Source organism: Micromonospora sp. B9E7 (genome assembly GCF_039871815.1).
Lineage (GTDB): Bacteria > Actinomycetota > Actinomycetes > Mycobacteriales > Micromonosporaceae > Micromonospora.
Map to the genome: position 1 here is coordinate 56,888 of NZ_JBDPLX010000002.1, position 57,671 is coordinate 114,558.

At 72.9% G+C, this 57,671-nt stretch carries 47 protein-coding genes and 1 pseudogene (2 of these 48 running past the window's edge); 19 read left to right on the plus strand and 29 right to left on the minus strand.

Going from position 1 to position 57,671, the window contains the following annotated elements; translation table 11 throughout:
* From ABGB10_RS02980 to mraZ, 11 genes and pseudogenes are all read right to left on the minus strand, one after another.
* Window positions 1–128, minus strand: the beginning of a protein-coding gene (locus tag ABGB10_RS02980) for an FtsQ-type POTRA domain-containing protein (RefSeq protein WP_347659282.1). 691 nt of this gene lie to the left of the window's left edge; only the first 128 of its 819 coding nucleotides appear in the window; its start codon is at window positions 126–128; the stop codon falls past the left edge of the window.
* Window positions 125–1,690, minus strand: a complete 1,566-nt coding sequence (gene murC / locus ABGB10_RS02985) for a UDP-N-acetylmuramate--L-alanine ligase (protein ID WP_347659283.1) — start codon at window positions 1,688–1,690, stop codon at window positions 125–127. The genes ABGB10_RS02980 and murC overlap by 4 nt, the downstream gene beginning before the upstream one ends.
* Entirely contained in the window at window positions 1,687–2,793 is a 1,107-nt protein-coding gene (gene murG, locus ABGB10_RS02990; RefSeq protein WP_347659284.1) for an undecaprenyldiphospho-muramoylpentapeptide beta-N-acetylglucosaminyltransferase, read from the minus strand. Before murG ends, murC begins: the two co-directional genes overlap by 4 nt.
* Entirely contained in the window at window positions 2,793–4,238 is a 1,446-nt protein-coding gene (locus ABGB10_RS02995) for a putative peptidoglycan glycosyltransferase FtsW (RefSeq protein WP_347659682.1), read from the minus strand. Before ABGB10_RS02995 ends, murG begins: the two co-directional genes overlap by 1 nt.
* A 332-nt stretch (window positions 4,239–4,570) precedes the next feature.
* A complete protein-coding gene (gene mraY / locus ABGB10_RS03000; RefSeq protein WP_347659285.1) occupies window positions 4,571–5,695 on the minus strand; it encodes a phospho-N-acetylmuramoyl-pentapeptide-transferase in 1,125 nt (374 codons plus the stop codon).
* On the minus strand, window positions 5,692–7,089 hold the full coding sequence (murF, locus tag ABGB10_RS03005) for a UDP-N-acetylmuramoyl-tripeptide--D-alanyl-D-alanine ligase (protein ID WP_347659286.1): 1,398 nt from the start codon (window positions 7,087–7,089) through the stop codon (window positions 5,692–5,694). Before murF ends, mraY begins: the two co-directional genes overlap by 4 nt.
* Window positions 7,086–8,648 (minus strand): UDP-N-acetylmuramoyl-L-alanyl-D-glutamate--2,6-diaminopimelate ligase, encoded by a 1,563-nt coding sequence (locus ABGB10_RS03010; protein WP_347659287.1) that lies wholly within the window; start codon window positions 8,646–8,648, stop codon window positions 7,086–7,088. Before ABGB10_RS03010 ends, murF begins: the two co-directional genes overlap by 4 nt.
* Before the next feature lie 52 nt (window positions 8,649–8,700).
* Window positions 8,701–10,908, minus strand: a complete 2,208-nt coding sequence (locus tag ABGB10_RS03015) for a penicillin-binding transpeptidase domain-containing protein (RefSeq protein WP_347659288.1) — start codon at window positions 10,906–10,908, stop codon at window positions 8,701–8,703.
* A 3-nt stretch (window positions 10,909–10,911) separates the two neighbouring features.
* Window positions 10,912–11,517 (minus strand): hypothetical protein, encoded by a 606-nt coding sequence (locus ABGB10_RS03020; RefSeq protein ID WP_347659289.1) that lies wholly within the window; start codon window positions 11,515–11,517, stop codon window positions 10,912–10,914.
* Window positions 11,507–12,616 (minus strand): annotated as a pseudogene (rsmH, locus tag ABGB10_RS03025) (16S rRNA (cytosine(1402)-N(4))-methyltransferase RsmH). The gene ABGB10_RS03020 and the pseudogene rsmH overlap by 11 nt, the downstream one beginning before the upstream one ends.
* Window positions 12,617–12,820: 204 nt before the next feature.
* The gene (gene mraZ / locus ABGB10_RS03030; RefSeq protein WP_347659290.1) at window positions 12,821–13,252 is read right to left on the minus strand and encodes a division/cell wall cluster transcriptional repressor MraZ; all 432 of its coding nucleotides are present in this window, start codon (window positions 13,250–13,252) and stop codon (window positions 12,821–12,823) included.
* 355 nt (window positions 13,253–13,607) lie between these two features.
* Between mraZ and ABGB10_RS03035 the strand changes: the two genes are divergently transcribed.
* From ABGB10_RS03035 to ABGB10_RS03045, 3 genes are read left to right on the plus strand one after another with little or no spacing between them, the layout of a single operon-like run.
* Entirely contained in the window at window positions 13,608–14,855 is a 1,248-nt protein-coding gene (locus tag ABGB10_RS03035; protein WP_347659683.1) for a MurT ligase domain-containing protein, read from the plus strand.
* Window positions 14,845–15,564 carry a glutamine amidotransferase gene (locus tag ABGB10_RS03040; RefSeq protein WP_347659291.1) on the plus strand — a complete coding sequence of 240 codons (720 nt, stop codon included), beginning with the start codon at window positions 14,845–14,847 and terminating at the stop codon, window positions 15,562–15,564. The genes ABGB10_RS03035 and ABGB10_RS03040 overlap by 11 nt, the downstream gene beginning before the upstream one ends.
* Window positions 15,561–16,244, plus strand: coding sequence for a VTT domain-containing protein (locus tag ABGB10_RS03045; protein ID WP_347659292.1), 684 nt, complete (start codon window positions 15,561–15,563; stop codon window positions 16,242–16,244). The genes ABGB10_RS03040 and ABGB10_RS03045 overlap by 4 nt, the downstream gene beginning before the upstream one ends.
* Before the next feature lie 151 nt (window positions 16,245–16,395).
* Here ABGB10_RS03045 and leuS read toward each other — a convergent pair whose 3' ends face one another.
* Window positions 16,396–19,236, minus strand: coding sequence for a leucine--tRNA ligase (leuS, locus tag ABGB10_RS03050; protein WP_347659293.1), 2,841 nt, complete (start codon window positions 19,234–19,236; stop codon window positions 16,396–16,398).
* Between the two features lie 443 nt (window positions 19,237–19,679).
* Here leuS and ABGB10_RS03055 point away from each other — a divergent pair, with 443 nt between their 5' ends.
* The 3 genes from ABGB10_RS03055 to ABGB10_RS03065 are packed head-to-tail and all read left to right on the plus strand — an operon-like array spanning window position 19,680 to window position 24,520.
* Window positions 19,680–20,732 (plus strand): MoxR family ATPase, encoded by a 1,053-nt coding sequence (locus tag ABGB10_RS03055; protein ID WP_088988401.1) that lies wholly within the window; start codon window positions 19,680–19,682, stop codon window positions 20,730–20,732.
* 1 nt (window position 20,733) lies between these two features.
* The gene (locus ABGB10_RS03060) at window positions 20,734–22,032 is read left to right on the plus strand and encodes a DUF58 domain-containing protein (RefSeq protein WP_347659294.1); all 1,299 of its coding nucleotides are present in this window, start codon (window positions 20,734–20,736) and stop codon (window positions 22,030–22,032) included.
* Window positions 22,033–22,048: 16 nt separating this feature from the next.
* Entirely contained in the window at window positions 22,049–24,520 is a 2,472-nt protein-coding gene (locus ABGB10_RS03065; RefSeq protein ID WP_347659295.1) for a DUF3488 and transglutaminase-like domain-containing protein, read from the plus strand.
* Between the two features lie 241 nt (window positions 24,521–24,761).
* Here the strand turns inward: ABGB10_RS03065 and ABGB10_RS03070 are convergent, their stop codons facing one another.
* The 9 genes from ABGB10_RS03070 to ABGB10_RS03110 form a co-directional block, all read right to left on the minus strand.
* A complete protein-coding gene (locus tag ABGB10_RS03070; RefSeq protein WP_278140794.1) occupies window positions 24,762–25,160 on the minus strand; it encodes a DUF3040 domain-containing protein in 399 nt (132 codons plus the stop codon).
* Between the two features lie 117 nt (window positions 25,161–25,277).
* Window positions 25,278–26,537 (minus strand): DNA polymerase IV, encoded by a 1,260-nt coding sequence (locus ABGB10_RS03075; protein ID WP_347659296.1) that lies wholly within the window; start codon window positions 26,535–26,537, stop codon window positions 25,278–25,280.
* A 62-nt stretch (window positions 26,538–26,599) separates the two neighbouring features.
* Window positions 26,600–27,766, minus strand: a complete 1,167-nt coding sequence (locus tag ABGB10_RS03080) for a nucleotide pyrophosphatase/phosphodiesterase family protein (RefSeq protein WP_347659297.1) — start codon at window positions 27,764–27,766, stop codon at window positions 26,600–26,602.
* Complete coding sequence (locus ABGB10_RS03085) at window positions 27,763–28,539, minus strand: methyltransferase domain-containing protein (RefSeq protein ID WP_347659298.1); 777 nt, start codon at window positions 28,537–28,539, stop codon at window positions 27,763–27,765. The genes ABGB10_RS03080 and ABGB10_RS03085 overlap by 4 nt, the downstream gene beginning before the upstream one ends.
* 66 nt (window positions 28,540–28,605) lie before the next feature.
* Window positions 28,606–28,779, minus strand: a complete 174-nt coding sequence (locus ABGB10_RS03090; protein WP_282264940.1) for a hypothetical protein — start codon at window positions 28,777–28,779, stop codon at window positions 28,606–28,608.
* Between the two features lie 97 nt (window positions 28,780–28,876).
* Window positions 28,877–32,263 (minus strand): error-prone DNA polymerase, encoded by a 3,387-nt coding sequence (locus ABGB10_RS03095; RefSeq protein WP_347659299.1) that lies wholly within the window; start codon window positions 32,261–32,263, stop codon window positions 28,877–28,879.
* Between the two features lie 108 nt (window positions 32,264–32,371).
* Complete coding sequence (locus tag ABGB10_RS03100; protein WP_347659300.1) at window positions 32,372–34,060, minus strand: DNA polymerase Y family protein; 1,689 nt, start codon at window positions 34,058–34,060, stop codon at window positions 32,372–32,374.
* Window positions 34,057–34,782 (minus strand): hypothetical protein, encoded by a 726-nt coding sequence (locus ABGB10_RS03105; protein WP_347659301.1) that lies wholly within the window; start codon window positions 34,780–34,782, stop codon window positions 34,057–34,059. Before ABGB10_RS03105 ends, ABGB10_RS03100 begins: the two co-directional genes overlap by 4 nt.
* A gap of 102 nt (window positions 34,783–34,884) precedes the next feature.
* A complete protein-coding gene (locus ABGB10_RS03110; protein WP_347659302.1) occupies window positions 34,885–35,334 on the minus strand; it encodes an SAV_6107 family HEPN domain-containing protein in 450 nt (149 codons plus the stop codon).
* Between the two features lie 521 nt (window positions 35,335–35,855).
* Here ABGB10_RS03110 and ABGB10_RS03115 point away from each other — a divergent pair.
* From ABGB10_RS03115 to crtI, 5 genes are read left to right on the plus strand one after another with little or no spacing between them, the layout of a single operon-like run.
* On the plus strand, window positions 35,856–36,593 hold the full coding sequence (locus ABGB10_RS03115) for a monooxygenase (RefSeq protein WP_347659303.1): 738 nt from the start codon (window positions 35,856–35,858) through the stop codon (window positions 36,591–36,593).
* On the plus strand, window positions 36,590–37,141 hold the full coding sequence (locus ABGB10_RS03120) for a GNAT family N-acetyltransferase (RefSeq protein ID WP_145779709.1): 552 nt from the start codon (window positions 36,590–36,592) through the stop codon (window positions 37,139–37,141). The genes ABGB10_RS03115 and ABGB10_RS03120 overlap by 4 nt, the downstream gene beginning before the upstream one ends.
* Window positions 37,138–38,058, plus strand: coding sequence for a carotenoid biosynthesis protein (locus ABGB10_RS03125; protein WP_347659304.1), 921 nt, complete (start codon window positions 37,138–37,140; stop codon window positions 38,056–38,058). Before ABGB10_RS03120 ends, ABGB10_RS03125 begins: the two co-directional genes overlap by 4 nt.
* Window positions 38,055–39,182: a glycosyltransferase family 2 protein gene (locus ABGB10_RS03130; protein ID WP_347659305.1), complete on the plus strand. Its 1,128-nt coding sequence runs from the start codon at window positions 38,055–38,057 to the stop codon at window positions 39,180–39,182. Before ABGB10_RS03125 ends, ABGB10_RS03130 begins: the two co-directional genes overlap by 4 nt.
* A gap of 11 nt (window positions 39,183–39,193) precedes the next feature.
* Window positions 39,194–40,681: a phytoene desaturase family protein gene (gene crtI / locus ABGB10_RS03135; protein WP_347659306.1), complete on the plus strand. Its 1,488-nt coding sequence runs from the start codon at window positions 39,194–39,196 to the stop codon at window positions 40,679–40,681.
* Between the two features lie 6 nt (window positions 40,682–40,687).
* Here the strand turns inward: crtI and ABGB10_RS03140 are convergent, their stop codons facing one another.
* Window positions 40,688–41,377, minus strand: coding sequence for a CDP-alcohol phosphatidyltransferase family protein (locus ABGB10_RS03140; RefSeq protein ID WP_278140805.1), 690 nt, complete (start codon window positions 41,375–41,377; stop codon window positions 40,688–40,690).
* Window positions 41,378–41,421: 44 nt separating this feature from the next.
* Entirely contained in the window at window positions 41,422–42,339 is a 918-nt protein-coding gene (gene metF, locus ABGB10_RS03145) for a methylenetetrahydrofolate reductase [NAD(P)H] (protein ID WP_347659307.1), read from the minus strand.
* Window positions 42,340–42,594: 255 nt separating this feature from the next.
* Here metF and ABGB10_RS03150 point away from each other — a divergent pair, with 255 nt between their 5' ends.
* Entirely contained in the window at window positions 42,595–42,984 is a 390-nt protein-coding gene (locus ABGB10_RS03150) for a helix-turn-helix transcriptional regulator (protein ID WP_347659308.1), read from the plus strand.
* A 9-nt stretch (window positions 42,985–42,993) separates the two neighbouring features.
* Complete coding sequence (locus ABGB10_RS03155) at window positions 42,994–44,076, plus strand: polyprenyl synthetase family protein (protein ID WP_347659309.1); 1,083 nt, start codon at window positions 42,994–42,996, stop codon at window positions 44,074–44,076.
* A gap of 133 nt (window positions 44,077–44,209) precedes the next feature.
* Here the strand turns inward: ABGB10_RS03155 and ABGB10_RS03160 are convergent, their stop codons facing one another.
* Complete coding sequence (locus ABGB10_RS03160) at window positions 44,210–44,572, minus strand: Rv2175c family DNA-binding protein (protein WP_347659684.1); 363 nt, start codon at window positions 44,570–44,572, stop codon at window positions 44,210–44,212.
* Window positions 44,573–44,787: 215 nt separating this feature from the next.
* Between ABGB10_RS03160 and pknB the strand changes: the two genes are divergently transcribed.
* The gene (gene pknB, locus ABGB10_RS03165) at window positions 44,788–46,773 is read left to right on the plus strand and encodes a Stk1 family PASTA domain-containing Ser/Thr kinase (RefSeq protein ID WP_347659310.1); all 1,986 of its coding nucleotides are present in this window, start codon (window positions 44,788–44,790) and stop codon (window positions 46,771–46,773) included.
* A complete protein-coding gene (locus tag ABGB10_RS03170) occupies window positions 46,773–47,639 on the plus strand; it encodes a deoxyribonuclease IV (protein ID WP_347659685.1) in 867 nt (288 codons plus the stop codon). Before pknB ends, ABGB10_RS03170 begins: the two co-directional genes overlap by 1 nt.
* Window positions 47,640–47,782: 143 nt before the next feature.
* Here the strand turns inward: ABGB10_RS03170 and ABGB10_RS03175 are convergent, their stop codons facing one another.
* From ABGB10_RS03175 to ABGB10_RS03190, 4 genes are all read right to left on the minus strand, one after another.
* Window positions 47,783–48,817 (minus strand): GntG family PLP-dependent aldolase, encoded by a 1,035-nt coding sequence (locus ABGB10_RS03175; protein ID WP_347659311.1) that lies wholly within the window; start codon window positions 48,815–48,817, stop codon window positions 47,783–47,785.
* Window positions 48,818–48,919: 102 nt separating this feature from the next.
* Window positions 48,920–50,326 carry a 3-deoxy-7-phosphoheptulonate synthase class II gene (locus tag ABGB10_RS03180; RefSeq protein WP_278140811.1) on the minus strand — a complete coding sequence of 469 codons (1,407 nt, stop codon included), beginning with the start codon at window positions 50,324–50,326 and terminating at the stop codon, window positions 48,920–48,922.
* Between the two features lie 87 nt (window positions 50,327–50,413).
* Window positions 50,414–50,926, minus strand: coding sequence for a hypothetical protein (locus ABGB10_RS03185; RefSeq protein WP_347659312.1), 513 nt, complete (start codon window positions 50,924–50,926; stop codon window positions 50,414–50,416).
* Window positions 50,927–51,107: 181 nt separating this feature from the next.
* Window positions 51,108–52,733, minus strand: coding sequence for a glycosyl hydrolase family 18 protein (locus tag ABGB10_RS03190; RefSeq protein WP_347659313.1), 1,626 nt, complete (start codon window positions 52,731–52,733; stop codon window positions 51,108–51,110).
* Between the two features lie 168 nt (window positions 52,734–52,901).
* Here ABGB10_RS03190 and ABGB10_RS03195 point away from each other — a divergent pair, with 168 nt between their 5' ends.
* Both ABGB10_RS03195 and ABGB10_RS03200 read left to right on the plus strand, forming a co-directional pair.
* The gene (locus tag ABGB10_RS03195; RefSeq protein ID WP_347659314.1) at window positions 52,902–53,390 is read left to right on the plus strand and encodes a glutathione peroxidase; all 489 of its coding nucleotides are present in this window, start codon (window positions 52,902–52,904) and stop codon (window positions 53,388–53,390) included.
* A 255-nt stretch (window positions 53,391–53,645) separates the two neighbouring features.
* Window positions 53,646–54,320 (plus strand): NADPH-dependent F420 reductase, encoded by a 675-nt coding sequence (locus ABGB10_RS03200; protein ID WP_347659315.1) that lies wholly within the window; start codon window positions 53,646–53,648, stop codon window positions 54,318–54,320.
* Between the two features lie 26 nt (window positions 54,321–54,346).
* On the opposite strand, the gene ABGB10_RS03205 is transcribed toward ABGB10_RS03200, so the two are convergent.
* The gene (locus ABGB10_RS03205; protein WP_347659316.1) at window positions 54,347–55,948 is read right to left on the minus strand and encodes a glycosyltransferase 87 family protein; all 1,602 of its coding nucleotides are present in this window, start codon (window positions 55,946–55,948) and stop codon (window positions 54,347–54,349) included.
* A 155-nt stretch (window positions 55,949–56,103) separates the two neighbouring features.
* On the opposite strand from ABGB10_RS03205, the gene ABGB10_RS03210 reads away from it, so the two are divergent.
* Together ABGB10_RS03210 and ABGB10_RS03215 are read left to right on the plus strand one after the other, a co-directional pair.
* Window positions 56,104–56,775, plus strand: coding sequence for a methyltransferase domain-containing protein (locus ABGB10_RS03210; protein ID WP_347659317.1), 672 nt, complete (start codon window positions 56,104–56,106; stop codon window positions 56,773–56,775).
* 156 nt (window positions 56,776–56,931) lie between these two features.
* Window positions 56,932–57,671: the 5' portion of a DUF4397 domain-containing protein gene (locus tag ABGB10_RS03215; protein WP_347659318.1), read on the plus strand. It continues 130 nt past the right edge of the window; 740 of the gene's 870 nt are visible here — the first part of the coding sequence; the start codon lies at window positions 56,932–56,934; the stop codon falls past the right edge of the window.

Consider the following 57,671-nt stretch of genomic DNA (forward strand, 5'->3'; position numbering starts at 1 on the left):
AATCGGCGGGTCGAGGGCGGCACCGCGTCCCGACCGGCCCGGACCAGCTGCCAACGACGGGCCGGACCGCGACGCGGGGCGCCGCCGTCGCCGGCGCTGGTCCGCCCTCGGGCCGGGCCGGGACTCATCCGGCCGTGGAAGCCGTGCCGCCGGGTGCGGCGGTGCCACCGAGGGCCGCCCCGTCACCGCCGGCCGTGGCCCCACCCGACACCGGATCACCGAGCACCGGGGCGCTGGCCACCGGGTCGACGGTCGCGGTCGGCGCGGAGCCGGCTGCCCGCTCCCCCAGGGCGGCCAGCAGTTCGTCGCCCATCAGCGAGATCGGCGGGGCGCCCATGGTCACCACGACGTCCCCCGGACGGGCCCGACGGGCCACCTCGACCGGCGCCGCCTCCCACGAGTCGACGAAGACCTTGCGGTCGGCGGGCAGGTCCACCGCCGCGATCAGTGCCGCCGAGCCCTCGCCGGGCTGGCGCAACTCGCCCGGCCCGAAGACCTCCAACAGCACCACCTCGTCGGCGATGGCCAACGCCTCCGCGATCTCCGCCTGGTTGTCGCGGGTGCGGTACAGCCGGTACGGCTGGAAGACGACGATCAACCGCCCGTCCCCGGCCACCTCGCGCAGCGTCTGCAACGCCAGCGTCATCGACGTCGGGTGGTAGGCGTACTCGTCGTAGACCAGCACGCCGTCCGCGACACCCTTGCGCTCGAAGCGCCGCCGCACCCCGGGAAAGACCGCCAGCGCGGCCTCCGCCGCCTCCAGCGGCAACTCGAGCAGGTACGTGGCCAGCACCGCGGAGGCGCTGTTCAGCCCCATGTGCCGCCCCGGCACCGGCAGCCGGAACTCGCCCAGCGACCGGCCGTCGATGGCGGCCAGGTAGCGCACCCCGCGTGCCGACGAGGAGATCTCGGTCAACCGCAGGTCGGCGTCGGCCGCCTCGCCGTAGGTGAACACCCGCCGCCCCTCGGCGCGCAGGCTCTCGGCCAGCCGCCGACCGCCCGGGTCGTCGGCGCAGGTGATGATGAACCCGTCCGGGTCGGTGAGGCGGGCGAACTCCACGAACGCCGCCTCCAGCGTCGCGTAGTCGCCGTAGGTGTTCAGGTGGTCCGCCTCGACGTTGGTGATGATCGAGACGTACGGGCGGTAGATCAGGAACGAGCGGTCGCTCTCGTCCGCCTCGACCACGAAGTGCTCGCCGGTGCCGTGGTGGGCGCCCGAGCCGACCTCGGAGATCTCACCGCCGATCACGAAGGACGGGTCGACCCCGGCCTGCTGCAACACCATGGTCACCATCGACGTGGTGGTGGTCTTGCCGTGCGTCCCGGCCACCGCGATCGCCCGGCGGCCGGTCATCGCCGCCGCCAACGCCTCGGAGCGGTGCAGCACCCGCAGGCCGCGCCGACGCGCCTCGACCAGCTCCAGGTGGTCCTGCGGGATCGCCGAGGAGTAGACGACCGTGTCGACCCCGTCGAGGTTGGTCGCCTCGTGGCTGAGGTAGATGGTGCCGCCGAGCGCCCGCAGACCCGCCAGCGAGGGCCACTCCCGCAGATCGCTGCCGGAGACCCGGATGCCCCGGGTGAGCAGCAGCCGGGCGACGCCGAGCATGCCCACCCCACCGACACCGATCAGGTGGACGGCGCCCAGGTCCTCGGCGGTGAGCGTGCCGGCCGGGGTGAACTGCGCGGTCATCGAGCCACCGCCTGGAGCACGAAGGACCGCAGCGCCTCGTCACCGTCACGTCGCCCGTACGCCGCCGCGGCAGCGCCCATCGCGGACAACCGCTGCGGATCGCGGATGAGTGGGATGACGGTGCGCTCCAGCCAGTCCGGGGTGAGTTCCGCGTCGTCGACCAGCAGCCCGCCGCCCGCCTCCACCACGGGCAGGGCGTTGCGCCGCTGCTCCTGGTTGCTGTGCGGGTACGGCACGTAGATCGTCGGCAGCCCGATCGCGGCGACCTCGGCGACGGTCATCGCGCCGCCCCGGGCCAGCATCAGGTCGGCGGCGGCGTAGCCCAGCTCCATCTCGGACAGGTACGGCAGCGTCACGTACGGCACCGGCAGGTCGGTGGGGATCGGCACCGGCTCGTTGCGGGCACCCATCACGTGCAGCACCTGCACACCGTTGCGGGCCAGTTCCTTGGCCGCCCCGGAGACCGCCAGGTTGATCGAGCGGGCGCCCGACGAGCCACCGGAGACGAAGAGCACCGGCAGGTCCGGACGGAGCCCGAAGTGGGCGCGGGCAGCGTTGCGCAGCGCGTACCGGTCCAGCGCGGCGATGCTGCGACGCAGCGGCACCCCGACGACGGTGGCGTCGCGCAGTGACTCGGCCTGGCTGGGCTGGTGCGGGAAACCGACCGCGACGTTCTTGGTGAACTTCATGCCGAGCCGGTTGGCCACACCCGGCGGCACGTTCACCTCGTGGATCACCATGGGCATCTCCCGGCGCCAGGCGGCCAGGTAGGCCGGCACCGAGACGTACCCGCCGAAGCCGACGACGACGTCGGCGCGTACCTCGTCGATCACCTTGCCCGCGGCGCGGGCCGCGGTCCACATCCGGCCCGGGGTACGGACCAGGTTCATGTTGACCGACCGGGGCAGCTGGTACGCCGGGATCGGCCGCAGATCGTAGCCCTGCGGCGGGATCAGGTCGTTCTCCATGCCGCGTGGTGTGCCGAGGCAGGTGATCCGGACGCCCGGGTCGTGTCGGCGCAGGCAGTCGGCGAAGGCGAGCAGCGGGTAGACGTGCCCCCCGGTGCCACCTCCCGCGAGCACCACCGAACGCAGCGGACCCATCAGCGTCTCCTCTCGCTCGCCGTGCCTCTGCGGCTCCGGTCCTGTCGGACCCCGCGCGGCGCGGCCTGGTCGTCATGGCGCCGCTCACGGGACCGGGGCACGGACCCTCGGCCAGCGGGCGGCGTCGCCGGACGGCGGCGCCGGCCGGGAAGCGGCGGCAACGGGGCCCAGAGTAGTCGGACCCACCGGGCCGGCGGACGGGCATGCAGTGCTCTGGCCGCATCGGGTTCGGCGCGGGCGAAGGACGCCAGCATGCCGATGCCCGCCAACGTCACCACCAGGGCACTTCCACCGTCGGAGATGAACGGCAACGGCAGGCCGGTGATCGGCAGCAGCCCGACCACCCCACCAATGTTGATCACGGCCTGGCTGACCAGCCAGGTGGTCACGGCGGCGGCGGCGAGCCGGCGGAACGGGTCGTCGACCCGGCGGGCGATCCGCAACCCGGTGTACGCGAGGACCGCGAACAGGGCGAGCACCACCGCGCAGCCGATCACGCCCAACTCCTCGGCGATGATCGCGAAGATGAAGTCGTTGTGCGCCTCGGGCAGCCAGTCCCACTTCAGGCTGCCCTTGCCCAGCCCGACCCCGAACCAGCCGCCGTGCTCGATGGCCAGCCGCCCCTGGTAGAACTGGAGGCAGCCGTCGAGCTTGCAGGTCTCCGGGTCCGGTGGGTTGAAGAACATGGCCAGCCGGGCGAAGCGGTAGTTCTCCTCGCCGCGCTCGCCGGAGCCGGCGCCCAGCGACGCCACCGCGATGAGCAGGCCGACGCCGAGCAGACCGACCACCGTCAGCACGCCGAAGACCCGCATCCGGACGCCGGCGGCCCAGAGCAGGCCCACCACCAGGGCCAGCAGGCAGAGCATCGTGCCCGTGTCGTTGTAGCCGACCAGGACGAAGAGCAGACCGACCACCGGGAAGAGCGGGGTGGCCAGCTCGCGCCACCACCCCAACGCGGCACCCTTGCGGACGACCAGGTGCGCGCCCCAGAGCACCATCGCGAACTTGGCCAACTCGGAGGGTTGCAGCTGGATCCCGCCGACGAACAGCCAGTTCAGTCGCGCCTCGACCGGCCCGAACCCGGCCGACCGCTGACCGGTGAGCCGGGCGTAGGCGACCAGCAGGTTGAGCACCAGCAGCAGCGCCACCGAGGTAAACAGCAGCGGCCGGCCCAGGGACCGGTAGGTGCTGGCGGGCAACCGTTGGCAGGCCCAGAACGCCCCGATCCCGATCACCGCGAAGATGGCCTGCTTGGTCACCGAGGCCGAGGCGTTGCCGTCCTCGGCGTAGTCCTTCACGCTGGTCGCCGAGAAGACCATGGTCAGCCCGATCAGCAGCAGCAGGCCGGCGCAGGACAGCAGCAGGTAGTAGGAGGCCAGCGGCCGGTCCAGCAGGCCGCGCAGCGCGGCGAGCCCGGCGGCCCCGTCCAGCCCGCGCAGCGGCACGGGCGGTGGTGGTTCCGCCGCGCGCGGCGCCCCGCCCGGTTCCGGCCCACGGGCGTCGTCCGGCGGCGCGCCGGCCTCCGCGGTACGTGCCGCGCCCGGTGACCGTCGCGGTCGGCCGGCTGTTCTGTCGTCGGTGCCTGGTTCCTCCCCCACCCCGACATCATCACCGCTAGCCACGCCCGGCGAGCCCACAACGGAACCCCCGGCGTGTCGGACCGTCAAGATCCGCGCGACATCGGGGAAGTTGCTGCCTCAGACCATGTCGAGGCAGCAACTCCGCCGAAGTTGCGCGGATCTTGGGCGAGGCACCCGGGCGTCCGGCGGCGGGCCGGTCAGGTCATGTTGGCGAGGAACTCGCTGTAGAACAGGCCCAGGGCGATCGCCACGCCGATTCCCGCGATGATCCAGAAGCGCACCACGATGTTGACCTCGCTCCAGCCGGCCAACTCGAAGTGGTGTTGCAGGGGCGACATCCGGAACACGCGTTTACCGGTGGTCTTGAAGGAGATGATCTGGATCACCACGGACATCGTGATGATGACGAAGAGCCCGCCGATGATCGGCAGCAGCAGGATGGTGCGGGTGGACATCGCCATGCCGGCGATCAGGCCGCCCAGCCCCAACGCCCCGGTGTCACCCATGAAGATCCGCGCCGGGGACGTGTTCCACCAGAGGAAGCCCACACAGGCCCCCGCCGCCGCCCCGGCTATCAGCGCGATCTCCAACGGGTCGCGGACCTCGTAGCAGTACGGCTGGGTGTAGCTCGGGTCGGCGCACCAGTGCCGGTACTGCCAGAACGCGATCAGCGCGTACGCGGCGAGCACCATCACCGACGCGCCGGTGGCCAGACCGTCCAGGCCGTCGGTGAGGTTGACGCCGTTCGTCGCGGCCATCACCACGAAGATGAAGATGATCACCGCGCCGACCTTGCTGACCTCCAGGAAGTCGATGTCCCGGATGAAGCTCAGCGTGGTGCTGCCCACCGTCTCGGTGTTGGTCGCCTTACCCGTCGCGTCGGTCATCGTGCTCGGGAACCACAGGGCGATCACCCCGAAGACCGCGCCGACCAGGATCTGGCCGAGCAACTTGCCGCGCTTGTTCAGCCCGGCGCTGTTGCGCTTGCGCACCTTGAGGAAGTCGTCGAGGAAACCCACCGCGCCGGAGAAGACCATCAGGCCCAGCAGCACCAGCGCCGTGATGGTCGGCTCCACCTGCGCGATCTGCTGGTCCGGCAGGGTGGTCAGGGCGAGGTGCCCGGCCACGTACGCGATCACCGTAGCCAGGATGAAGACGACGCCACCCATGGTGGGCGTGCCCTTCTTGCCCTGGTGCATGGCCGGGCCGTCGGTGCGGATCGGCTGACCGGCCTTGAGCCGGGTGAACACCTTGATCGCGATCGGGGTGCAGAACAGCGACACGAGGAAGGCCACCCCGATGGCGACGATGACGGCCCTCATCGGGTGGGCTCCCCGCCGGCGTCGGCGCGCAGGGCGTCGGCCACCTCCCAGGTCCGGTACCGGGAGCCCTTGACCAGGACGACGTCACCCGGTCGTAGTTCGCTCCGCAGCACCTCGACGGCCGCTGCCTGATCGGTGAGCAGCACCGACTCTCCTCCCCAGTTCGCTACCGCTGTCGCGCCTTCGTGAATCGGCGCGGCCGGCTCGCCCACCACGAGCAGCCGGTCGACACCCAGCTCGGCCGCGAGTCGGCCGACCTCGGCGTGGCCGTCGGACTCGAACGGGCCCAGCTCGGCCATGTATCCGAGCACCGCGACGGTACGCCGCCCCTGGCCGATGCTGGCCAGCGCCCGCACCGCCACCGCCATCGAGGCCGGGTTGGCGTTGTACGAGTCGTCGATGACGGTCACCCCGTCGGGGCGGTCGAACACGTCCATCCGCCGGGTCGAGACCAGCCCCAGCTCACCGAGCGCCGCAGCCAGCTCGGCGAGCGGCATGCCCAGTTCCCGGGCGACCGCCGCCGCGGCGAGCGTGTTACCGACCTGGTGACGGCCGGTCAGCCCGAGCCGCACCGACGCGCGCCCCTCCGGGGTGACCAGGGTGTACGACGGGTGCCCCCGCTCGTCCAGCGTCACGTCCTCGGCGCGTACGTCGGCTTCCGGCGCCTCGCCGTAGCGGACCACCCGGGCCCCGGTGCGGCTCGCCATCGCGGCCACCCGCGGGTCGTCGGCGTTCAGCACGGCCAGCCCGTCCGCCGGCAGGGCCTCGACCAGCTCACCCTTGGCCAGGGCGATGTTGTCCTGCGAGCCGAACTCGCCGATGTGCGACGTGCCGACGTTGAGCACCACGGAGATCCGGGGCGGCACCAGCTCGCACAGGTACCGCACGTGCCCGATCCCGCGCGCGCCCTTCTCCATCACCAGGTAGCGGGTGTCCGGCCCGGCCCGCAGGGCGGTGTACGGGTGCCCCAGCTCGTTGTTGAACGAGCCGGGCGGCGCCACCGTGGCCCCGAGTCGGGCGGTGAGCTGACCGATCAGGTCCTTCGTGGTGGTCTTGCCGGAGGAGCCGGTCACACCGATCACGGTCAGCTCGGGGAGCCGGTCCACCGCGGCGCGGGCCAACCGGCCCATCGCGGTGAGAGCGTCGTCGACGAGCACCATCGGCACCCCGGGCACCTCGCGGCTGCCCAGCACCGCCACCGCGCCGGCCTGCATCGCCGTCGCCGCGTAGTCGTGCCCGTCGACCTTCTCCCCGGGGAAGGCCACGAAGAGCGACCCCGGTCCCACCTTGCGCGAGTCGAACTCGACGCTGCCTGTGACGGTGACGCCCGGGTCGGCGGCGACGAGCCTCCCGTCGACCGCGGCGGCCACCTCTGCCAGGCTCAGCGCGATCATCGCTGACCCGCCAGGTCCCCGAAGCGGGCCCGCAGCGCGGCGGCCAGCTCGACGCTGTCGTCGAACGGGAACACCTCCCCCGCCACCTCCTGGCCCCGCTCGTGGCCCTTGCCGAGCAGCGCGATGACGTCGCCCGGCTCGGCCAGCCGTACCGCCTCGTCGATCGCGGCGCGGCGGCCCGCCACCTCCACGATCCGAGCGGCCGTGGCGGCCCGGTACGCCCCGGCGAGCACCTCGGCGCGGATCTCCGCCGGGTCCTCGGTACGCGGGTTGTCGTCGGTCACCAGCACCACGTCGGCTCCCTCCGCCGCGGCGGCGCCCATCACCGGCCGCTTGCCCCGGTCCCGGTCCCCGCCGGCGCCGATCACGCAGATCAGCCGACCGGCGCTCAGCTCACGCAGCGCGGCCAGCGCGGCCACGATCGCGTCCGACTTGTGCGCGTAGTCGACCACCCCGCGCACCGGCGCGGCGACGTCGACCAGCTCCAGTCGCCCCGGCACACCACCGCAGGCGGCCACGCCGGCCGCCGCGGTCTTCGGATCCACCCCGGCGCCGACCAGCGCGGCGATGGCCAGCAGCGCGTTTGCCACGTTGTGTCGCCCGGGCAACGCCACCCCGGCGGACAGGACCACGCCGTCCGGGCCGTGCGCGGTGAACCGCTGGGCGTACCCCTCGCCGCTCACGCCGTCGGCCCACCAGCTCGCGCCCTGGTCGCCGGCTGCCGAGTAGGTGACCGTGGCCGGCTTGTACAGCGGCTTGAGGGCCGGGTCGTCGAGGTTGAGCACCTCGACCGCGCACCGCCCGTCGAAGAGCTGGGCCTTCGCGGCGAAGTAGTCGTCGCTGTCGGCGTGGAAGTCCAGGTGGTCAGAGCCGAAGTTGGTGTAGCCGCCGACGGCGAAGCGGACACCGCCCACCCGGCCCATGGCCAGCGCGTGGCTGGAGACCTCCATGACGACCGCGGTGACCCCCCGCTCGCGGGCGGTGGCCAGCATGGCGTGCAGGTCGGTCGCCTCCGGGGTGGTGCGCACACTGTCGATCACCAGGTCACCGAGCCGGGTCTCCACCGTGCCGATCAGCCCGGTGGTGTGGCCGGCGGCCCGCAGCCCCGACTCGACCAGGTAGGCGGTGGAGGTCTTTCCGGCGGTGCCGGTCACCCCGATCACGGTGAGGCCGGCGGTCGGGTCGCCGTACACGGCCGAGGCCAGCTCGCCGAGCACGGCACGTGGGTCGGGCACCACCAGGACGGGCAGGCTGCTCCCCGCGGCCAGCTGCGCACCCGCCGGGTCGGTCAGCAGGGCCACCGCACCCGCCTCGGCGGCACCGGCGACGAACTCCGCGCCGTGTCGGCGGGCACCGGGCAGCGCCGCGTACAGGTCGCCGGGGCGGACCTCCCCGCTGGCGTGGGTGGCACCGGTGACGACCACCTCGGCGGCGTCCGCCGGAAGGTCGACGGCGAGTCGGACGGCAAGATCACCGAGCCGGACTCCGGTCACGGTACGTGGACGTGGATTGCCGGGCACGGCGTCAGACCCTACCCGGTCGTCCGGTTCCGGCCGCACAGCCGCCCCGGTGGTTCGTCGGCACTCACCGATGATGTCCCGCCGTCGCTGCTCAGCGCGGATAGACCGTGAACTTGGGTGCGGAACCGCCGGTGGACGGCGGCACGCGGTAGTGACGCAGAGTGAACTGCATCATGTCGCGGAACGCCGGATTGGCGATCGCCGCGCCACCACCGCCGGGCGCGTACACGAAGACAGCGATCACGTAACGGGGGTTCTCGGCGGGGGCCATGCCGATGAAGGAAGACACCTTGTCGGCCTCTATCTTGCCGTTGACCAGCCGCGATCCGGTGCCGGTCTTGCCGGCGACCCGGTAGCTGGGGACCGCGGCGGTGACGCCGGTGGCGCCGTCGACAGTGGTGACCGCCTCCAGCATGGTGCGCAGGGCTGCCGCGTTCTGCGGGCTGAGCACCGACCGGGTCACCGGGGCCGGCGCGGGGGTGCGCTTGCCGTCCGGGCCGATCACCTCCTTGACCAGGTGCGGCTGCACGTACGTGCCGTTGTTGGCGATGGCGGCGTACGCGGCGGCCATCTGCAACGGCGTGGCGTCGACGCTGTGCCCGATCGGCACCGACCCACGTGACGATTCGCTCCACTCGTCGGCCGGCAGCAGTCGCCCGCTGGCCTCCCCGGGCATCCCCTCGCCGGTCGGCTTGCCCAGCCCGAACCGCTTCTGGTAGTCGATCAGCCGGTCCCGGCCGAGCTTCTCGGCGATCGTGATCGTGCCGACGTTCGACGAGTACGCGAGCATCCCCGGCACGCTCATCCGCTTGCCGTTGGCGGGGTGGGTGTCGGAGAACCAGGTGTCGCCCATCTTGATGCGGTTGGCGATGGGCAGGGTGGTGTCCGGCGTGATCACACCCTCCTGCAACGCCGCGCCGAAGGTGATCGCCTTGTGGATCGACCCGGGGTCGACGACGAAGCTGGTCGCCGCGTCCTCCCGTGCGACCGGGTCGCTGGGCAGCGGTTTCGCCGCGTTGTAGGTCGGATGGCTGGCCTGGGCCAGCACCGCGCCCGAGGGAATCTCCATGATCACGGCCGCAGCGGTGCCGCCGGGCGCCTTCGCCATGCCGTTGCTGAGGATCTGCTGGGTGCGGAACTGGAGGTCACGGACGATGGTGAGCGCCAGCGAGCTGCCCGGTTTGGCCTGCGTGGTCCGGCTGTAGCCGCCCGGGATCGGTGCCCCGAGGTCACCGAGACCGGCCTCGTACACCCGCTTGCCGTCCTGGCCGGCGAGCACGTCGTCGTAGCGGGCCTCCAGCCCTTCCAGCCCGGCCATGTCCTGGCTGGTGAAGCCGATCAGGTTCGCCGCCAGGTCGCCGCCGGGCACGTCACGACTCTCGTCGCGGTGCACCCCGATGCCGGGCAGATCCAGCGCCTGCACCCGCTTGGCGGTCGCGATCTCCACCCCCCGGGCCAGGTAGGCGAAGGTGGACGGCTTGCCGCCCTCCAACTTCCGGGGCTTCATCAGCTCGACGAGCTTCGACGCCGGAATGCCGAGCAGCGGGGAGAGCGCCTTGGCGACGCCCGCTGGATCCTTCACCTCGGTCGGATCGGCGTACACGTACCGCGCCTCGACGCTGCGGGCCAACGGCGCGCCGGTGCTGTCGTAGATCGCCCCACGCGGTGCCGGCAACTCGACGGTGCGGAGCCGGTCGGAGACGCCGCCGCCCGCGTACGCGGGCGCGTCGACCGCCTGGAGGAAGACCAACCGGATGCCGATGCTGGCGAACAGCGTCAGGGCGAGCACGGTGCCCAGCCGCAGACGCAGCCGCGAGTCGGCCAGCTTCGGCGGGCGCGGAGGCTTGCGGGACGGGCGGCGGGCCACCGGCCGGTCGGCGCGGCGCGGCGCGCGCGGCGTGGTCCGGCGGCGCGGCGCGGGCTCGTCGACACCCGGAGGACGCGGGGTGCGCGGGGAGACGGTCCGCACGACGCCGCCGCGCCCGGCGGCCGGGGCGTCGCGCCGGCCGGAACGGGCGGCGGCCCGGCCACCGTCGAGCACCTGCAGCGCCGGCCGGAACGGGTCGCCGGAGCGGGTGCTGCGCGGCGTACGCCGTTGCTCGGCGCCCCCGCTGCGCGCCGGCGTGCCGCGCTCGTCGCGGACGGTCCGACCCCTCGGGGTGTACGCGCGAGCACCGGAGATGCCCCCGATGCCGGGCTCGCCGGTGCGCGACTCGCTGTCGGCGGGGCTGGCATCACGCGAAGAACCGCGCCGGGCCCCCTTCGGGTCCCGGCGCGGCTCGTCCGATCTCGGTGGCACTGGTCAGCCTCCCGCACCCTGGCTGGTCACCGACGGCTGGCCGGTCGCGGGCTGCGGCACCTCCAGCGTCTTGCCGTCCGGCAGCCGGATGTAGCCCGGCTCGCCGGCGTCCACCAGGCCCAGCCGCCGCGCCTCGGCGGTCAGGTTGCCCGGCGCCTCGGCTTCGGCGATCTGCTTGTCCAGTTGCTGCTTCTCCAGGTCCAGTCGAGCCTGCTGCTGCTGCAACCGCTCCAACCGGAACGCATTCTCATTGATCTTGGTGTTGACCGCCAGGATGCCCAGCACCCCACCGACCACCAGCACCACGATCAGCGCCGCGAACGGCGCACGCGGCACCGACACCGGCGGCGGTGGTGCCACCCGCAGCCGGGGCGGGCGCGCGCTGGTGGCGGCGCCGGCCTTCTCGACCGGCCGCAGGGCAGCGGTGCCCTCGGTGGGGAACTCGCGCGCCCCCCGGGCGCGAGTCTCCCCCTGCCGGTTCACTCGATCGATGCGTGGCGTACCGTTTCCGAGGCGCGGAGCTCGCTCCGCCGCGATCCGGCCCCCCGACCGCGGTGCGCGCTGCTCGCCGCCGGTGACGCCCCGGCGGTCGCGCTTGTCAATGTTCATGTCCCTCCCCCTCAACGTCCGTCCCTCTGCCGTCCCGGTGCCCCTGACCCCCCACGGATCAGGCGGACCCCGTGCCCGGTTGGTGCATTCCCTTCACCCGTCGGCGAGACCGTTCGCGGTCGGTCCGCCCAAGCTCTGTCGCGTTCGGGTCGAGTCGTTCCGCTGCCCGCAACCGCACCGAAGCGGCGCGCGGGTTCGCGGCGACCTCCGCCTCCCCGGGCAGTTCGGCGCCCCGGCTGAGCAGCCGGAACGTCGGACCGGACCCGGGAAGCTCGACCGGGAGGTCGACCGGGCCCTTACTGCGGACCCGGTCCGCGAGCGCCACCTTGGTGAGCCGGTCCTCCAACGAGTGGTAGGACAGGACCACCATGCGACCGCCCACGGTCAGTGCGTCGAGCGCGGATGGCAACGCTGTCTCCAGCGCTGCCAGCTCTCTGTTTACCTCGATCCGTAAAGCCTGAAACGTTCTCTTTGCCGGGTGCCCACCCGTTCGTCGGGCTGGTGCCGGAATGGAGTCCCGAACCAGCTCCGCCAGGAACGCGGACGAGGTGATCCGGGCACGTTCCCGGTGCCGGATGATCGCCGAGGCGATCCGGCCGGCGAACTTCTCCTCGCCGTAGACCCGCAGCACCCGAGCCAGGTCCGGATGTGCGTAGGTGTTGACCACCTCCTCGGCGGTCACCCCCCGGGTCTGGTCCATCCGCATGTCCAGGGGCGCGTCCTGGGCGTACGCGAACCCGCGGTCGGGCGCGTCCAACTGCAACGACGAGACGCCCAGATCGAACAGGATCCCGTCGATGGCCGGATAGCCGAGCCGGTCCAGCACATCCGGCAGCTCGTCGTAGACGGCGTGCTCCAGGTGCACCCGATCGGCGAACCGAGCCAGTCGGACCCGCGCGTGGGCGAGCGCCTCGGTGTCCCGGTCGAGCCCGATCAGGACCGTCTCCGGGTGCGCCTCCAGCACCGCCTCCGCGTGCCCGGCCAGGCCGAGCGTCGCGTCGACGTGGACCGTCCGGCCGCCTCGACCCAGCGCGGGGGCCAACAGCTCGAGACATCGCTCAAGCAGCACCGGCACGTGCGTGCCGCGCAACTCCCCCATGGTGACCCCCACTGGTTGAAACGTCCGTTCTTCTCGTGCGCCTGTCGTCGGACGGCGCTGCCGTCGTACCGCCAGATCCCCATCCGCTCCCGCCTGACACCGGACTCGCACCGATGACTGGATCGTGCGCCTGGCACCGGGGAAGGGATGCCAGGAACTCGAAAGCGGCTGGAGATCTCGCAGTACGTCGGGCGCCGTTCCGCCCTACAGACCGCCTGGCAGCACCCCCTCCTCGATGTCGGCGAAGTCGTCTTCGCTCTCGGCGAGGTAGGTCTCCCAGGCGACCTTGTCCCAGATCTCCACCCGCGTGCTCGCGCCGATCACCACCAACTCGCGGTCCAGTGCGGCGTACGCCCGGAGGTGAGCGGGGATGGTCACCCGACCCTGCTTGTCCGGAACCTCGTCGTGCGCGCTGGCGAAGAAGACCCGGCTGTAGGCCCGGGCCGCCTTGTGTGTCATCGGCTGCTCGCGCAACTGCTCCGCGATTCGCTGGAACTCAGGGGTGGGGAAGACGTAGAGGCAGCGCTCCTGCCCTTTGGTCACCACAACACCCCCCGCCAGCTCATCTCGAAACTTGGCCGGAAGGATCAACCGGCCCTTTTCGTCCAGGCGTGGAGTGTGGGTGCCGAGAAACACGGCCCTACCCCCCTTGCCCCTGAGCGGCGTTCGCGGCGCCGCTGACCCCCCGGGCCGGTGAGCCCTCCCGGCCTCACCATTGGCCCCCACTCTACTCCACTTCCCTCCACCCGCAACCAGATTGGCCCGCGTGGCGCGCCCGATCCGGCGGCAAAACCGCACGTCACAAGGGGTGGAGCGGAGTGGAGGGCCACCGCCTCCCTCCGGCGTGGTCCGCTTTCCGACATAGATCGACTCCGTCCGGCGGAGGCCCCACCGGCCACCCGCCCAGCCGCCACGGCCGAACGGTTCACCGTCGGCGGCGATCTGGAGGGGCGGGCGGTCCGGTAACCTCGCTCGCGTGACGGACGCGAAAATGCCCCTACGGGCCAAGGTGGCCAGCTCCGTGTCACGGACCGCCGCGGCGCTCTCCCGGGCGGCCGGCCGTGGCGACGGTTCGGTGATCGGTGGCTGGATCGGCCTGAAGATCGACCCGGACCTGCTGGCCCACCTGTCGGCCGGGCGTGCGATCGCGCTCGTCTCCGGCACCAACGGCAAGACCACCACCACCCGGTTGACCTCCGCCGCGGTCGGCGTGCTCGGCCGGGTCGCCACCAACTCTTTCGGCGCCAACATGCCCAGCGGGCACACGTCGGCACTGGCCAAGGCCGGCAGCACCCCGTACGCGGTGCTGGAGGTCGACGAGCACTACCTCGCCCAGGTGCTGGAGGCGACCGAGCCGCACGTGGTGGCGCTGCTCAACCTCTCCCGCGACCAGCTGGACCGCGCCAAGGAGGTCGCCATGATGGCGCAGCTCTGGCGCGCGGCCCTGGTCCGGCACACCGATGTCCGGGTGGTGGCCAACGCCGACGACCCGATGGTGGTCTGGGCCGCCACGCCGCCGGGCGACCCCGCCCGCGGCATCAACCCGCCGCACGTGACCTGGTTCAGTGCCGGCCAGCGCTGGCACGACGACTCCTGGGTCTGCCCGGAGTGCGGCTCCACCATCCAGCGCTCCGGCGACCAGTGGTGGTGCACCGGCTGTGCGCTGCGCCGGCCGGAGCCGCAGTGGGTCGTCGAGGACGAGGGTGTGCTCGACCCCACCGGCGCCTGGCACAAGGTCTCGCTCCAACTGCCCGGCAAGGTCAATGTCGGCAACGCGGCGACCGCGCTGGCCGTGGCCGCCGAGTTCGGTGTCCGTCCGGTCGACGCGGTGTCCCGCCTCGGCATCGTCACCTCGGTCGCCGGTCGTTACGCGCAGGTCGACAAGGACGGGCGCAACATCCGGCTGCTGCTGGCCAAGAACCCGGCCAGCTGGCTGGAGGCGTTCGACATGGCCGACAACGCGCCGACCCTGCTCTCCATCAACGCGCGCGACCCCGACGGCCTCGACACGTCCTGGCTCTTCGACGTCGACTTCGCCCCGCTCCGCGGCCGGCAGGTGTTGATCACCGGCGACCGGGCATACGACCTGGCGGTTCGGCTGGACGTCAACGACGTGCCCTTCCAGCACGTCCGCACGTTCGACGACGCCATCCGGTCGGTCCCGCCCGGGCGGCTGGAGGTCATCGCGAACTACACCGCGTTCCAGGACATCCGAGCGGAGTTGGACCGTGTCATCTGAAAGCCTGCGCATCGTCTGGATCTACCCCGACCTGCTGTCCACCTACGGCGACCGGGGCAACGCCCTGATCCTCGCCCGCCGGGCCCGCCAACGGGGGATGCCGGTCGAGGTGGTGGAGGTCCGCTCCGACCAGAAACTCCCCGCGACCGCCGACATCTACCTGGTCGGCGGCGGCGAGGACGGCCCGCAGGCGCTGGGCGCGCAGCGGCTGCTCGCCGACGGCGGCCTGCACCGGGCGGTCGCCCAGGGCTCGGTGGTGTTCGGCGTCTGCGCCGGCTACCAACTGCTCGGCACCTCCTTCTTCGCCAAGGGCGTGCAGTGCCGTGGCCTGGAGCTGCTCGACCTGCAGTCCGACCGGGGCCAGAGCCGGGCCGTGGGCGAGCTGGCCGGTGAGATCGACCCCCGGCTGGGTCTGCCCCCGTTGACCGGTTTCGAGAACCACGGTGGCCGCACCCACCTCGGCCCCGAGGTCTCCCCGCTGGCCCGGATCAGCGCCGGGGTCGGCAACGACGGCACCACCGAGGGCGCGTGGCGCGGCAAGCTGCTGGGCACCTACTCGCACGGCCCGGCGCTCGCCCGCAACCCGGCCCTCGCCGACCTGCTGCTGCGCTGGGCCACCGGGGCGCACCAACTCCCGCCGCTCGACGACACCTGGTCGGACCGGCTCCGCAACGAGCGCCGCTCCGCAGTGGCCGCCGCCCGGGCATGATCCATGCCGTCCGACGGCTGCTCCGGCAGCCGTCGGCCGCCCGGTTCACCCTGCTCGTGCTGCTGATCGGCGGATGCGGGCTACTGCTGCTCCTGGTGCCCCGGCCGGATCCGGAGCAGCTTCCGCTGCTGGCCGACCGGCTGGGCGACCTCGCACCGGTGGCGGCGGTCCTCGGCGGCGCGCTGCTGCTGGTCGCGCTGGTCCCCCGGACCTTCATCACGCTCGCCGCGGGCGCGATCTTCGGCCCGCTGGAAGGCGCCGCGTACGCCCTGGGGGCAGCGTTGGTGGCCGCGGCGGTCGGGTTCACGGTCGGCCGGCTGCTCGGCCGGGAGTTCGTAGCCGAACGGGTCCGTGGTCGCCTGGCCCGCCTCGACGGGTGGTTCGCCCGACAGAGCGTGCTCGGTGTGGTCACCGTCCGACTGCTGCCGATCGCCGGCTTCGGGCTGGTCAGCTACGGCTACGGCACGACCGGCGCTCGGGTGCTGCCGTTCCTGGCCGGCAGCGTTATCGCATCCGCGCCGACAGCGTTCGGCTACGCGGCGATCGGCGCCGCGGTCAGCTCCCCCGGCCAGGTCAACTGGTACGCCGCCGCCCCGGCCAGCCTCGGCCTGATCGCCAGTGTGGTGCTGGTCCACCAGTGGTGGCGCGCCGAACGCCGCCGCCGCACCATGCCCGTCTGACCGCGCCCAAGACGTCCGAGCCCCTGCCCCGCACCCCCTGGGGTCGATCATGGAGTTGTGCTGGGGATCAATCCCCTACTAAGGGGAGGAACCGTCCACCACAACTCCATGATCAGACGCGGGCAGGGCGGGCTGGGGCGAGGGCTGGAGGTTAGAGCACTACCGAGACCATCCGGCCCTTCACGACGATGACCTTGCGGGGTTCCTTGCCGGCCAGGGTTGCGGCGACCGCGTCCAGGGCGGCGGCGCGGACGGTCTCCTCGGCGGCGTCGGCGGGGACCTCGATGCGGCCACGGACCTTGCCGTTGACCTGCACCGGATAGGTCACCGTGTCGGCCACCAGCAGCGCCGGGTCGGCGGTCGGGAAGTCCACGTACGTCAGCGAGGTGTCGTGGCCCAGCCGGCGCCACAGCTCCTCGGCCAGGTGCGGAGCGAACGGCGCCACCATCAGCACCAGCGGCTCGGCCACCTCGCGGGGCGTGGCCGACAGGCCGGTCAGCCCGTTGGTCAGCTGGATCAGCTTGGCGATCGCGGTGTTGAACCGGATGCCGTCCATGTCGCCTCGGACGCCGTCGATCACCGTGTGCAGCAGCCGACGGGTCGCCTCGTCGGCCGGGTCCTCGGTGATCCGCAGCTCGCCGGTCTGCTCGTCGACCACGGCCCGCCACACCCGCTGCAGGAACCGGTACGACCCGACCACCGCCCGGGTCTCCCAGGGTCGGGACACCTCCAGCGGCCCCATCGACATCTCGTACACCCGGAAGGTGTCCGCGCCGTACGCGGCGCACATGTCGTCGGGGGTCACCACGTTCTTCAGTGACTTGCCCATCTTGCCGTACTCGCGGTTGACCACCAGGTCTTCCAGGTAGAACGCGCCGTCGCGCTCGACCACGTCCTCGGCCTGCACGTAGCTGCCGCGCGAGTCGGTGTACGCGTACGCCTGGATCATGCCCTGGTTGAACAGTTTGCGGAACGGCTCGAACGACGACACGTGGCCCAGGTCGAACAGCACCTTGTGCCAGAAGCGCGCGTACAGCAGGTGCAGCACGGCGTGCTCGGCGCCACCGACGTACAGGTCGGTGCCGCCGCAGTCGCCGTCGCCACGCGGGCCCATCCAGTAGCGCTCGTTCTCGGCGTCGACGAACCGGTCGCTGTTGGTCGGGTCCAGGTAGCGCATCTCGTACCAGCAGGAGCCGGCCCACTGCGGCATCACGTTGGTCTCGCGGGTGTAGCGCTTCGGCCCGTCACCCAGATCCAGCTCGACCTCGACCCAGTCCCGCCGCCGCGACAACGGGGTCTCCGGGTTGCTGTTCGCGTCGTCGGCGGCGAACGTCTTCGGCGAGAAGTCGTCCACCTCCGGCAGCTCGACCGGCAGCATCTCCTCCGGCAGCGCGATGGCCGCGCCGGTCTCGTCGTAGACGATGGGGAACGGCTCGCCCCAGTAGCGCTGCCGGGAGAACAGCCAGTCGCGCAGCCGGTAGGTGACCGCGCCGGTGCCGTGCCCGTTCGCCTCCAGCCAGGCGATGATCGCCGCCTTGGCGTCCGCGACCCCCAGGCCGTTCAGGTCCAGGCCGCGCTCGGGCGCGGCGCTGTTGATCGCCGGACCGTCCCCGGTGTACGCCTTGCCGTCGAAGCCCTCCGCGGGCTGCACGGTACGCACGATGGGCAGCTCGAAGACCTCGGCGAACGCCCAGTCCCGCTCGTCCTGGGCCGGAACCGCCATGATCGCGCCGGTGCCGTAACCGGCCAGCACGTAGTCGGCGACGAAGATCGGGATCTGCCCACCGGTGACCGGGTTGGTGGCGTACGCGCCGATGAAGACGCCGGTCTTCTCCTTGCTGTCGGCCTGCCGCTCGACGTCGGTCTTGGCCGCCGCCGTCTTGCGGTACGCCTCGACGGCCACCCGGGGGCTGGCGTGCCCGCCGGTCCAGGCGTCCCTCGTGCCGTCCGGCCAGGCGGCCGGCACCAGCGCGTCGACCAGCTCGTGCTCGGGCGCCAGCACCATGTAGGTGGCGCCGAAGACGGTGTCCGGTCGGGTCGTGAACACCCGCACCGGGCGCACCGCCGTCGGGAAGTCGATGTGCGCACCGGTGGAACGGCCGATCCAGTTGCGCTGCATCAGCTTGATCGGCTCGGGCCAGTCCAGGGTGTCCAGGTCGTCCAGCAGCCGGTCGCCGTACGCGGTGATCCGCATCTTCCACTGCTTCAGGTTGCGCTTGAAGACCGGGAAGTTGCCCCGGTCGGAGCGACCGTCGGCGGTGACCTCCTCGTTGGCCAGCACGGTGCCCAGCCCCGGGCACCAGTTCACCGGGGCCTCGGAGACGTACGCCAAGCGGTGGTCGTCGACGACCTGTCGGCGCTCGGCGACGCTCAGTTCGGCCCAGGCCCGGCCGTCCGGGGTGGGTCGGTTGCCGCCCTCGAACTCGGCGATCAGCTCGGCGATCGGGCGGGCCCGGCCAGCGTCACGGTCGTACCAGGAATTGAAGATCTGCAGGAAGATCCACTGGGTCCAGCGGTAGAAGTCGGTGTCGATGGTCGCCACCGAGCGGCGCTCGTCGTGCGCCAGGCCCAGCCGGCGCAGCTGCGCCTTGTACCGCTCGATGTTCGCCACCGTCGTGGTGCGCGGGTGGGTGCCGGTCTGCACCGCGTACTGCTCGGCGGGCAGGCCGAACGCGTCGAAGCCCATCGCGTGCAGCACGTTACGGCCGGCCATCCGCTGGTAGCGGGCGTAGCAGTCGGTGCCGATGTAGCCCAGCGGGTGACCGACGTGCAGGCCCGCCCCGGAGGGGTACGGGAACATGTCCAGCACGTACAGCTTCTCCGCGCCGGCGCGCGGGTGGGTCGGGTCGGCCAACGGGCCGGTCGGGTTCGGTGCGTGGAAGGTGCCCTCGCGCGCCCAGGTGTCCTGCCAACGAATCTCGATCTCGTCGGCCAGGGCCGCGGTGTACCGGAACGGGGGGATGTCGCCCGCCGGTGCGGCTGCCTCACTCATCGTCTCTCCTCGCTTCGCTTCGCTTCGTCTCGGCGCCACCGGGCCGGGCCGGCGACGGGCACAAAAAAGCCCCTCGCGCAGGAGGGGCCGCCGTGCTGTCGCTGCGTTCAGCGCATCAGCACGGCCCGGTAAGAAGCAGGAAGACTCCGGCCATGTCCCGCAGTGTACCTCGCCGCCCGGCGCGCCGGCGTGCCGCCAACCGGTCCGTCCACGCGAACGGGACACCGGGTACCGATCGGCAGAACAGACACGCATCCCCCGGCTGGCGAATATTCGGTGCGTAACCGACGGACTACCTGCGGGGGTCGGCGATAACGACAAACATGGTTAGCCTGAGAGACCAGTGAGATTCCTGCGGCAAACGAGGCTCGACGTCGCGAACTTCAACGGCGGGTCCAGGTGCTCTAGTCAGAGCTGCCGTGACGGCGACGAGGAGGAGGCCCGTGACACAACAGACCTGGGACGAGGTGGGCGGCCTACTGCCGCACGACGAGTTCCGCGCCGCCAGCGAGGCCATCGTGGCCAACATCGAGCAGGTCATCGAGGGTAAGACCGCCACCGTGCGGCTCGCCCTGGCCGTCCTGCTCGCCGAGGGTCACCTCCTGATCGAAGACGTCCCGGGTGTCGGCAAGACCAAGCTGGCCAAGGCCCTCGCGCGGTCCATCGACTGCACCGTGCGGCGGATCCAGTTCACCCCCGACCTGCTGCCCAGCGACGTCACCGGGGTCAGCGTCTACAACCAGGAGACGCACGACTTCGAGTTCCGCCCCGGTGCCGTGTTCGCCAACCTGGTGGTCGGTGACGAGATCAACCGGGCCTCGCCGAAGACCCAGTCGGCGTTGCTGGAGTGCATGGAGGAGCGGCAGGTCACCGTCGACGGCGTGACCTACCAGCTGCAGACCCCGTTCATGGTCATCGCCACCCAGAACCCGATCGAGATGGAGGGGACGTACCCCCTCCCCGAGGCGCAGCGCGACCGCTTCACCGCCCGGATCGCGATGGGTTACCCGGACGTCAACGCCGAACTGGCCATGCTCGACGGGCACGGTGCCACCGACCCGCTGCACGAGCTGCGCCCGGTGTCCGACGCGAACATCGTCCGGCAGCTCATCTCCACCGTCCGGCAGGTGCACGTCGCGGACGCGGTCAAGCAGTACGCGATCGACCTGGTCACCGCCACCCGCGAGGCCCCCGACCTGCGGCTCGGCGCCTCCCCCCGGGCGACCCTGCAACTGCTGCGCACCGCCCGGGCGGTCGCCGCCCTGGAGGGCCGCGACTACGTCCTCCCCGACGACCTGCAGGCCCTGGCGGTGCCGGTGCTCGCGCACCGGATCATCCCGACGGCCGACGCGCAGCTCGCCCGGCGCACCACCGACGCGATCGTCTCCGAGCTGGTGCACCGCCTTCCGCTGCCGCACGACCGGCAGCGCAACCCGTACGACACCCGGCCCGCCACCGGCAACGGCCGCGCGCCCTACGAGCCGCGGAGGCCATGACGTGCGTGCCGGGCTGCGCGGGCTGACCACCCGCGGGCGCTCCTTCCTCGCCGCCGCGCTCGCGGCGGCGATTTCGGCGGGCATCCTCGGCGAGAAGGACCTGCTGCGGGTGGCGGTGTTGTTGGCCATCCTGCCGTTGCTGGCGGCGGCCTACGTCGGACGCAGCCGCTACAAGCTGGCCTGCAACCGTTCACTGGACCCGCACCGGGTTCCGGTCGGCGCCAACTCGCGGGTGGTGCTGCGCCTGCAGAACCTCTCCCGGCTGCCGACCGGCACCCTCCTCCTCGAGGACCGGCTGCCCTACGCGCTGGGCAGCCGGCCCCGGGTGGTGTTGGAGCGGCTCGGCGCGCACCAGGCCACCTCCGTGGCGTACACGGTGCGGGCCGACGTGCGCGGTCGCTACGACGTGGGCCCGCTGGTGGTCCGGATGACCGACCCGTTCGGCCTGTGCGAACTCACCCGGTCCTTCCCGAGCACCGACCACCTGACGGTCATCCCGCAGGTCACCCCACTGCCGTCGGTGCGGCTCCCCGGGGAGTACGCGGGCAGCGGCGACAGCCGGGCCCGGTCCGTGGCGGTGCACGGCGAGGACGACGCGGCGACCCGGGAGTACCGGCGCGGCGACGACCTGCGTCGGGTGCACTGGAAGTCCACCGCCCGCACCGGCGAGCTGATGGTGCGCCGCGAGGAGCAGCCGTGGGAGAGCCGGGCCACGGTCGTCCTGGACACCCGTGCGTACGGCCACCGCGGTGAAGGGCCGACGGCCAGTTTCGAGTGGTCCGTCTCCGCCGCCGCGAGCATCGCCGTCCACCTGCGCCAGGCCGGTTACAAGCTGCGTCTGGTCACCGGCTCCGGGGCGGACGTGGACGCCTCGGAGGGCGGCGGTGACGGGGCGCTGCTCGACCACCTCGCGGAGGTCCGGCTGGATCAACGCGCCGAGGTGACCGACCTCGTGCAACGGGTCCGCCAACGCGCCGACGGCGGTTTGATCATCGGGTTGTTCGGCACGGTGAGCGTGGCCGAGGCCGAACTGCTGGCCGGGCTGCGCGGCAACGGCGCCACCTGCGTCGGGTTCCTGCTGAACAGCTCGACCTGGCTCAGCCTGCCGGAGAAGGCCCGCGCCGAGGCGGAGCACGCGCACGGCACCGCCGTCCTCGCCATGGTGCGAAGCGGCTGGCGGGTGGTCGGAGTCGACCACGGCGGCCGACTGCCCGCGCTGTGGCCGCAGGCCGGTCGGGGCTCCCAGGGCTTCGCCCTGCGCGCCGCACTGGCCGAGACGGTGGCCGGCGGCGTGCGATGAACGGAAGGTTCCCCTCATGAACGCCAGTCGCAACATCGGTGTGGTGGCGGCCGCGGCGACACTGCTGGCGGCCGCGCCGCTGTCCGCCATCTTCCAGAGTTGGACGTGGCTGATCGAGTCCATCATCGCGGTCGCGGTGGTGGCCGGGATGGCCGCGTTGACCAGGCTCGCCCGAGCACCCCTGTGGGGTCAGGTGCTGGGCATGCTCGCCGGCCTGGTCCTCGCTCTGACCTGGTTGTTCCCCAGCGGCAGTGAGCTGCTCGCCTTCCTGCCCACGCCGGGCACGTTGGCGCACTTCAGCGACCTGATCGCCGGGTCCGCACAGGACATGCGCTCGTACGGCGTCGAGGTTCCCGACACCGACCCGCTGCTGTTCATCACCGTGCTCGGCGTCGGTGGGGTCGCCGTACTCGTCGACGTCCTGGCCGTCGGGCTGCGCCGACCCGCGCTGGCGGGGCTGCCGATGCTCGCCATCTACTCGGTGCCGGTCGCCGTCTACGTGGACAGCGTCCCCGCGGTGCCGTTCGTGGTGGGCGCCGCCGGCTACCTCTGGCTGCTGGTCACCGACAACGTCGACCGCGTACGCCGCTTCGGACGGCGGTTCACCGGTGACGGCCGCGACGTCGACGTGTGGGAGGCCTCGCCACTGGCGTCCGCCGGTCGCCGGCTCGCGGTGATCGGGGTGGTCCTGGCGGTGGCCCTGCCCCTGGCGGTGCCGGGCATGACCGGTGGAATGCTCGACAGCATCAGCCGGGGGTCGGGGAACGGCACCGGGAACGGGAACGGCTCGGGCGGCACGTCGGGTCGGATCGACCTGTTCGCGTCGCTCGCCGGCCAGCTCAACCAGTCGCAGGTGTTCGACATGGTCAAGGTCACCACCACCGAGGAGAACCCGTTCTACCTGCGCTACGCGGTCGCCGACGAGCTGCGTCCGGCTGGTTTCCTGGCGCGCAGCCCGAGCGGCCGGCCAGCCAACCGGGACCTGCCGGACCCAGCCGACCGGGCCGGCCGGGGCGTGCAGCGCACCACCTACCGGGCGACCGTCGAGGTCACCAAGAGCCTGAGCATGGCGCTGATGCCGGTGTACGCCGAGCCGGTGCGTACCGAGGACCTCAGCAGCAACTGGTTGTACGACCCCAACCAGCAGATCGTCTTCTCCAACCGGGAGAACTCCCGGGGCCGTAAGTACTCCTTCGACTACGTCCGCTCGACGTACACTCCGGCGGTGCTGCGGGCTGCGCCGCCGCTCCCGGCGGACCACCCGGTACGCCGACAGATGACCGCCACCCCCGAGCGGGTGCCTGAGGTGGATGAGCTGGTCAAGGGGCTGGTCCAGGGCAAGCGCACCGACTACGACCGGGTGCTGGCGATCTACCAGCACTTCTCGGCGGACAACGGATTCAAGTACCGACTGAGCACCGAGAGCGGCAGCAGCGGGCAGGACATCGTCAACTTCCTGACCAACAAGGTCGGCTACTGCCAGCAGTACGCGGCGGGGATGGCCTGGCTGGTCCGCGCGTCCGGTATCCCGGCCCGGGTGGCGTTCGGGTTCACCAACGGCAGCAATCGCGACGGTGACACGTTCACGCTGACCAACCTCAACCTGCACGCCTGGACCGAGGTCTTCTTCGACGGCGTCGGTTGGGTCCCCTTCGACGCCACCCCGGCGTACGGGGTGCCCGGCTCCACCCGATCGGCCTGGGCACCGGACACCGACGCGCCGGAGCCGTCCACGCCGGGCACCGGTGTCACGGACACCCCGACCGGCCCCGAGGCGTCGGCCGGGCCGGCCGGGCCGGACAACGCGGACCGGGAAATCGACGAGGGGCTGTCCCTCGGCGGCACGACCCCCGACGACCAGCCACCGGTCTGGCCCTGGTGGGCGGCGGGCCTGCTGGCCCTGCTGGCACTCCTCGCGGTGCCTGCTCTGCGCCGGCTCGCGCTGCGACGTCGGCGGGGCGGCCGGACGACGAGCGCCACCGTGGCCGCCACCGTCGTTGACGACGGCGCCGAGCCGGGCGCCCGTGCGGTGGTGGTCGGCGCGGACGCCAACCGTGCCCGCGCCGACGCACACGCCGCCTGGGCGGAGCTGCTCGACACCCTGGTGGACTTCCGGGTGCCGGTCGACCTGACCGAAACGCCCAGGGCGACCGCGGACCGGCTTGTCCGGGACACGCTCGACGACGACGCAGCGGTGGAGTCGGCGCGGCTGCTCGGTAGGGCGGAGGAGCGGGCCCGGTACGCGCGGGATCCGCTGACCGGTGAGAAGTTGTCGCCGGCGCTCGGCGTGGTCCGTGGGGCACTCGCCGCACGGGCGGACCGGCGGACCCGTCTCGTCGCCGCGGTGTTGCCGCCGTCGGTGCTGCTGCGCTGGAGGACCGCCCTGGCGGACGCCTCCAGCCGAATGGTGGCGCTGACCGGACGGACCCGGCACCAGCTGCTGCGCTGGAACCCCCGCCGACTGCTGGCCGACCGGGCGGCACGCTGAGCAACGCAAGTCCGGGTGTGGGGCGGCGGCCGGTGGGCCGCCGCCCCACGCCGCATCAGGCGTCACACGCGGCGCCCCGCTAGGTGGATCTTGAGCGGCGCGGCGCGTCGGCCGGGAAGGAGGCAGCAGGCAGAGGGCGCGCGGATACCACTGAGGTCGCCGGCGGAATGCCCGACGACCCGCTCGTCGCGACGTACGGCCGCCTCAGCGGCGTACGGCCCGCCTCAGCGGCGGGGTCGGCTCACCGGTGCCCCTCCGGGCGCTGCCGCCACCTGTCCTCCATGCGGTCCAGGATCGACGACCGGCGACCGGATCGGCCACCGCGCGGGCGACGACGACTCGTCGTGCCGCCCACCACGTGCAGGTCGGGTGACTGCGCCCGCCGGTGCGACTGCACCGCGAACGCGGCCGACGCCAGCATGACGACGAAGCCCGCCACCGCCAGTGGTGGAGTCTTGATCACCGCGCCATAGACCAGTAGAGCCAAGCCAGCGATGATGACGCCGGCGGCGACGAGCAGGCGACGCCGCGCATGGAAGCGCGGATCGCTGGCGCGCACGGCCGAGGCGAATTTGGGGTCCTCGGCAAGCGACCGCTCGATCTGATCGAACAGCCGCTGCTCGTGCTCCGAGAGCGGCACGGCACTCCTCCCCGGTCACGTTGAGTCGGGCCCACTCGGGCCGACAGACCGTGGCAGCCAGCTGGCTGCTTACCCGCAAGTCTACGAGGGGGGTCGCGCGTCGGAAAGCGGGACGACCTATGGGTGGGGTGGATTTTCCTTCCGGCGGGGATCAGGGTCGCCCATCAGACTGGCCGGACCTATGACGGACCGCCCGAAACGGGCAGCGGCGGCGTCCGCGGCAGCTTCCGCTTCGCGCCAGCCACGCTCGGGCGCGCCGAGAGTGAGCTGCCGGGGAGCGCCCTGCGCCGAGGCGAGCCCCTCGACCCGGACACCGACGAGTCGGATCCGCTCGCCCGGGTCCAACGCGGTGTAGAGCGCCCAGACCGTGTCGAACATCTCCCGAGCGGTGTCGGTGGGCACATCCAGGGTGCGGGAGCGGCTGACGGTGCGGAAGTCCGCCAGCCGGACCTTGAGCGCGACGGTGCGCCCGACCTGCCCGGAACCCCGCAACCGGACACCGACCTTCGCACTGAGCGCGAGCAACGCACGGCGGATCTCCAGCGGGTCGGCCACGTCGACGTCGAAGGTCACCTCGGCGCCGATCGACTTGTCGACGTGCTCCGGGCTGACCCCGCGCGGGTCCCGTCCCCAGGCCAGCTCGTGCAGATGCGCCGCCGAGGCCGCACCGACCGCCCGACGGAGCATGCCCACCGGCGCCTCGGCGAGGTCACCGACCGTGGCCAGGCCGAGCCGGCGCAGCGCCTCGGCGGCGCGCTCCCCCACCCCCCACAGCGCGTCCACCGGCAGCGGGTGCAGGAAGTCGAGCACCTGCCCCGGCGGCACCACCAGCAGGCCGTCCGGTTTGGCCCGGGTGGAACCCAGCTTGGCCACGAACTTGCTCGGCGCCACCCCGACCGAGCAGGTCAGCGCCTGCTCGTCGGCGACCCGGCGGCGGATCAGCCGGGCGATGGTGGCCGGGGAGCCGAAGAGCCGTCGGGCGCCGGTGACGTCGAGGAACGCCTCGTCGAGGGAGAGCGGCTCGACCAGCGGGGTGACGTCCCGGAAGATCTGCATGACCGCCCGGGAGGCGGTGCTGTAGGCGGTGAAGTCCGGTGGCAGGTAGACCGCGTGCGGGCAGCGGGCCCGGGCCCGACTGGTCGGCATCGCGCTGCGTACCCCGTACCGGCGGGCCTCGTAGCTGGCCGAGCTGACCACCCCACGGGGCCCGACGCCGCCGACGACCACCGGCCGGCCGCGCAGCTCGGGTCGGCGGCGTACCTCGACGGCGGCGAAGAACGCGTCCATGTCGACGTGCAGGATCGGGCTGCCGGAGTCGTCGGCGTCCGGCCCGAAGCGCGGATCGTCGCCCCGGGGCAACGACTGACTGCGGCCCATCCCGGCAGGTTAACCCGGGGGTACGACACCACCGGCCACCAGTGGGCCGGACCGCACACCGGTCAGCCGCGGACGACCAGCAGCGGCACCGTCAGTTCGGCGGCGGTGTCCGACCCGTGGTACGCGACCAGCTTCGACGCCATCGGCCGCTCGGTACGGCTGGCCATGACCGCGTACGTGTCGTTACAGGTCACCACCACGTCGCCGATCCGGCCCAGATGTTCCTCGGGCACCGGCCCGAACCAGCCTGTCGCCACCGCCTCGTCGCGGGTGCGGACCCGGGCCGCGGTGCCCAGCACCTCCGACCACGCGGCCAGCACGTCGTCGATCGCGCCCGCCTCGGCGTGCAGGTAGCGGACCCGGGCCTCACCGGCCACCAGCCGCACCCCGGCACGCAGCCGTGGGTCGGTGTCCAGGTCGAAGCGGTGTGCCGCGGGTACGTCGAGCTGGCCGTGGTCGGCGGTCACCAGCAGTGCCGCGTCCGGCGGCAGCCCGTCGACCAGCCGGGCGAGCAGAGTGTCCACCTCGGTGGCGGCGACCCGCCAAGGCTCCGAGTCGACGCCGTAGACGTGGCCGTACCGGTCCAGGTCGGCGTGGTAACCGGAGACCAGGGTCGGCCCGGGGCCGATGGACAGCGCGGCCAGCATGGCGGCGGCCACCGCCTCCCCGCCGGCGGCGCCCCGGAAGTCGCCGCCCCGGTTGGCGGCCAGGGTCAACCCGCTGCCGCCGAACTCCGGCCGACTCACCACGGTCGTCGTCACGCCGGCGGCCCGGGCGCGCTCCAACTGGGTGGGCACCGGCTGCCAGGTCAACGGCGACGGGTCGGCAGCCCAGTCGGTGTGGGTGAGCACCCGGTCGGTGCCGGGCACCCGCACGGTGAAGCCGAGCACCCCGTGCGCGCCGGGTGCGACGCCGGTGCCCAGCGACACCAGACTGGTCGGGGTGGTGGACGGGAAACCGGCGACGATCGGCCGGGCCACCGTCGCCGCGAGCCCGGCGAGCGTCGGCGCGTACGGCGCGGCGGTCGGCAACTGGTACCACCCGAGCCCGTCGACCAGCAGCACGGCGATCCGGCGTACCCCCGCCAGGGCGGGGACGAGCCCGAGCGGGTCGGCCGAGCCGGGGACGCCCAGCACGGCGAGCGCGCTGGGCAGCACGTCGGCGAGACGGCCGCCGCCGTGGTCCGGCCCGAGGACCGCCAGCGGCGCCACGACTGGCGACTCGCTCATGCCGGCCGGCGGGCGAACAGGTGCAGTTGGGCGGCCAGGTCCCGGTACGGCGGCTGGGCGGCCAACGCCCGTTCCAACTCGACCAGGGCGGCGGGCTGCCCGTCGGCGACAGCGGCCGGCAGCAGGTCGGCCAGCACGCGTACCCCGTGGATCTCCTCGACCGCGAGCCCGGCGGCGCCGAGCAGCGCGGCGGCGCCGGGGGCGTCGTAGCGTCGTCGCAGAGTGTCCCGAGGCCCGGCGGTGCCGGCCGGGTCGGTGGCCAGCGCGGTCGCGACGTCGAGGTGGCCGTTCATCGCGCGGCCCAGCACGGCGGCGGCCCGCCCGGCCACGAGCACACTGGCCGCGCCGCCGGGACGCAGCGCGGTGGCCAGCGCCGCCACCACGGGCGCAGGGTCGTCGACCACCTCCAGCACGGAGTGGCAGAGCACCAGGTCGACGCCGGCCGGCTCGACCAGCCCGGCGAGGGCGTCGCCGTCGCCCTGCACGGCGGCGATCCGGTCGGCCACGCCGGCCTCGGCGGCCCGGCGGGTGAGCGCGGCGAGCGCGTCCGGGCTGGCGTCGACCACGGTGACCCGGTGCCCGGCGCGGGCCAGGGGTACGGCGAAACCGCCGGTGCCGCCGCCCACGTCCAGCACGGTGAGCTCGGCGTCGCCGCGCCGGTCCAGTTCGGCGCGGAGCACCGACCAGATCACGGCGGTACGGGGGGTCAGCGGCGGCCCGGCGAACCGGCCTCGGGTCTGCTCCACCCGGTCGAGCCTAGTCACCCGGTCCATTCCCGGTGCGGGCGTGTGGCGGGCACACCCGCCACCCGTCCGGTCGGTGTTGCGGCACCCGGTCGGTCAGGACTCGGTGCCCTCGACCTCGTCCTCGGCCCGGGACCGGCGCTCGTTGGCCACCGGGCCGTTGGTCACCTCGTACTCGCGGGGGTCGGCAAGGTGCGACGGCACCCAGGTCGCACCCAGCCGGGTCCGCCGGGCGTTCGCGATTCCACCGGTGTACGCGTGATTCCCCATCACTGTCATTCCCCCTCACGGATCACGGGCCGCTCTGCCCGCTCGGGGACGAGTCTCCCGCCCACCGCCGCAGGAAACCGTAATGTGGATCACTAGTTCAGCGGAAGTCACGGGAGGCAGGGCTGACCGGTGGCTCGATGGCGTCCAGCCGATCGGCCACCAGGTTGGTCACCCCCTCGTGCCGCTGCAACTGCCCCCTGACCACCAGCGCGGCGCTGGTCCGGGCCACCCGCCGGTAGCGCTGCCACAGCCCCGGCGAACAGGTGACGTTGAGCATCCCCGTCTCGTCCTCCAGGTTGAGGAAGGTGACGCCGCCTGCGGTCGCCGGACGCTGCCGGTGGGTGACGATGCCACCGACCCGGATCCGCTGCCCCGGCTCCACCCGGCCGAGCCGGGCGATCGGCACCGCGCCGAGCACGTCGAGCTGACCTCGGATGAACCGGGCCGGGTGGCTCTCCGGCGACAGCCCGGTTGCCCACACGTCGGCTACCAGCCGGTCCACCGCCTCCATCCCGGGCAGCGTCGGCGCCGCCGCGCCGGTCACCGTGCCGGGCAGCCGGCCCGGCCGGTCCTGGGCCGCCGCGCCGGCGGCCCACAGCGCCTGCCGCCGGGTCAGCCCGAAACAGGCGAAGGCGTCCGCGGTGGCCAGGGCCTCCAGTTGCGCGGCGGTGAGACCGACCCGCCGGGCCAGATCAGGCATGTCCCGGTACGGCCCACCGGTGACCCGTTCGGCCTCGATCCGCTCGGCCACGTCGACGCCGAGGGTCCGTACGCTGGACAGGCCGAGCCGGACGGCGGGACCGCCCAGCCCCCAGGCGTGCGGCGGCTCCCCCGGCCCGCTGCCCCACCGGGTGTCCGGGGTGGACTCCAGCACCGCCTTCGACCCGCTGGCGTTGATGTCCGGACGACGGACCTCCACGCCGTGCCGGCGGGCGTCGTCGGCCAGGGTCTGTGGGGAGTAGAACCCCATCGGCTGGGCGTTGAGCAGCGCCGCCAGGAACGGCGCCGGGTGGTAGCGCTTGAGCCAGGAACTGGCGTAGACCAGGTAGGCGAAGCTCATCGCGTGGCTCTCCGGAAACCCGTAGCTGGCGAACGCGGTGAGCTTGCGGTAGACGTCGTCGGCCAGCTCACCGGTGATGCCCCGCTCGGCCATCCCGGCGTAGAGCCGGTCGGCGATCCGGCTCATCCGCTCGACCGACCGTTTGGCGCCCATCGCCCGGCGCAACTGGTCAGCCTCGGCCGCGTCGAAGCCGGCCAGGTCGATGGCGAGCTGCATCAACTGCTCCTGGAACAGCGGCACACCCAGGGTCTTCTCCAGCGCGTTGCGCATCAGCGGGTGCGCGAAGGTCACCGGCTCCTGGCCGTTCTTGCGCCGGATGAACGGGTGCACCGAGCCGCCCTGGATCGGGCCGGGCCGGATCAGCGCCACCTCCACCACCAGGTCGTAGAACTCGCGGGGCTTGAGCCGGGGCAGGGTGGCCATCTGGGCGCGGCTCTCCACCTGGAACACCCCGACCGAGTCGGCTCGGCAGAGCATGTCGTAGACCTCCGGGTCGTCCAGCGTCATGTCACCGAGGTCGAGCCGGGACCCGATCATGTCGTAGCCGTAGTGCAGCGCGGAGAGCATGCCCAGGCCGAGCAGGTCGAACTTGACCAGACCGACCGCCGCGCAGTCGTCCTTGTCCCACTGGAGCACGCTGCGCCCGGGCATCCGCCCCCACTCCACCGGGCAGACCTCGATCACCGGACGGTCGCAGATCACCATGCCACCGGAGTGGATGCCCAGGTGCCGCGGGAACGTCTGCAACTCGTTGGCGTACTCCACCACCTGCTCGGGGATGTTCTCGACGTCGACCGTGGCGACCGAGCCCCACCTGTCGATCTGTTTGCTCCAGGCGTCCTGCTGCCCCGGCGAGTAGCCGAACGCCTTGGCCACGTCCCGCACCGCCGACCGGGGCCGGTAGGAGATGACGTTGGCGACCTGGGCGGCGTGCTCCCGGCCGTAGCGGGTGTAGACGTGCTGGATCACCTCCTCCCGACGGTCGGACTCGATGTCCACGTCGATGTCGGGTGGGCCGTCCCGTTCCGGGGCGAGGAACCGCTCGAAGAGCAACCGGTGCCGGACCGCGTCCACATTGGTGATCCGCAACGCGTAGCAGACCGCCGAGTTCGCCGCCGAACCCCGGCCCTGGCAGTAGATGTCCTGCTCGCGGCAGAACGTGACGATGTCGTAGACCACCAGGAAGTAGCCGGGGAAGCCCAGCTCCTCGATCATGTTCAGCTCGTGGTCGAGTTGCGCGTACGCCGTCGGGTGCGCCTGCGGAGGGCCGTAACGCTCGCGTGCCCCGTCGGCGGTCAGCTTCCGCAGCCAGCTCATCTCGGTGTGCCCCGGTGGCACCGGGTACGCCGGTAGCTGCGGCGCGACGAGCTGGAGGTCGAAGGCCAGCTCGGCGCCGAACTCGGCGGCCCGCGCCACCGCACCCGGGTACGCGGCGAACCGGGCCGCCATCTCCGCGCCGCTGCGCAGGTGGGCGGTGGCCGCCGCGGGCAGCCATCCGTCGATCTCGTCCAGGCTGCGCCGGGCCCGGACGGCGGCGACGGTGGTGGCCAGCCGCCGCCGGCCGGGGCTGGCGTAGTGCACGTTGTTGCTGGCCACCGTCGGCAACCCGGCCGCGGCGGCCAGGTCGGCGAGTGCGTCGTTGCGGTCGGCGTCGACCGGGTGGCCGTGGTCGGTCAGCTCCACCGCCACCGTCTCCGCGCCGAAGAGCGAGGTCAGCCGGTCCAACTCACGGGCCGCCGCGTCCACCCCCTCGGTGAGCAGCGCCCCCGGCACGTGCCCCTTGCGGCAGCCGGTCAGCACCAGCACGTGGTCGCGTAACTCGGCGGCGATCTCCTCCAGCTCCCCGTAGACCGGGCGGCCCTTCTCCCCGCCGCGCAACTGGGCGCGAGCGATGGTGGCGGCCAGCCGGGCGTACCCCTCATGGCCGTGCGCGAGCACCAGCAGGTGCGAGCCGTGCGGGTCGGGCTCGCCGTTCTGCGGACCGGGAAGCCCGAGGGAGAGCTCCGCGCCGAAGATGGTCGGCAGGCCCAGCGTGCGGGCCGCCTCGGCGAAGCGGACCACCCCGTAGAAGCCGTCGTGGTCGGTGACGGCGAGCGCGGTGAGCCCCAGCCGGGCCGCCTCCTCGGCCAGCTCTTCGGGGTGGCTGGCACCGTCGAGGAAGCTGAAGTTGGTGTGCGCGTGCAGCTCCGCGTAGGGCACCACACCGTCGGGGCGGGTCAGCTCCGGCGGCTGGTACTGCTCGCGGCGGCGGCTCCAGGCCGGGGAGTCGCCGCCGTCGGCGTCCACCGCGAGCGGGTCCACCACGTGCAGGTGCCGCTCCTCGCGCGACCGCCCGCCGCCCGACCGGCCGGAGCCGGCGCTGGCCCGCCCGGAGAGCACCCGTTCCAACTCCGACCAGGGCATCTTCGGGTTGTTGAAGCTCATTCCCGCACTCTCGGCCGGATCGACTCGACCTCCGGGAAGTCGGGCTGTCCGAGTCGGCGGGACACCCCGACTTCCGGGATACCGGGTCGATCAAGTTCGGCTGGACGCTCAGTCATAGATCGCCTCCACCAACCACTGCCCGGCCTCGACGGCGAGCAGCAGGGCGGTGCCGTCGGCCAGGCAGACCTGGAACCGTGCCCGCCGCCGAGCCTCGGCTGGGGCCCACCACCGCTCGTCCACCGGCCACGGGCCGACCCAGCCGACGATCTCCGCCGGCCGGCCGGTGCCGACCACCAGCCGGGCGGGCGGAGCGCTCACCGCCAGCCGCGCGCTGATCACCACCGCCTCACCAGCGGCGTCGTGCACGGTCGCGGCGAGCGGGCTGGGCAGCACCACAGCCGGTGCGGGCGCCGGCAGCCGGCCGGGCCACGGTGGAACCCCGCCGGCACCGCGGTCAGCAGGCCGACCGGCACTGACGGCCCGGCCGCCGCCACTGGCGACGGGCTCCCCGGGCAGCGGCGCCGGGCCGGGACGCGCGATCGGCTCCCCGGGCAGCGGCGCCGGGCCGGGGCGGGCGGGGAGGCGTTCGTCGCCCCACGGCACCAGTCGCACCTGGTCGGCTGGGGAGCGCCCACCGCCGAGCACCGCGGTGACCACCGCCTCCGGGCCGAGGATGCCCTGCACACGGCTCAACGCCCGGTGCGCCCGTTCCCTCTCCTCGCCGGTCTCCCCCCACAGGCCGGCCTGCAGACCGGCCTGGGCGATCACCCCGTCCGGGATCAGTCGCAGCCGGATGATGCCGGCCGTCGGTCGGGCCGACCGGGCGCCGGTGCGGCCGTTGCTGCCGGAGAGCCAGCCGTCGAGCTGCCAACGCACCCGGTCGGCGATGGCCGCGGCGGTGAGCAGGCCGTCGTGCCGCCACACCCGGTGCAACTCCTGCCCGTGCTCGGTGACCGCCTCGATGCCGAGCCGGGTGCAGGCCAGCCCGTGCCCGGCCAGCCGCTCGTGCAGTTGCTCAGCCAGCGCCCGGGCGACGAACGCCGCCACGTCGACCCGGTCGATCGGCTCGTCCTGCTCGGCGGTCACCGTCAGGTCGGCCGGCGGTTGCCGGACTGCGAGCGGGCGGTGGTCCCGCCCGGCGGCCAGCCGATGGGCCAGCGCCCCGTCGAACCCGAACCGGGCCAGCACGTCACCAGCCGGCAGTGCGGCGAAGTCACCGAGGGTACGCACACCGAGCCGACGCAGCAGGTCGGCCAGCGCCGAGCGGCCGAGCGCCTCGACCGGCAACCCGGCCAGGAACCCCGGTGTGCCACCCGGTGCCACCACCCGACCAGAGCGAGCGGCCAACCCGGCCGCGAACACCCCGTCGGCGATGCCGACCTGACTCTCCACCAGGCACGACTGGGCGACGTGCTCGATGATCCGCTCGGCGGCCGCCTCCTCGCCACCGAGGTAACGACTCGGCCCCCGGGCGGCCACCGCGCAGGCGCCCGGACGGACCACCTCGACGCCGGCGACCAACTCCTCCACCGCGGCGACCACCGGCTCGAACGCCCGGGTGTCCCGACCCGGGTCGTAGTCCACCACGGTGAGCTGCGGGCAACGACCCTGCGCCTCCCGTTTGCGCAGGCCTCGGCGCACCCCCTCGGCACGGGCCCGCTCGGAGCAGGCGACCACCCGGTTGGCGTGCAGCACGGCGACCGGGCCGGTCGCCGGCACCCCGTCGACGATCTCGGCGGCGAGCACCGGCCAGTCCGGGCACCACAGCAGCAGAGTCCGTGCCGGCGAGCCGGTCACTCCCGACCGACCAGGGCGAGCGACGCGGTCGGACGACCCACGGCCGACGGCTTCGGGCGGGGGATCACCCGGGTCAGCCCGTCACCCGGTAGCCAGACCTTGATCTCCTTCGGTCGCGCGGCTGCCCCACGCCCACGCGCCGAGACGGTGACCTCCCGGCGACGCAGCCGCCCCCGACCAGATCCGAGCCCTTCCCAGACGCCACGGACCACCTGCAGCGTCACGTCCGCGCCGTCCCACCGGCCGTACGGGACGAGCACGCTGCCGCGCTGCCGCGCCCGGGCGGCCAACCGGGTGGCGACCGAGGCGGAGACGGTGGCCGGCACGGCGGTGACCACGACGTCCACCCCGTCGATCAGCGCGGCGACCACGGTGGCCCACTCCGGGCCGGGATTCGGCACCAGGGCCAGCCGGTCCAGGGCGATGCCCAGCTCGGCGGCCGCACCCGCACCGAACGTCGGCACACCGACCACAGCGCACCACGAACCGGACCGGGACGCCTCGGCGAGCAGGGCCAGCATCAGCGAGGTGCCACCGCTGCGCTGGGGCTGGCCGGCGGCAACCGCGATGGTGCTGCCCCGGCGTAGACCCCGGTTGGGCAGCAGGCCGGTCAGCTCGGGCACCACCGGCAGCACCCGGTGGCCGCCGACCTGGTCAGGCGCGCTCGCCGGACGCACCAGATCGGCCAGTGCGGCGGAACCGACCACCGTGCGGCCCGCCATTGGACCAACTCCCCCGTCGTTGCTGTGGATCAGATCAGGATCGGCACGCCGTGCCACCGGCCGCCCGGCTCCCCCCGCAGGGCGGTCGGTGGCACGGCGGGATCATGCGGCGAGGCCGTCCAGGGCCGGCTGGTGGGCCACGCCGAGCGCGGTCTCCACCACCGTGACGAACTGTTCGGCAGCACGGAGCAGATCGTCTGCCTCCCGGGCGCTGACCACCCGGGGGATGCCGGCCTCGGCGGCGGCGCGCTTGCTGGCACCGGCGGCGAAGAACCGGGACCACTCGTCGAGCTCCGGAGCGACCGCGCTGAGGAGGACCCAGACGCTGGTGATCCGGTTGCGTCGACTCGGCGCGGGCCGGGCACGGGCGGCGAGCAGGGCGGCCGCCGCACGCAGTGCCGCCAGGTGGGCAGCCGCGTAGCGCAGACCGTCAGGTCGGGTCTGGCCGGCCTCGACCAGCCCACGCCGGGCCAACGTGAGGAGCTGGGCGGGGGTGCGGTGCGGCAGCACGTGCGCCGGCACCGTCGGTGCCTGAGCCGGGTTGGTCGGCATGGGTGTCTCCTCCACATGGCCGGGGCGTCGCCTCGGCGCTGGTGCCGCCGGCGAGACGCCGAGGTCGGGTGGTGCGGAGGAAGACGCACCGGGTGTGGCCGGCCGGGTGTGGATGCTTCCCCACACCACACCCGGCCGGCGTACCGGCGGGTTCGTCGCCCACCGCCCGGGGGTCGTGGGCGGCGGACGACGATCCTGCCTGTCGGGACCAGGCTCGCGACTGCCTGGAAACCCAGGTGCGGCCCGCGGAGCCGCACCGCCGGGGCTGGCGCCGCGAAACGCCGCGCTCCGGTCGGTTGGAACGAACGTTCGAGGCAATCGAACACTCGTTCTAACTGCTGCTGACAGTACACCTCCCCTCCGACGAAAATGCAACGTGTGACGCGCTGGGCGTGCCGGCCGAGCGAACCAGGGTGAACCGACACCTGCCGAACCGGGAAGAATGGCAACATGCAGCCACACCCGAACGTACGAGCGGCGCAGGACGGGCCCACCACCGCCGGCAGCCCGGCCGAGGTGGCGTGAGCACCGCACCGGAGCTGGTCACGCTGCACGTGTGGAGGACCTCCCGCGGCGCGCTGCCCCGGGCGCTGACCCGGATGGCGGTGGACCCCCGCCGGCTGCGTAGCCTCCCCGGCGCCCGGTTCGGCAAGCTGCTGGGCACCGGGACCGGCACCGGGTTCGGGCCGGGGGACGCCGACCTGACCCGGTGGTCGGCGCTGACCGTCTGGGACTCCCCGGCAGCCGCGGCCGACTTCGACGACTCGACGGTCGGGCGCGCCTGGGCCCGCATCGCCCGTGCCTCCGCCCGGGTCGACCTGCGCCCGCTGACCAGCCGGGGCGAGTGGTCCGGTCAGCGGCCGTTCGGCGACCCGCCGGGCGGCCGGGTCACCGGCCCAGTGCTGGCGCTGACCCGGGCTCGACTGCGGGCCCGCCGGGCGGCCACCTTCTGGCGGGCGATCCCCCCGGTGGCCGCCGCCCTGCGCGACGCGCCCGGGCTGCTGGCCAGGTTCGGAGTCGGGGAGGCACCGCTGGGTTGGCAGGGCACGGTGAGCGTGTGGCGCGACCCGACGGACCTGGTGGCGTTCGCGTACCGTCACCCGGAGCACCGGGCGGCGATCATGCGAACCCCCACCGAGGGTTGGTACGCCGAGGAACTGTTCGCCCGGTTCGAGGTGCTCGACGTGGTCGGCGACCGGTCGGTGCTCGGATGGGTCGCCGACGACGGCCCGGCAACGGTGAAGGGTGGACGGGCATGAGGTTGGTGCGCTGGACGCCGGACGATCTCGTCCGGCGGCTGGACGACGTGGTGGCCGTCTACGGCGAGGCGATGGGATACCGCACCGACCTGCTGGAGGCCCGGCGCGGCTACATCGCCACCCACGTCCGCCGACCGGGTTTCCGGGCGGTCGCCAGCCTGACCAGCGAGGGTCACCTCGCCGGCTTCGGCTACGGCTACCTGGGCGCCTCCGGTCAGTGGTGGCACGACCAGGTGCACCGAGCACTGGACGCCCCGACCCGTCAACGCTGGCTCACCCACTGCTTCGAGGTGGTCGAGCTCCACGTCCGGCCACCGGCGCAGGGGCACGGTCTGGGCACCGGGCAGCTGCGCGCGCTGCTCGGCATGGCCGAGGGTGACACCACACTGCTGTCCACCCCGGAGGCCGACGAGCAGACCTCACGGGCCTGGCGGTTGTACCGGCGCTTCGGTTTCGTCGACGTGCTGCGCAACTTCCACTTTCCCGGCGACGAGCGACCGTTCGGCGTGCTCGGTCGGGATCTGCCACTCGAGCCACCGGCGTCATGACCCGGCGGATCTCCTGGGCGCTGCTCGCCGTCCTGGTGCTCGCCCAGATCTGCTACCCGCTCACCACCGGCGCCACCCGGGCCGGGCTCACCGTGGCCACCGTCGTGCTCGGGTGGCTGCTCTCGGTCGGCCACGCGCTGCTCAGCCGGGGCCCGCGGGTCGCGGCGGCGCTGGTCGCGGTGGCCACCGGCGGCGGGTTCGCGATCGAGGCGATCGGGGTGGCCACCGGCGTGCCGTTCGGCAGCTACGACTACTCCGGCGAGCTGGGCCCCAAACTGGCCGGGGTGCCGCTGATCATCCCGCTGGCCTGGACCTGGATGGCCTGGCCGGCCTGGCTGGCCGCGGTCCGGCTCACCGGCGGCACCGCGTCGCGGGCCGGTGGCAGCGCCGCGACGCGCACCGGCACCGGCACCGGCACCGGCACCGGCACATCGTGGACCGGCCACGGCGGGTCGGCGGCCCGGCTGTGGGTACGGCGGATCGCGCTGGCCACCGTCGGGCTGGCCGCCTGGGACCTCTTCCTCGACCCGCAGATGGTGGCCGAGGGCTACTGGGTCTGGCGCGACGCCACCCCGGCGTTGCCCGGCCTGCCCGGCATCCCGGTCAGCAACTACCTGGGCTGGCTGCTCTTCGCGGTGCTGATGATGAGTGCGCTACGCCCGCTGGCCGGGCCTGCCGCCGAACGCACCGACCGGCGGGACCACCCGATGACCGCGCTCTACCTGTGGACGTACTTCTCCAGCATCCTGGCCCACGCCGTCTTCCTCGACCTGCCCGCCTCGGCGCTCTGGGGCGCCGCCGGCATGTCGGTGACCGCGATACCGCTGGCGGTGACCCTGCTGCGGGCCCGCCGGGCTCGGGAGACCCGCCGGGAGGACCACCAGCCGCACCGGCCCGGCGTCGACGCGACCCGATGACCGTCCTGCTCGCCCTGCTCGTAGCCGTCGCCGCGTTGACCGGGCACACCTGGCTCAACGCCACTCGCTGGCTGCGCCGGCCCGCCGATCGGCCCACCCCGATCGACGAGCCGGTCGCCGTGCTGTTGCCGCTGCGCGACGAGGCCACCCGGGTCACCCCCTGCCTGCGTGCCCTGCTGGCCCAGCGCGGCGTACCCGGGCTGCGCGTCGTGGTCCTCGACGACGGGTCCACCGACGGCACCGCCGACGTGGTCCGCGCGGTGGCCGGCGACGACCCCCGGGTCACCCTGCTCACCGGCGTCGCCCCGCCGCCGGGCTGGCTGGGCAAGCCGCACGCCTGCTGGCAGTTGGCCACCCGGGCCGACCCGGACGCCACCGCGCTGGTCTTCGTCGACGCCGACGTGGTGCTCGCCCCGCACGCCGTGGCCGCGGCCGTCGCCGAGCTGCGCGCCGCCCGCGCGACGCTGCTGTCGCCGTACCCCCGGATCGTGGTGGCGACGACGGCCGACCGGCTGGTGCAGCCGCTGTTGCAGTGGCTCTGGCTGACCTTCCTGCCGCTGCGGGCGATGGAGCGCTCGTCGCGGCCGTCGCTGGCCGCGGCGGGCGGCCAGTTCCTGGTGCTGGACCGGGCCGGCTACACCGCCGCCGGCGGGCACGCCGCGGTCGCCGACAAGATCCTGGAGGACGTCGAGCTGGCCCGGGCGGTCAAGCGGGCCGGTGGGCGGATCGCCCTGGCCGACGGCTCCCGGTTGGCCAGCTGCCGGATGTACGACGACTGGCCGCAACTGCGCGACGGGTACTCGAAGTCGCTCTGGGCGTCGTTCGGGCACCCGGGAGCGGCAGCGGCCGTGGTGGCGTCGCTGCTGCTGCTCTACACCGCCCCGCCGCTGATCGCGCTGGCGGGTGTGGCGGCCGGCGCGCCGGGGGTGGCCGCCGTGGGCCTGGCCGGCTACCTGCTCGGGGTGGCCGGGCGGGTGCTCACCGCCCGGGCCACCGGGGGCCGGTGGTGGCCCGACGCGCTCGCACACCCCGTGTCGGTCGTGGTCCTCGGTTGGCTGACCCTGCGGTCGTACCATCTGCGAAAGCGACGCCGCCTGACCTGGCGGGGTCGCCCGGTCAGCTAGGAGGGCGCGGCATGGCGCGGATCGTGGTCGTCGGCGCCGGGGTGGGTGGCCTCGCCACCGCCGCCCGGCTGGCCGCCACCGGGCACCAGGTGACCGTCTTCGAACGGGCCGACACGGTCGGCGGCAAGCTCGGCCGGTACGCGCACGACACCCCGGCCGGCTCGTTCCACTTCGACACCGGGCCGAGTCTGCTCACCCTGCCCGAGGTCTTCCACGACCTGTTCGAGGCGACCGGGGCCAAGCTCGACGAATATCTGGACCTGGTTCCGCTGGACCCGATCGTCCGGCACGTCTTCGGAGACGGCGGCCCGACCCTGGACTCGTGCGCCGACCCGGTGGAGTTCGCCACCAGGATCGGCGCCGCCTTCGGTGACCGGGCGGCGGCCGACTGGCAGCGGCTGTGGCGCCGGGCCGCGCGGGTGTGGCACGCCTCCTCGCGGGACATCCTGCGCCGTACCGTCGACTCCCCGCGCGACCTCGCGTCGCTGGCCTGGCGGGTCGGTGACCTGGCCGCCATCGCCCCGGGCCGCACCCTGCGCGGCCTGGGCCGCCGACACCTGTCCGACCCACGGCTGCGGATGCTGCTGGACCGGTACGCCACCTACACCGGGGCCGACCCACGCCGGGCGCCGGCGGCGCTGGTCGCGGTCCCGTACGCCGAGCTGACCTTCGGTGGCTGGTACCTGCGCGGCGGGTTGGGCACGCTCGCCGACGCGCTGCTCACCCGCTGCCTGGACCTGGGCGTGGTCGTGCAGACCGACGCCACGGTCACCCGGATCGACGCCACCGGCGGCCGGGTGCACGGGGTACGCCTCGCCGGTGTCAGCGCGCCGGTGCCCGCCGACGTGGTGGTGGCCAACGTGGACGCCCTCACCGTCTACCGTGACCTGCTGCCGCACCCGCGTCGGCTGGCCGGGCTGACCGACCGCAGCCTCGCCGGTTTCGTGCTGCTGCTCGGCGTCTCCGGCAGCACCGGGCTGGCCCACCACAATGTCTTCTTCCCGGGTGACTACGACGCGGAGTTCGACGCGGTCTTCGGCGACCCCGGGCGCGGCGTACGGGCCCGGCCGGCGAGCGACCCGACGGTGTTCGTCACCGTGGCCGACGACCCGATGGTCCGCCCGGCCGGGCACGAGGCGTGGTTCGTGCTGGTCAACGCCCCACGGCAGGGCACCGCAGCGGGCGCGGTCGACTGGCGACGCCCGGGGCTGGCCGACGCGTACGCCGATCGGATCCTGGACGTGCTGGCGCGGCGCGGCGTGGACGTGCGCGACCGGGTGCTGTTCCGCGAGGTCCGCACCCCGGCCGACCTGGACGTGGCGACCGGCGCGCCGGGTGGCTCGATCTACGGCACCGCCGGTGGGCTGCTCCGCCCCGCCAACCGGGGCCCGGCGAACGGGTTGTGGCTGGTGGGCGGCTCCACCCATCCGGGCGGCGGGCTGCCGATGGTGACCCTCTCCGCGCAGATCGTCGCCGACGAGATCGGCCCCGCCTGGTAGGGCTGCTCAGCCGGCGTCGAGCAGGGCACGGCGGATGGTGGAGAGCAGCTGCCCCAGACCGAAGCCGGCCAACAGCACCCACACCGCGGTCGCCATGGTGATGGTGCCGGCGGCCAGGTCCGGCTCGATCAGCCCGGCCAACCCGGCGACCAGCAGCCCGGCCAGCGCCACCGAGACCCGGGTGGGGCGCTCGCCCACGGTCACCGCGCCGATGTCGCGCATGCCGGCGGCGACCGCCCGGGCCCGGACGTACTCGTGCAGCCAGGACAGCGCGCCGCCCGCCACGACCAGCGCGCCCGGCGCGCCGACCAGCCAGAACGCCAGCAGCCAGGCCACCTCACCGAGCCGGTCGGCGACCGAGTCGTAGACGTAGCCGAGCCGGGTGGTGCGACCGGTGGCGACCGCCACCGCGCCGTCCACGCTGTCCGCCACGGCGGCGAGCAGCACGAACAACGCGCCGAGGAAGAGGCCGTTCCCCGGCCGGGTCACCAGCAACGGTACGCAGAAGCAGAGCAGCACCCCGGCCACGGTGACCGCGGTGGGGCTGACCCGCAGCCGGCCCAGCACATACCCCACGTGGTACGCGAATCGCAGCCAGGCGCGCACCACCGGCGCCGCGACCCGGGGGTCGAACCCGCCGTGCAACCGCGCCCAGGCCGTGGCGTACTGGTCCCAGTTCAGCTGTGTGCCCACCACGGATCAACCGTCGCGCCGGGCATCTGGTGTCGCAGGACCAGCATTCACACCCGCGCGCCGGCCTTCAGGTTCTGCCAGACCTCACGGGTCGCGGTGGACCGGTTGAGGGTGATGAAGTGGATCCCCGGCACACCCTCGTCCAGCAGTCGACGGCACATCTCGCTGGCCTGCTCGACGCCGAGCCGGCGGACGGCCTCCGGGTCGTCGGCGACGCGTTCGAAGCGGGCCGCCAGCGCCGGCGGGAAGGGCGCGCCGGACAGCTGCACGGACCGCTCGATGGTGCCGATCTGGGTCACCGGCATCACCCCGGCCAGGATCGGGGTGTCGCAGCCGGCCGCGGCCACCCGGTCACGCAGCCGCAGGTAGTCGTCGGCGTCGAAGAACATCTGCGTGATCGCGAACGCCGCGCCGGCCCGGCACTTGCGGACGAACTGCGCGGTGTCGCTGGCCACGTCGGGCGAGCGGGGATGCTTGTACGGGAAGGCCGCCACGCCGACGCTGAAGTCGCCGGAATCGCGCACCAGGCGGACCAGGTCCTCGGCGTAGTCCACGCCCTCGGGGTGGCGGATCCACTCGCCGCCCGGGTTGCCCGGCGGGTCGCCGCGCACGGCCAGCACGTTGCGCACCCCCACTCCGGCGAGCCGGCCGATCACGTGCCGCAGCTCGGCGACGGAGTGGTCGACCGCGGTCAGGTGGGCCATCGGCAGCAGGGTGGTGTCGGTGGCGATCCGTTCGGTCACCGCCACCGTGGTGTCCCGGGTCGACCCACCCGCGCCGTACGTGATCGACACGAACGACGGACGCAGCGACTCCAGTTCGCGGATGGCCTGCCAGAGCAGCCGCTCCCCGGCCTCGGTCTTGGGCGGGAAGAACTCGAACGAGAAGGTCGGCTGACGCTCACGGATGAGCTCCCCGATCGCCGGCTGCGGATTGGGGAGTACCGAGGGAAGACCGAGCGCCACGACCTGACTCTAGCGGGCGAGGCCCCCACGACCCAGGAGCTTCCCACCCGGTGACGGGTGTCGCCCCGCGCGCGTCCTGGCCCGGTGGGCGCGAAGGGCGTCGTACCCCCGGGGTAGGAATGGGTGGCACGGGAGGGGCGGCGGGGGCGGCCCTGGGGCCCGTGCGGGGGTCAGCAACCGAGCGGTGCTGTCCGTCCCGCCCGACCGGTCGGGCGGGGTGGGTCGTCACCGCGCCGACGCCCGCCAGGAGGACCCGTGACCCCACCCGTACCGCCGCGCCCCGCGCAGCTCGGGCCGCTGTTGGCCCGCTGCCGGTTGGCCCGTGGCTGGAGCCAGCAGCGCACCGCCGCCGAGTTGTGTGCCGCCGCCGGGGTGCCGACGCTGAGCCGGCACGAGGTGTCCCGCTGGGAACGACAGCGCCGGGTGCCCGGCGGGTTCTGGCTCGGCTGGCTCGCCGTCGTCCTGGGCGTGCCGCTGGTGACGCTCGCCGAGGCCGCCGCGGCCGCCCGCCGGGCCGCCCCGACCCGAGCCACCGGACCGGGCCGCGCCGCTCGGGCCAGCACGTCACCGGCAGGGCGCACCGGCCCCGGTCGCACCGCTGGGACTACGCGTGGCGGTGGAGCGCGGGCCATCGGGACCGGCTAGCGTCGGGACGTGACCCACGCTGCTCCCGTGTCTCCCGTCGACCGCGCCGACCTTCGCCAGCGCGTCGACAAGGCCCTCACCGAGTTCCTGGCCGGTCAACGGGCCCGGCTCGCCGCCGTGGACGACGCGCTGATCCCGGTGGCGGAGGCGATCGAGGCTTTCGTGCTCGGTGGCGGCAAGCGGCTGCGTCCGGCATTCGCGTACTGGGGGTTCCGGGGCGCTGGTGGGGTCGACGGCGAACCGGTGCTCGCCGCTCTGGCGGCGCTGGAGTTCGTCCAGGCCAGTGCCCTCATGCACGACGACCTGATGGACCGCTCCGACACCCGCCGTGGTGAGCCCGCGGTGCACCGGCGGTTCGCCGCCCGGCACCGGCAGGCCGGCTGGGGTGGTGACCCGGACAGCTTCGGCGACGCCGCAGCTCTCCTGCTGGGCGACCTCTGTCTGGTCTGGTCCGACGAGCTGCTGCACTCCGCGGGGCTGGACCCGTGGGTGCTGGCCCGGGCGCGGCCGGTCTTCGACGAGATGCGCACCGAGGTCACCGTCGGTCAGTACCTCGACGTGCTGACGCAGGCCACCGGGGACACCTCGGTGGAACGGGCCAGCAAGGTCGCCCGGTACAAGTCGGCGAAGTACACCGTCGAACGTCCACTGCTGCTCGGTGCCGCGCTGGCCGACGCGACGGCCGACGTGCGGACGGCCTACTCGGCGTACGGGCTGCCGCTGGGCGAGGCGTTCCAGCTCCGCGACGACGTGCTGGGGGTCTTCGGTGATCCGGCACTGACCGGCAAGCCGGCCGGGGACGACCTGCGGGAGGGCAAGCGCACCTACCTGGTGGCGGCTGCCGTGGAGACCACCGACGACGCGGGCCGCGAGCTGCTGCTCGGCCGGCTCGGCGATCCGGAGCTGGACGAGCAGGGGGTGGCCCGACTACGCGAGCTGATCACCGCGAGCGGGGCGCTCGCCCGTACCGAACAGCGGATCGTCACCCTCACCGACGCCGCGCTGGCCGCCCTGACCGCCGTCGACCTCGACACCGAGGCCCGCCAGGCCCTGGTAGACCTGGCCATAGCCGCAACCCGCCGAGCCGACTAACCCCCGCCCCCCGCCCCGGCCTCCGCCTCTCCGGCCCCCGCCGCCTTCGTTGATCATGAAGTTAGCGGCCTTCGCCTCGGCGTGTCGCGCCGCTAACTTCATGATCGACGGGAGGAAGTCGGGGAGGGTCGGGTTAGAAGCCTTCGGCCTGGGCTCGACGTTTCACTTCGCGGGCCTGGTCACCGGAGAGGGCGGCGGCGGGGGTGTTCCCGGGGAGGCTGTCGTCCTGTTCGTAGAGCCAGCGCAGGGCGGCCTCGTCGTCGTAGCCGTTGTCGGAGAGCAGGTTGAGCACGCCGGGTAGGTGCTTGAGCACCGTCTGGTTGGCAACCAGGTCCGCCGGGATGCGGCGGACGCCGTCGCGGCGGACCGCCAGCAACTCCCGGTCACGGATCATCTGGTGCACCTTGCTGATCGACACGTCGAGACGCTCGGCGACGTCGGGCAGGGTCAGCCAACCGGCGGGGTCGGTGGGGCCGGCGAGCTCCGGGCCGGGCACGGCCTGGTCGGGTACGGGTTCGGTCACCCGACCACCCTGCCACGCCGTCACCGCGACGAGCCACCGGCACCCCGGAGAGCCGATCGACGCCCTGGCTCGTACGCACCGCTGACCAGGGGACGAAGGGCGGCGAGCGCGGCGGGACGAACCAGTTCGGCGATCGGCTGTAGCATCCTGTTCAACCTTCACCCCCTGGACACATAGACTCCCTGCCGATGGACACTCAGGTCGCCGACACGTTGCTGGGCTCGCTGGTCGACGGGCGCTACCGCATTCGCGGTCGCGTGGCCCGTGGTGGCATGGCGACCGTGTACACCGCCACCGACGAGCGCCTCGAGCGCACCGTCGCTGTCAAGATCATTCACCCGACCCAGGCGCCCGAGGCCAGAGCCCGGATCGCCAACTTCGTGGCCCGCTTCACCGACGAGGCGAAGACCATCGCCCGGCTGACCCACCCGAACGTGGTGGCCGTCTACGACCAGGGCACCCACGCCGGCCTGCCGTACCTGGTGATGGAGTACGTCCGCGGCCGCACGCTGCGCGACGTGCTGGCCGAGCGCCGCCGGCTCAACCCGGACGAGGCGCTGGCCATCGCCGAGCAGATGCTCGCCGCGATCGCCGCCGCGCACCGTTCAGGTCTGGTGCACCGGGACGTCAAGCCGGAGAACGTGCTGGTCGCCGAGGCACCCACCGGCGGCGTCGCCAACCTGGTCGACAGCGTCGTCAAGGTTGCCGACTTCGGTCTGGCCCGGGCGGTCGAGGCGAGCGCCGACGACGAGCAGGGCACCCAGCTGATGGCCACCGTGGCGTACGTCGCACCGGAGCTGGTCACCGAGGGCCGCGCCGATCCACGTACCGACGTCTACTCGGCCGGCATCGTGCTGTTCGAGATGCTCACCGGCCGCGTGCCCTACGACGGGGACCGCCCGGTCGACGTCGCCTGGCAGCACGTCGACCGGGACGTACCGGCACCCTCGATGCTGGTTCCCAACCTGCCACCGGTCCTCGACGACCTGGTGCAGCGCGCCACTCGACGTGATCCCGGTGCGCGGCCCGCCGACGCCGGCGCACTGCTGACCGAGGTCCAGGCAGCCCGGGAGCGCCTGGGTGACGGCAACACCCACACCGCGGTGCTCCGCCCGGTGAGCGGCGATGCGCCACTGTCGCAGCCGACCATGGTGGTCGCGACGGTCCGGCCTCCCGACCGCCCGGCCTGGGCGCGGCTGCCCGAGGGCGGCAACCAGGGTGCGGGTCGACGTCGGGCCGCTCCGGAGCCTGCGGAGGGCCTGGGGTCGCGGCTCGCCGCGCTGCGCAGCACACTGATGGCGAGTCCGCGTGGCCGGTTGGCCGTCGCGGCCGTGGTGGTGACGCTGGGCCTGGTGGCCGCGCTCGGGGGCTGGTGGTTCGGTGTCGGCCGTTACACGACCGCCCCGCAGCTGGTGAGTTTGAGCAAGGCCGAGGCGCAGGCGCAGGCCGACCGGGCCGGGCTCACCCTGGAGTACGGCGAGCCGCGCTTCGACGAGAAGGCCCCGAAGGACAGCGTGCTGGGGCAGACCCCGGCCTCGACCACCAAGATCGTCAAGGGTGGCACGATCACCCTGACCCTCTCCCTCGGTCCGGAGCGCTTCCCCGTGCCGGACGTGATCGGCAAGGAGTTCGAGCTCGCCGAGGCGGATCTGGTCAACGTGAAGCTGGTGGTGGCCAAGGGCGCCGCCCGCTACGACGACACCCTGCCCGCCGGGGTCGTGCTGGACAGCTCCCCCAAGGTGGGCACCGAGGTCAAACCCGGTGCGAAGATCACCCTCATTCTGAGCCGGGGCCGGGCGCCGGTGTCGGTGCCGAACCTGGTCGGTAAGAGCCTGACCGAAGCCCGAACCACCCTGGCCCAGCTCAATCTGGTCCTGGTGGAGACCTACAAGGACTCCGACAAGCCCAAGGACGAGATCCTCGGCCAGAGCCCGGCCGATGGCTCCGGCGTGGAGAAGGGCACCCAGGTCAAGCTGGACGTCAGCAAGGGTCCGCCGTTCACCGTCATGCCGCGGGTGATCGACCTGCCCTGCCAGCAGGCCAAGCAGGTGCTGGAGAGCCAGGGCTTCCCGGTGACGATGGCGGTCAACCCGAACGCGACCGTCCGGATCCAGCTTCCGACTGAGAACGCGCAGGTGCAGCCCGGCACCGCCGTCGTCCTCACGTGCTTCTGATGCCGGCGGTCACCTCGCGTCCGGTGGGCGCGCACACTCCGACCTCCGGTGGGCTGGCCAAGGCCGCCCTGCCGTACCTTGACGCGACCGGCGCCCGGGTGGTCCAGGTCTACGTCTCCAACTCGCGGGGCTGGGCGTTGCCCAACGGCGACCCGGTGCAGGACGCCCTGTTCCGCGACGGCTGCGCCGAGCGGGGCATTCCGGCGTTCATCCACGCCTCGCTGCTGGTCAACCTCGGCTCACCCACCCCGGCCACGGTCGAGAAGTCGGCACAGACGCTGGCGCACGCGCTGCGTCGGGGCGTGGCGATCGGTGCTCAGGCGGTGGTGTTCCACGCGGGCAGTTCGGTGGACGAGGGGCACGCCGAGGCGGCGATGCGACAGGTCCGCCAGGAGCTGCTGCCGCTGCTCGACTGGGCCGCCGCAGCCGGTGGGCCGATGCTGCTGGTCGAGCCGAGCGCGGGCGGAGGCCGGTCGCTCGCCTCGCGGGTGGAGCACCTCGGTCCGTACCTGGACGCGGTGGACCGGCACCCCATGCTCGGGGTCTGCTTCGACACCTGCCACGCCTGGGCCGCCGGCCACGACCTGGCGGTGGAGGGTGGCATGACGGCGACCCTGGACACGCTGGTGGCCACGGTCGGCGCGGACCGGCTACGGCTGATCCACGCGAACGACTCGAAGGACCTGTGCGGTTCCACCCGGGACCGGCACGAGAACATCGGCAAGGGCACCATCGGCGAGCCCGCCTTCGCCGAGCTGATGGCGCACCCCGCCACCGCCGGCGTGCCCCTGGTCGTGGAGACCCCGAGTGAGAAGCAGGTCGGCCACGCCGCCGACATCCAGACCCTCACCCGCCTGCACCCCTGAAACCCCACTACCCCGCCCCGCACCCACCCCTGCACCCCGCCGAACCTTGTTGATCAAGAGGTTTGCGTCAGATTCCGATGTCCGGATGACGCAAACCTCTTGATCAACAGCAGGGGCCGCACGGCCGAGGGCCGGGTGGGGGGTTACGACGCGGCGAGGATGCGGGGCAGGGCTGCGGCGGCGCGGTCGATGTCCGTGTCGCTGACGCCCAGGTGGGTGACCAGTCGGGCGGTACGGGGGCCGAGCACCGAGATGAGTACGCCCTCGGCCCGCGCGACGGCCGCCAGGGCACGCGCGTCCAGGGCGTGCTTGGTCAGGTCCAGCGCGACCAGGTTGGTGCGGGCCGGGGTGGCCAGCACGCCGAACGGCGCGACCGCCTCGGCGAGCCGGGCAGCCTTGGCGTGGTCGTCGGCCAGCCGGTCGACGTGGTGCGCGAGCGCGTACCGGCCGGCGGCGGCGAGGATGCCGGCCTGACGCATGCCGCCGCCCATCCGCTTACGGATCAGCCGGGCTCGTTCGATCTTGGCGGCGCTGCCGACCACCAGCGAGCCGACCGGCGCGCCGAGGCCCTTGGAGAGACACACCGACATCGTGTCGAAGAGCCGGCCGTACTCGATCAGGGGCACGCCGTCCGCGACGTGCGCGTGCCAGATCCGGGCGCCGTCGCAATGCAGCGCCACGCCCGCGTCGTCGGCGACCCGACGCAGATCCCGCAGGGTGCCCAGCGGAATCACCCCGCCGCCGCCCCGGTTGTGGGTCTGCTCGACGGCGATCGCGCGGGTGGGAACAGCGAAGAAGCCGTCCGGCCGGATCATCCCGGCCACCGCCTCCGGGTCGATGTCCGCGCCGACGGCAGGCCAAGTCCGCGAGGAGATCCCGCCGTACGCGGCAGCCGCCCCGATCTCGTACGTGACCACGTGCGCGTCCGCGTCGCAGAGCAGCTCGTCGCCCGGCGACACCAGCAGTTGCAGGGCGATCTGGTTGGCCATCGACCCGCTCGGGGCGAACAGCGCCGCCTCGTGCCCGAACAGGGCGGCAACCTCGGCTTCGAGGGCGTTGACGGTCGGGTCCTCGCCGTAGACGTCGTCGCCTACCTCGGCGGTGGCCATCGCCTCCCGCATCCCGGCGGTGGGCCGGGTCACCGTGTCGGACCGCAGGTCCACGAACTGGTCAGCCACTGTCATCCTTTCGACCGCCGGTTGCGGGTCTCGCACACCTGGCCACGGTCATTCTTCTCGGCTGCCGACAGAGGGGTCCACCGACAGAGGGGCTCCGCAGCCTCAGCCGCGGAGCATCTCCGCCACCAGGAAGGCCAGCTCCAACGACTGCTGGGTGTTCAGACGCGGGTCGCAGGCGGTCTCGTAGCGGTCGGGCAGGTCGAGGTCCTCGATGCCCTGGGCGCCGCCGAGGCACTCGGTGACGTCCTCGCCGGTCAACTCGACGTGCAGGCCACCCGGGTGGGTGTCCAGCCCGCGGTGCACCTCGAAGTAGCCGAGCACCTCGTCGACGATGCGGTCGAAGTGCCGGGTCTTGTAACCGTTGGACGACTCGTGCGTGTTGCCGTGCATCGGGTCGCACTGCCAGACCACCTTGGCGCCGGCGGCGGTGACCTTGGCGACGATCGGCGGCAGGGCGTCGCGTACCCGGTGGTTACCCATCCGGCTGATCAGGGTGAGCCGGCCGGGGATGTTGTCCGGGTTGAGCTTCTCGCACAGCTCGATCGCCTCGTCCGGGGAGGTGGTCGGGCCGAGCTTGACGCCGATCGGGTTGGCGATCCGGGAGATGAAGTCGATGTGCGCGCCGCTGATCTGCCGGGTGCGCTCACCGATCCAGAGGAAGTGCCCGGAGAGCCCGTACGCCCGACGGTCGGAGACCCGGGTGAGCGCCCGGTCGTACTCCAGGGCGAGGGCCTCGTGTGAGCAGTAGAGCGTGACGGTACGCAGCGCCTCGTCGTCGGTCATCCCGCAGGCCCGGATGAACGCCAGCGCCCGGTCGATCTCCCGGGCGATCGCCTCGTAGCGCTCCCCCGCCGGGGAGTTCTTCACGAAGCCCTTGTTCCAGTCGTGCACCGCGTGCAGGTCGGCGAGGCCACCGGCGAGGTACGCCCGGAGCATGTTCATCGCCGCCGCCGAGTTGGCGTACGCCCGGATCATGCGCTGCGGGTCGGCGACCCGGGCTGCCGGGTCGGCCTCCAGCGAGTTGATCATGTCGCCCCGGTACGCGGGCAGGCCGCGCGCGTCGGTCGGCAGCGAGCGGGGCTTGGTGTACTGCCCGGCCACCCGGGCGACCTTGACCACCGGCAGGGACGCGCCGTAGGTGAGCACGATCGCCATCTGGAGCAGGGTGCGGGCGTTGGCCAGCAGGTGGCTCTCGGTGTTGTCGGCGAACGTCTCGGCGCAGTCTCCGCCCTGCAGCAGGAACGCCTTGCCCTCGCAGACCAGGGCGAGCTTCTGCCGGAGCTGGTCCACCTCGTAGGGCGCGACGACCGACGGCACGGTGTCGAGGACCTTGCAGACCTCGGCGACGGCGGCCGGGTCGGACCACGGCGGGACCTGCTCGCGGGGCAACTCCCGCCACCGGTCCAGGCCGAGCGCGGCGTCCTCGGCGGAGTCGACGGTCGGTCGGCTGGTCTGCAGGCCCGGGCTACCCACCCCGGGATGGCTCAGCTGATGCCACTCATGGCGCATGACAGAAAGCGTACGGCGACCGTCGGGGTGACCGGGCGGCGAGGGGGACGGTTCCGGCAGGTGGGAGATCAATCCGCCGGGTGCTGGTCAGGACGCAGGCGAGGGAACGAGACCGTTCGGCGTCGGGCTGGCGGCCGGAGCCTCGGCCGGCGCCTCGCCGGCGATGCACCAGTCGCCTCCGTCACGGGTGACGGTGAACACCAGCGGCCGGGTGACCGTGCGCTTGCCGGAGGTGACCGAGACCGAGACGCTGACCTCCTGGCCGAACGGACCGGGCCGGATGTCGGTGATGGCTGCCTCGGGCACCTGGAAGTGGTCGGCGAAGTCACCGTTGGGTCCGGTGGCACCCAGGTCGAAGCCGTCGTGCAGGAGAGCGCAGAGCTGGCTGCGGCCGGCGGCGACGTCCTTCGCGGTCATCGCGTCGAGGTACGCCTGCACGCGCTCGCGGGAGCGGGTGGTGGCCTCCTCGGCGGGGGCGCGCGCGGGCTTGGCCGCGGGCTCCTTTTCGGCGTCGCCGCCGATGCCACAGCCGCCCAGGACGACGGGCAGCAGCACCAGCCCGGCGGCGGTCGCCGCCAGCCTGCGGTGGGTCGAGCGCATGACCACCTCCGTCGACGGCGCCATCGAGACCTGCCGAGCCGCGAGTCTGCCACATCGAGCTGGGGCAGCCCAATGACGGCGGCCCGGCCGACGCTGGGCGTCGACCGGGCCGCCGGGTCACGGGCGGGGAGGGACGGTGCGGGCCCCTCCCCGCCGTGTGGGTGGTGCGTCGGCCCTCGGCTCAGCCGAGACCGCCCTTGATGGCGCCGATGAGCTCGCCGTTGCCGGTGTCACCGGAGAGCTCCCAGAAGAACGCGCCACCGAGGCCCTGGTTCTTCGCGTACGTCATCTTGCCGTTGATGGTCGACGGGGTGTCGTAGCTCCACCAGTTGCTGCCGCACTTGGCGTACGCGGTGCCGGCGATCGTGCCGGTGGCCGGGCAGGTGTTCTTCAGGACCTTGTAGTCCTCGATGCCCGCCTCGTAGGTGCCCGGTGCCGCGCCGGTGGCGCTGCCACCCGGTGCGGCCTGGGTGACCCCGGTCCAGCCGCGACCGTAGAAGCCGATGCCGAGCAGCAGCTTGTTGGCCGGAACGCCCTTGCTCTTGAGCTTCTGGATCGCCGCGTCGGAGTTGAAGCCCTGCTGCGGGATGCCGGTGTACGACGTCAGCGGGGAGTGCGGCGCCGTCGGACCCTGCGCGGCGAACGCCCCGAAGTAGTCGTAGGTCATCGGCATCAGCCAGTTGAGGTTGCCGATCGCGCCGGCGTAGTCGGTGGCGTCGATCTTGCCGCCGTTGCTGCCGTCCGCGGTGATGGCGGCGGTGACCAGGGCGCTGGACCCGAACTTCGACCGCAGGGCGCTGATCACGTTCTTGAACGCGTTCGGGCCGCTGGTGTCACAGGTCAGACCGCAGGCGTTCGGGTACTCCCAGTCGACGTCGATGCCGTCGAAGACGTCCGCCCAGCGCGGGTCCTCGACCAGGTTGTAGCAGCTGTCCGCGAACGCGGCCGGGTTCTGTGCGGCCTGGGTGAAGCCGCCGGACCAGGTCCAGCCGCCGAACGACCAGATCACCTTGAGGTGCGGGTTCATCTGCTTGAGCTTGCGCAGCTGGTTGAAGCTGCCCCGCAGCGGCTGGTCCCAGGTGTCGGCCACACCGTCCACGCTGTCTGCCGCCGTGTACGCCTTCTCGTAGTCGGCGTAGCTGTCACCGATGGAGCAGCGGCCACCGGTGGTGTTGCCGAAGGCGTACAGGATGTGGGTCAGCTTGGCGGCCGAGCCGCTGGTCTGGATGTTCTTGACGTGGTAGTTGCGCCCGTAGACGCCCCACTCGGCGAAGTAGCCGACGACCTTCTTGCCGCCGGTGTTCGGCGGGGGCGTGGTCGGCGGCGGCGTGGTCGGCGGGGGCGTGGTGGGTGGCGTCGTGGTCGGTGGGGTGGTGGTCGGTGGCGTCGTGGTGGGCGGGGTGGTGCCGCCACCGCACGCTGCGCCGTTGATGGTGCAGTTCAGCGGCGCCTTGTAGGCGCCGGTGCCGTTGTAGCCCCAACTGAACGAGGCGCCCGGGGCGAGGCCGCCGGCCCAGCTCTTCTTGACCGCGACGTAGTGGTTGCCGCTGCTGGTGACGTCCGCGTCCCAGGCGCTGCTGATGGTGGTGCCCGACGGTAGGTCGAACTCGATGCGCCAGGTGCTGATGGCGGCACTCGATCCGTTGGTGACGGTCACCCTCGTCTCGTGACCGGTCCCCCAGTCCTGTGCCCTGGTGAACGTGGTGGTGACCGTGCCGGCGCCGAACGCGGTCGTCACCGGTACCGCTGCCACGGTCACGGCGACCACGGCACCGGCCCAGAGGGCCCGGCGGAGCGATCTTTTCATGAGGCGTCTCCCGAACTGTTAGGAAACTTTCCAAAAGAGATGGTGAGACGGTACTCACGGCGTCATCAGTTCGTCAAGATGTCCATGTTTCGATTTCTCCTGGTGCATGGAGCGCACCGGTCGAGCCCACGCCCCGACCCCGCGACCGCCGGTGCGTAGCCTCGACCCATGACAGTCTTCGACATCCCGATCGACGCCCTGTCCGGCGGCCCCGCCGACCTGGCCCGTTACCGCGGCAAGGCGTTGCTGGTCGTGAACGTGGCCTCCCGTTGCGGCCTCACACCGCAGTACGCCGACCTGCAGAAACTCGCCGACACCTACGCCGACCGCGGCCTGGTGGTGCTCGGCGTGCCGTGCAACCAGTTCGCCGGACAGGAGCCGGGCAGCGCCGCCGAGATCGCCGACTTCTGCCAGGTCAACTACGGGGTCACCTTCCCGCTGACCGAGAAGGTCGACGTCAACGGCGCCGACCGGCACCCGCTCTATGCCGCGCTTGTGGACACTCCGGACGCCGACGGGCACACCGGGGACGTCCGGTGGAACTTCGAGAAGTTCCTGGTCGCCCCGGACGGCACGGTGGCCGCCCGGTTCGCCCCGAAGGTCCAGCCGGCCGCCGACGAGTTGCGCATCGCCATCGAGAAGACCCTCCCCGCCTGACGCCGGAACGTTGATCAAGAGGTTTGCGTCAGGCGAGGGCCCACTTCTGACGCAAACCTCTTGATCAACACGTCGGAGCCGCCGACGGTGACCAGCGGGAGCAGTACGTTGTGCAGGACGGGCTCGCCGGGACGGCCAGGCAACCGTCAGCTCGGCGAGACGGCGCACGGCCGGCAGTCTGCGCGGCCGGGCAACCCGAATAACCCACCGCGCCGGTGGGGAATTCGTCACGGCTGGGCGGAGTTGGGAACGAGCATGACAACTGTGGGACTGATCGGCAGTGGCAACATCGGCGGCACCGTGGCACGGCTGGCCGTCGACGCCGGCTACGACGTGGTGCTGAGCAACTCGCGGGGGCCGGAGACCCTCACCGACCTGGTCGACACCCTCGGTGGGCAGGCCAGCGCCGGCACCGCGCAGGACGCGGCACGGGTGGGCGACCTGGTGGTGGTCAGCGTGCCGCTGAAGGCGTACCGGGCGGTGCCCGTGGAGCCACTGGCCGGCAAGGTCGTCATCGACACCAACAACTACTACCCCCAGCGCGACGGGAACTTCCCAGAGCTGGACTCGGGCGAGACCACCAGCAGCGAACTGCTCCAGCGGCACCTGCCGGAGTCGCGGGTGGTCAAGGTCTTCAACAACATCTACTTCGTGGGCCTGGCCGCGCTGGCCCGGCCGACGGGTGCAGCCGACCGCAGTGCCCTCGCCATCGCCGGTGACGACGAGGCCGCGAAGGCCGAGGTAACGGCCTTCCTCGACCGGATCGGCTACGACGCCGTCGACGCGGGCTCCCTCGCCGACGGCTGGCGCTACCAGCCCGACACCCCGGCGTACGGCACGCTCTACTCCGCCTCGCCGACCGACTGGCAGCACCCGGCCTCGGGCGACGCCGACAAGCTGCGCGTCGCTCTGGCCGCCGCCACCCGCTGAGCACCGCCGCCGCCCTCCCCGATCACCTACCGGGTGGCCGTCCGGAGGGCGGCGGCGAGTTCCTTGTCGTAGCTCGCGATCGGTTCACCGTTCGAGGCGTACGCGACGAGCCGCCCCTGCGCCATGCTCGCCGAGCGGAACGAGAACGTCCGGCTTCCCGGGTACGCGTCGAGCAGCGGAATCGCCCGGGGCGGCCCGCCCGGCGCGGAAAAATACTCCAGTCGGGTCACCTGTGCGGAGACCACCCCGTTGACCCGTACCTTCGTCTTCTCGGCCCGGGTGCCGAAAGTGACCGGCGCGTCGGTGCCGTAGGCGGCGCACTCGACCGGGCCACGGCAGACGAAGAAGTATCGCGGGTTGACCACGTCGTCGAGTGCGTACGCCTTGAAGGTCGGGTCGGCGCCGGCGGGCAACGGCTGCACGGCGAAGAACGCGATCGCCACCGTGGCCGTCACGCCCACCCGCAACCAGCCCCGCCCGCCCGCCGGCCGCCGGTGCGTTCGGGCAGCGGCGACCGCGACGCCACCGAAACCGACCAGGCACAGCAACCCCACCCCGATGGCACGGGCGTTCTCGAAGAGGAACTGCACTCCCGGCCGCGTCGACACCGGACCAAGAACCGCACCCAACGAGACGACCATGGCGGCGAGCAGCGCTCCCCCGGCCGCCCGCTGGGTGACGCCGGACGCGCCGATCAGCAGCATCGCCGCGAGCACCGGCCACACCTGGTGGTGGGTCCAGGACACCGGGGACGCGGCGACGGTGGCGCAGCCGACGAGCACCGCCGCGTGCCCGGAGCGGCCCTCCAGCGTCAACTGTCGCGCCCGCAGCAACGCCGCCACGCAGACGAGCGCGACCAGACCGGCCCAGAGCAGCGGCAACGCCGCCTCGTCCACGCCGACGCGCAGCAGCATCCCGTGCACGGACTGGTTACCCAGCGAGGCCAGGTTGCCGATCCGCGAGGTCTGCCGCACGGCCTCGGTCCAGTACGTCCAGCTCTCGCCGGGCAGCACGATCCCGGCGAGCCCCGCGCAGGCCAGGAATGTCGCCACCGCGCGGCCCGCGTCGCGATAGCGGCCGGTGGCGAGGAAGTAGACCACGAACAGCAACGGGGTCAGCTTGATCGCCGAGGCGACTCCGACCAGCACCCCGCGCAGCCGGGGCGGAACCAGGCCCATCCCGTCGAGCAGGGCCATCAGCACGATGAAGATGCTGACCTGACCGAAGCGCAGATTGCTCTGCACCGGCGCGGAGAGCATCAGCACCGTGGCCGCCACCGCCACGACGAGCGGTCGCCGGGACTGCCGGGTGGTCAGCGCGACACCGACCGCCCCGGCGATGGCGACGACCGCCGCGCACGTCGCCACCAGCCAGATCCCCTGGAGTACGCCCTCACTCGCGGCGGTGATCGGACCCAGCACGAGGGCGGCGAACGGCGGATAGGTGAACGGCCCTCCATTGGCCGCCTCGTACCCGTACAGCGGCCGGCCAGCGTGCAGATCGGACAGCGCGCCGTAGTAGATGTGCAGGTCGGAGAGGCGGTCCGCGCGGTTCAGGACGAGCACACAGGACACCAGGGCGACGACCACGAAGGCCGCCCACACCAGCGCCACCCGGCGATCCCGCATCGACTGAGGATAATCGAGCACGGCCGCCCCCGTCGGCCCTGCCGTCGCCGATCGGCCGAAGGCGTCCGGGCGGGCGCAACCGCAGGTGTCGGCGTGGCGTCTGCCCTCGGAAGAACGGACCGGACCGGGCGGGGTCAAGTCCCTAGCCTCGACGAATGACGACGACGAGCACTGCGGTGTACGACGCGCACGCGGACTGGTACGAGAACTACATCTCGGGCGGCGGCGACTATCTCCAGCGGGTGCACGCGATCGCGAAGGACCTGCTCGGCACGGGCGAAGGTCCCTGTCTCGACATCTGCTGCGGCACCGGCGCGCACACGAGGGTGCCGGCCGGTCTGGGTTGGACGCCGCTGGGCGTGGACCTGTCTGGTGGGCAGTTGCGGCACGCGAGCGGTCGACTGCCGGTGGCCCAAGCCGATGCGACCGCTCTGCCGGTCGCCGACTCGTCGCTACCGGCGGCGATGTGCGTACTGTCCAGCACCGACATGCCCGACTACCCGGCCATGCTGCGTGAGGTCACCCGGGTGCTGCGACCCGGCGGGCGCTTCGTCCATGTGGGCGTGCACCCGTGCTTCGTGGGCGCGTTCGCCGACTGGAGTCAGAGCCCGAGAGTCGCGATCGACGCACGGTACGCCGACCGGTCGCGCAGTTTCGACAGTTGGAACACCGGCGGCGTCCGGGTGCGGGTCGGCGCCTGGCACGTGCCGCTCGCCGACCTGCTCAACGCGACCGTGACCGCCGGCCTCCGGCTGATCCGGGTGGCCGAGGCAGGGCCGGGTGGGGTGCCGGACCTGTTCGCCTTCCTGGCCATCCGCGAGCGGTAGCCCGCCCGCTGCACCCCACCCCGCGGATCTTGCACACGCTGGAGGGGTGGTGACCACGCGCGAAAACATCGACGCGGCAACTTGCGCCGCAGTCCCGTACACGGGACCCTGTCTCTGGGTTGTGATCCGCTCACCGAAAGTGCTTCCGGAGGCGACATGCACACGCTCCGTACCGTGCCCCGCCGGCTGCTGGCCGGCACCGGCGCGCTCCTGCTCGGCACCGCCCTCGCCGCCACCGGCGTCCCGGTTCCGGCCGGTGCCGCGATGGGCGCGGACACCGTCGGATACGTCCGGCTCGCCCACCTCTCCCCCGACACCCCCGCCGTCGACGTCTACCTGGCCGCGCCGGGCACCGCGAAGCCGAGGGTCTTCCCCGGGGTCGGCTACGGCGTGGTCTCCGACTACCTGGAGCTGGCGCCGGGGCGGTACGCGGTGGCGATGCGCGAGGCCGGCGCTCCCGTCAGCGATCCCCCGGTGCTCACCACCGAGGTCGCGGTGACCAGCGGCGACGCGTTCACGGTGGCCGGTGTCGGCCGGCACGCCGACCTCGGCCTGCGGGTGCTCAACGACGACCTCAGCGCTCCCACCGACGGCCGCGCCAAGGTGCGGGTCGTGCAGGCGTCCGTGCGGACCCCGGTGCTCGACGTGGCCGCCGCCGACGGCCCGAAGATCGCCGACGGGGTGCAGTTCGCCACCACGACCGACTACCAGCAGGTCGAGCCGGGCAGGTGGCGGCTCAAGCTGACCGGTGCCGGTGGCCCGAGCACCGACGCCGAGGTGCGCCTCACCGGCGGTGCGGTCTACTCACTGCTGGTGCTCGACGGAAAGCAGGGCGGGCTCACCGCCGAGCTGCGCCGCGACGCCGAAGGCGGCACCGTCGTCCCCGCCGGTGGGGT

Excerpts from the sequence above, each read along its gene's own strand:
- ABGB10_RS03205 (WP_347659316.1), bottom strand. The coding sequence starts at position 55,948 with ATGCGGGATCGCCGGGTGGCGCTGGTGTGGGCGGCCTTCGTGGTCGTC.
- ABGB10_RS03190 (WP_347659313.1), bottom strand. The coding sequence starts at position 52,733 with ATGAAAAGATCGCTCCGCCGGGCCCTCTGGGCCGGTGCCGTGGTCGCC.
- ABGB10_RS03170 (WP_347659685.1), top strand. The coding sequence starts at position 46,773 with ATGCCGGCGGTCACCTCGCGTCCGGTGGGCGCGCACACTCCGACCTCC.
- ABGB10_RS03110 (WP_347659302.1), bottom strand. The coding sequence starts at position 35,334 with ATGCCGACCAACCCGGCTCAGGCACCGACGGTGCCGGCGCACGTGCTG.
- mraY (WP_347659285.1), bottom strand. The coding sequence starts at position 5,695 with ATGAGGGCCGTCATCGTCGCCATCGGGGTGGCCTTCCTCGTGTCGCTG.
- ABGB10_RS03185 (WP_347659312.1), bottom strand. The coding sequence starts at position 50,926 with ATGCGCTCGACCCACCGCAGGCTGGCGGCGACCGCCGCCGGGCTGGTG.
- ABGB10_RS03035 (WP_347659683.1), top strand. The coding sequence starts at position 13,608 with ATGCCCCTACGGGCCAAGGTGGCCAGCTCCGTGTCACGGACCGCCGCG.
- murF (WP_347659286.1), bottom strand. The coding sequence starts at position 7,089 with ATGATCGCGCTGAGCCTGGCAGAGGTGGCCGCCGCGGTCGACGGGAGG.
- murG (WP_347659284.1), bottom strand. The coding sequence starts at position 2,793 with ATGGGTCCGCTGCGTTCGGTGGTGCTCGCGGGAGGTGGCACCGGGGGG.
- ABGB10_RS03095 (WP_347659299.1), bottom strand. The coding sequence starts at position 32,263 with ATGAGCTTCAACAACCCGAAGATGCCCTGGTCGGAGTTGGAACGGGTG.
- pknB (WP_347659310.1), top strand. The coding sequence starts at position 44,788 with ATGGACACTCAGGTCGCCGACACGTTGCTGGGCTCGCTGGTCGACGGG.
- ABGB10_RS03120 (WP_145779709.1), top strand. The coding sequence starts at position 36,590 with ATGAGGTTGGTGCGCTGGACGCCGGACGATCTCGTCCGGCGGCTGGAC.
- ABGB10_RS03090 (WP_282264940.1), bottom strand. The coding sequence starts at position 28,779 with ATGGGGAATCACGCGTACACCGGTGGAATCGCGAACGCCCGGCGGACC.
- ABGB10_RS03020 (WP_347659289.1), bottom strand. The coding sequence starts at position 11,517 with ATGAACATTGACAAGCGCGACCGCCGGGGCGTCACCGGCGGCGAGCAG.
- ABGB10_RS03045 (WP_347659292.1), top strand. The coding sequence starts at position 15,561 with ATGATCCATGCCGTCCGACGGCTGCTCCGGCAGCCGTCGGCCGCCCGG.
- ABGB10_RS03065 (WP_347659295.1), top strand. The coding sequence starts at position 22,049 with ATGAACGCCAGTCGCAACATCGGTGTGGTGGCGGCCGCGGCGACACTG.
- leuS (WP_347659293.1), bottom strand. The coding sequence starts at position 19,236 with ATGAGTGAGGCAGCCGCACCGGCGGGCGACATCCCCCCGTTCCGGTAC.
- ABGB10_RS03130 (WP_347659305.1), top strand. The coding sequence starts at position 38,055 with ATGACCGTCCTGCTCGCCCTGCTCGTAGCCGTCGCCGCGTTGACCGGG.
- ABGB10_RS03195 (WP_347659314.1), top strand. The coding sequence starts at position 52,902 with ATGACAGTCTTCGACATCCCGATCGACGCCCTGTCCGGCGGCCCCGCC.
- ABGB10_RS03210 (WP_347659317.1), top strand. The coding sequence starts at position 56,104 with ATGACGACGACGAGCACTGCGGTGTACGACGCGCACGCGGACTGGTAC.
- ABGB10_RS03125 (WP_347659304.1), top strand. The coding sequence starts at position 37,138 with ATGACCCGGCGGATCTCCTGGGCGCTGCTCGCCGTCCTGGTGCTCGCC.
- ABGB10_RS03180 (WP_278140811.1), bottom strand. The coding sequence starts at position 50,326 with ATGCGCCATGAGTGGCATCAGCTGAGCCATCCCGGGGTGGGTAGCCCG.
- ABGB10_RS03200 (WP_347659315.1), top strand. The coding sequence starts at position 53,646 with ATGACAACTGTGGGACTGATCGGCAGTGGCAACATCGGCGGCACCGTG.
- ABGB10_RS03105 (WP_347659301.1), bottom strand. The coding sequence starts at position 34,782 with ATGGCGGGCCGCACGGTGGTCGGTTCCGCCGCACTGGCCGATCTGGTG.
- murC (WP_347659283.1), bottom strand. The coding sequence starts at position 1,690 with ATGACCGCGCAGTTCACCCCGGCCGGCACGCTCACCGCCGAGGACCTG.
- ABGB10_RS03080 (WP_347659297.1), bottom strand. The coding sequence starts at position 27,766 with ATGAGCGAGTCGCCAGTCGTGGCGCCGCTGGCGGTCCTCGGGCCGGAC.
- crtI (WP_347659306.1), top strand. The coding sequence starts at position 39,194 with ATGGCGCGGATCGTGGTCGTCGGCGCCGGGGTGGGTGGCCTCGCCACC.
- ABGB10_RS03075 (WP_347659296.1), bottom strand. The coding sequence starts at position 26,537 with ATGGGCCGCAGTCAGTCGTTGCCCCGGGGCGACGATCCGCGCTTCGGG.
- ABGB10_RS03085 (WP_347659298.1), bottom strand. The coding sequence starts at position 28,539 with ATGGACCGGGTGACTAGGCTCGACCGGGTGGAGCAGACCCGAGGCCGG.